Annotated in this window: 49 protein-coding genes, 2 tRNA genes and 1 pseudogene; 33 read left to right on the forward strand and 19 right to left on the reverse strand. The window is 72.4% G+C overall.

What is annotated here, in order from left to right; translation table 11 throughout:
* Window positions 1–150: 150 nt before the first annotated feature.
* Both E1166_RS06900 and E1166_RS06905 read left to right on the forward strand, forming a co-directional pair.
* The gene (locus E1166_RS06900; RefSeq protein WP_132336763.1) at window positions 151–1,242 is read left to right on the forward strand and encodes a cobalamin biosynthesis protein; all 1,092 of its coding nucleotides are present in this window, start codon (window positions 151–153) and stop codon (window positions 1,240–1,242) included.
* Window positions 1,239–2,780, forward strand: coding sequence for a cobyric acid synthase (locus tag E1166_RS06905; RefSeq protein WP_132336765.1), 1,542 nt, complete (start codon window positions 1,239–1,241; stop codon window positions 2,778–2,780). Before E1166_RS06900 ends, E1166_RS06905 begins: the two co-directional genes overlap by 4 nt.
* 136 nt (window positions 2,781–2,916) lie before the next feature.
* Here E1166_RS06905 and E1166_RS06910 read toward each other — a convergent pair whose 3' ends face one another.
* Window positions 2,917–3,318, reverse strand: coding sequence for a rhodanese-like domain-containing protein (locus tag E1166_RS06910; protein WP_132261286.1), 402 nt, complete (start codon window positions 3,316–3,318; stop codon window positions 2,917–2,919).
* 24 nt (window positions 3,319–3,342) lie between these two features.
* Here E1166_RS06910 and E1166_RS32455 point away from each other — a divergent pair.
* The 4 genes and pseudogenes from E1166_RS32455 to E1166_RS06930 form a co-directional block, all read left to right on the forward strand.
* Window positions 3,343–4,153: pseudogene (locus tag E1166_RS32455) on the forward strand (hypothetical protein); the annotation flags it as partial.
* Window positions 4,146–5,498 (forward strand): dipeptidase, encoded by a 1,353-nt coding sequence (locus E1166_RS06920; RefSeq protein WP_207914049.1) that lies wholly within the window; start codon window positions 4,146–4,148, stop codon window positions 5,496–5,498. The pseudogene E1166_RS32455 and the gene E1166_RS06920, both read left to right, overlap by 8 nt.
* Window positions 5,499–5,641: 143 nt before the next feature.
* A complete protein-coding gene (locus E1166_RS06925) occupies window positions 5,642–5,848 on the forward strand; it encodes a hypothetical protein (RefSeq protein ID WP_132336769.1) in 207 nt (68 codons plus the stop codon).
* 69 nt (window positions 5,849–5,917) lie between these two features.
* Entirely contained in the window at window positions 5,918–7,510 is a 1,593-nt protein-coding gene (locus E1166_RS06930) for an ATP-dependent DNA ligase (protein ID WP_243710228.1), read from the forward strand.
* A 9-nt stretch (window positions 7,511–7,519) separates the two neighbouring features.
* Here E1166_RS06930 and E1166_RS06935 read toward each other — a convergent pair whose 3' ends face one another.
* A complete protein-coding gene (locus E1166_RS06935) occupies window positions 7,520–8,338 on the reverse strand; it encodes an SURF1 family protein (RefSeq protein WP_132336771.1) in 819 nt (272 codons plus the stop codon).
* A gap of 172 nt (window positions 8,339–8,510) precedes the next feature.
* Between E1166_RS06935 and E1166_RS06940 the strand changes: the two genes are divergently transcribed.
* Window positions 8,511–9,959, forward strand: coding sequence for a cobyrinate a,c-diamide synthase (locus E1166_RS06940; RefSeq protein ID WP_132336773.1), 1,449 nt, complete (start codon window positions 8,511–8,513; stop codon window positions 9,957–9,959).
* Complete coding sequence (locus E1166_RS06945) at window positions 9,956–10,525, forward strand: GNAT family protein (protein WP_132261245.1); 570 nt, start codon at window positions 9,956–9,958, stop codon at window positions 10,523–10,525. Before E1166_RS06940 ends, E1166_RS06945 begins: the two co-directional genes overlap by 4 nt.
* Window positions 10,526–10,672: 147 nt before the next feature.
* Here E1166_RS06945 and E1166_RS06950 read toward each other — a convergent pair whose 3' ends face one another.
* Window positions 10,673–12,805 (reverse strand): transglycosylase domain-containing protein, encoded by a 2,133-nt coding sequence (locus E1166_RS06950; RefSeq protein ID WP_132336775.1) that lies wholly within the window; start codon window positions 12,803–12,805, stop codon window positions 10,673–10,675.
* Window positions 12,806–12,928: 123 nt separating this feature from the next.
* Between E1166_RS06950 and cobC the strand changes: the two genes are divergently transcribed.
* Genes cobC through cobA form a run of 3 tightly spaced genes read left to right on the forward strand, consistent with a single transcriptional unit; the run spans window position 12,929 to window position 16,418 of the window.
* Window positions 12,929–14,137 (forward strand): Rv2231c family pyridoxal phosphate-dependent protein CobC, encoded by a 1,209-nt coding sequence (gene cobC / locus E1166_RS06955; protein WP_132336777.1) that lies wholly within the window; start codon window positions 12,929–12,931, stop codon window positions 14,135–14,137.
* Complete coding sequence (gene cobT / locus E1166_RS06960) at window positions 14,137–15,207, forward strand: nicotinate-nucleotide--dimethylbenzimidazole phosphoribosyltransferase (protein WP_132336837.1); 1,071 nt, start codon at window positions 14,137–14,139, stop codon at window positions 15,205–15,207. Before cobC ends, cobT begins: the two co-directional genes overlap by 1 nt.
* Window positions 15,204–16,418, forward strand: a complete 1,215-nt coding sequence (cobA, locus tag E1166_RS06965) for a uroporphyrinogen-III C-methyltransferase (RefSeq protein ID WP_132261248.1) — start codon at window positions 15,204–15,206, stop codon at window positions 16,416–16,418. The genes cobT and cobA overlap by 4 nt, the downstream gene beginning before the upstream one ends.
* A 148-nt stretch (window positions 16,419–16,566) precedes the next feature.
* Here cobA and otsB read toward each other — a convergent pair whose 3' ends face one another.
* The 4 genes from otsB to E1166_RS06985 form a co-directional block, all read right to left on the reverse strand.
* The gene (gene otsB / locus E1166_RS06970) at window positions 16,567–19,170 is read right to left on the reverse strand and encodes a trehalose-phosphatase (RefSeq protein ID WP_132336779.1); all 2,604 of its coding nucleotides are present in this window, start codon (window positions 19,168–19,170) and stop codon (window positions 16,567–16,569) included.
* 114 nt (window positions 19,171–19,284) lie between these two features.
* Window positions 19,285–20,685 (reverse strand): trehalose-6-phosphate synthase, encoded by a 1,401-nt coding sequence (locus E1166_RS06975; protein ID WP_132336781.1) that lies wholly within the window; start codon window positions 20,683–20,685, stop codon window positions 19,285–19,287.
* 141 nt (window positions 20,686–20,826) lie between these two features.
* Window positions 20,827–21,213, reverse strand: a complete 387-nt coding sequence (locus tag E1166_RS06980) for a hypothetical protein (protein WP_132336783.1) — start codon at window positions 21,211–21,213, stop codon at window positions 20,827–20,829.
* A complete protein-coding gene (locus tag E1166_RS06985) occupies window positions 21,206–21,490 on the reverse strand; it encodes a hypothetical protein (protein ID WP_132336785.1) in 285 nt (94 codons plus the stop codon). Before E1166_RS06985 ends, E1166_RS06980 begins: the two co-directional genes overlap by 8 nt.
* 214 nt (window positions 21,491–21,704) lie before the next feature.
* Between E1166_RS06985 and ettA the strand changes: the two genes are divergently transcribed.
* The 4 genes from ettA (at window position 21,705) to E1166_RS07005 (ending at window position 25,232) form a co-directional block, all read left to right on the forward strand.
* Entirely contained in the window at window positions 21,705–23,381 is a 1,677-nt protein-coding gene (ettA, locus tag E1166_RS06990; protein WP_132261252.1) for an energy-dependent translational throttle protein EttA, read from the forward strand.
* 2 nt (window positions 23,382–23,383) lie between these two features.
* Window positions 23,384–23,830 carry a thioesterase family protein gene (locus E1166_RS06995; RefSeq protein ID WP_132336787.1) on the forward strand — a complete coding sequence of 149 codons (447 nt, stop codon included), beginning with the start codon at window positions 23,384–23,386 and terminating at the stop codon, window positions 23,828–23,830.
* Window positions 23,827–24,513, forward strand: coding sequence for a hypothetical protein (locus tag E1166_RS07000; RefSeq protein WP_132336789.1), 687 nt, complete (start codon window positions 23,827–23,829; stop codon window positions 24,511–24,513). Before E1166_RS06995 ends, E1166_RS07000 begins: the two co-directional genes overlap by 4 nt.
* A gap of 131 nt (window positions 24,514–24,644) precedes the next feature.
* Entirely contained in the window at window positions 24,645–25,232 is a 588-nt protein-coding gene (locus E1166_RS07005) for a YbjN domain-containing protein (protein ID WP_132261255.1), read from the forward strand.
* Between the two features lie 43 nt (window positions 25,233–25,275).
* On the opposite strand, the gene E1166_RS07010 is transcribed toward E1166_RS07005, so the two are convergent.
* The 3 genes from E1166_RS07010 to E1166_RS07020 all read right to left on the reverse strand — a co-directional run bounded on the left by E1166_RS07010 (window position 25,276) and on the right by E1166_RS07020 (window position 28,511).
* A complete protein-coding gene (locus E1166_RS07010) occupies window positions 25,276–25,698 on the reverse strand; it encodes a globin (RefSeq protein WP_132261256.1) in 423 nt (140 codons plus the stop codon).
* A 61-nt stretch (window positions 25,699–25,759) separates the two neighbouring features.
* Window positions 25,760–27,148 (reverse strand): MFS transporter, encoded by a 1,389-nt coding sequence (locus tag E1166_RS07015; protein WP_132336791.1) that lies wholly within the window; start codon window positions 27,146–27,148, stop codon window positions 25,760–25,762.
* A gap of 217 nt (window positions 27,149–27,365) precedes the next feature.
* A complete protein-coding gene (locus E1166_RS07020) occupies window positions 27,366–28,511 on the reverse strand; it encodes a mechanosensitive ion channel family protein (RefSeq protein WP_243710229.1) in 1,146 nt (381 codons plus the stop codon).
* A 212-nt stretch (window positions 28,512–28,723) separates the two neighbouring features.
* Between E1166_RS07020 and E1166_RS07025 the strand changes: the two genes are divergently transcribed.
* Window positions 28,724–29,269 (forward strand): HNH endonuclease, encoded by a 546-nt coding sequence (locus tag E1166_RS07025; protein WP_132261259.1) that lies wholly within the window; start codon window positions 28,724–28,726, stop codon window positions 29,267–29,269.
* 9 nt (window positions 29,270–29,278) lie between these two features.
* On the opposite strand, the gene E1166_RS07030 is transcribed toward E1166_RS07025, so the two are convergent.
* The 3 genes from E1166_RS07030 to E1166_RS07040 all read right to left on the reverse strand — a co-directional run bounded on the left by E1166_RS07030 (window position 29,279) and on the right by E1166_RS07040 (window position 31,220).
* Window positions 29,279–30,100: a class F sortase gene (locus E1166_RS07030; protein WP_132336793.1), complete on the reverse strand. Its 822-nt coding sequence runs from the start codon at window positions 30,098–30,100 to the stop codon at window positions 29,279–29,281.
* Window positions 30,101–30,112: 12 nt separating this feature from the next.
* Window positions 30,113–30,589: a hypothetical protein gene (locus E1166_RS07035; RefSeq protein ID WP_132261289.1), complete on the reverse strand. Its 477-nt coding sequence runs from the start codon at window positions 30,587–30,589 to the stop codon at window positions 30,113–30,115.
* Between the two features lie 160 nt (window positions 30,590–30,749).
* Window positions 30,750–31,220, reverse strand: a complete 471-nt coding sequence (locus tag E1166_RS07040) for an Lrp/AsnC family transcriptional regulator (protein ID WP_132336795.1) — start codon at window positions 31,218–31,220, stop codon at window positions 30,750–30,752.
* A gap of 145 nt (window positions 31,221–31,365) precedes the next feature.
* Here E1166_RS07040 and E1166_RS07045 point away from each other — a divergent pair, with 145 nt between their 5' ends.
* The 7 genes from E1166_RS07045 to E1166_RS07070 all read left to right on the forward strand — a co-directional run bounded on the left by E1166_RS07045 (window position 31,366) and on the right by E1166_RS07070 (window position 37,685).
* Window positions 31,366–32,268 (forward strand): tryptophan 2,3-dioxygenase family protein, encoded by a 903-nt coding sequence (locus E1166_RS07045; RefSeq protein WP_132336797.1) that lies wholly within the window; start codon window positions 31,366–31,368, stop codon window positions 32,266–32,268.
* A 14-nt stretch (window positions 32,269–32,282) separates the two neighbouring features.
* Window positions 32,283–33,554, forward strand: coding sequence for a kynureninase (kynU, locus tag E1166_RS07050; RefSeq protein ID WP_243710230.1), 1,272 nt, complete (start codon window positions 32,283–32,285; stop codon window positions 33,552–33,554).
* A complete protein-coding gene (locus tag E1166_RS07055; protein WP_132336801.1) occupies window positions 33,551–34,885 on the forward strand; it encodes an NAD(P)/FAD-dependent oxidoreductase in 1,335 nt (444 codons plus the stop codon). The genes kynU and E1166_RS07055 overlap by 4 nt, the downstream gene beginning before the upstream one ends.
* A gap of 67 nt (window positions 34,886–34,952) precedes the next feature.
* Window positions 34,953–35,078 (forward strand): hypothetical protein, encoded by a 126-nt coding sequence (locus E1166_RS32460; RefSeq protein ID WP_279433216.1) that lies wholly within the window; start codon window positions 34,953–34,955, stop codon window positions 35,076–35,078.
* Window positions 35,079–35,467: 389 nt separating this feature from the next.
* Entirely contained in the window at window positions 35,468–36,931 is a 1,464-nt protein-coding gene (locus E1166_RS07060) for an amidase (RefSeq protein ID WP_132336803.1), read from the forward strand.
* A gap of 54 nt (window positions 36,932–36,985) precedes the next feature.
* Window positions 36,986–37,285, forward strand: coding sequence for a hypothetical protein (locus E1166_RS07065; RefSeq protein ID WP_132261266.1), 300 nt, complete (start codon window positions 36,986–36,988; stop codon window positions 37,283–37,285).
* Window positions 37,272–37,685, forward strand: a complete 414-nt coding sequence (locus E1166_RS07070; RefSeq protein WP_132336805.1) for a DUF5130 family protein — start codon at window positions 37,272–37,274, stop codon at window positions 37,683–37,685. Before E1166_RS07065 ends, E1166_RS07070 begins: the two co-directional genes overlap by 14 nt.
* A gap of 60 nt (window positions 37,686–37,745) precedes the next feature.
* On the opposite strand, the gene pepN is transcribed toward E1166_RS07070, so the two are convergent.
* The gene (gene pepN, locus E1166_RS07075) at window positions 37,746–40,292 is read right to left on the reverse strand and encodes an aminopeptidase N (RefSeq protein WP_132336807.1); all 2,547 of its coding nucleotides are present in this window, start codon (window positions 40,290–40,292) and stop codon (window positions 37,746–37,748) included.
* Window positions 40,293–40,874: 582 nt separating this feature from the next.
* Here pepN and E1166_RS07080 point away from each other — a divergent pair.
* Window positions 40,875–42,077 (forward strand): DUF1015 family protein, encoded by a 1,203-nt coding sequence (locus E1166_RS07080; RefSeq protein ID WP_132336809.1) that lies wholly within the window; start codon window positions 40,875–40,877, stop codon window positions 42,075–42,077.
* A 70-nt stretch (window positions 42,078–42,147) separates the two neighbouring features.
* Window positions 42,148–42,615, forward strand: a complete 468-nt coding sequence (locus E1166_RS07085; protein WP_132336811.1) for a ribose-5-phosphate isomerase — start codon at window positions 42,148–42,150, stop codon at window positions 42,613–42,615.
* Window positions 42,616–42,656: 41 nt separating this feature from the next.
* Here E1166_RS07085 and E1166_RS07090 read toward each other — a convergent pair whose 3' ends face one another.
* Entirely contained in the window at window positions 42,657–42,986 is a 330-nt protein-coding gene (locus E1166_RS07090; protein ID WP_132336813.1) for a hypothetical protein, read from the reverse strand.
* A gap of 123 nt (window positions 42,987–43,109) precedes the next feature.
* On the opposite strand from E1166_RS07090, the gene E1166_RS07095 reads away from it, so the two are divergent.
* Window positions 43,110–43,640 (forward strand): hypothetical protein, encoded by a 531-nt coding sequence (locus E1166_RS07095; protein ID WP_132336815.1) that lies wholly within the window; start codon window positions 43,110–43,112, stop codon window positions 43,638–43,640.
* A 93-nt stretch (window positions 43,641–43,733) separates the two neighbouring features.
* Here the strand turns inward: E1166_RS07095 and E1166_RS07100 are convergent, their stop codons facing one another.
* Window positions 43,734–43,997, reverse strand: a complete 264-nt coding sequence (locus tag E1166_RS07100) for a hypothetical protein (RefSeq protein WP_132336817.1) — start codon at window positions 43,995–43,997, stop codon at window positions 43,734–43,736.
* Between the two features lie 111 nt (window positions 43,998–44,108).
* Window positions 44,109–46,001, reverse strand: coding sequence for an RICIN domain-containing protein (locus E1166_RS07105; RefSeq protein WP_132336819.1), 1,893 nt, complete (start codon window positions 45,999–46,001; stop codon window positions 44,109–44,111).
* A gap of 700 nt (window positions 46,002–46,701) precedes the next feature.
* Here E1166_RS07105 and E1166_RS07110 point away from each other — a divergent pair.
* A complete protein-coding gene (locus E1166_RS07110) occupies window positions 46,702–47,220 on the forward strand; it encodes a hypothetical protein (RefSeq protein ID WP_132336821.1) in 519 nt (172 codons plus the stop codon).
* A gap of 272 nt (window positions 47,221–47,492) precedes the next feature.
* On the opposite strand, the gene E1166_RS07115 is transcribed toward E1166_RS07110, so the two are convergent.
* Window positions 47,493–47,566 (reverse strand) — tRNA-Gly (locus tag E1166_RS07115).
* A 267-nt stretch (window positions 47,567–47,833) separates the two neighbouring features.
* Between E1166_RS07115 and E1166_RS07120 the strand changes: the two genes are divergently transcribed.
* The 6 genes from E1166_RS07120 (at window position 47,834) to E1166_RS07145 (ending at window position 53,350) form a co-directional block, all read left to right on the forward strand.
* Window positions 47,834–47,907 (forward strand) — tRNA-Pro (locus tag E1166_RS07120).
* Between the two features lie 141 nt (window positions 47,908–48,048).
* Entirely contained in the window at window positions 48,049–49,395 is a 1,347-nt protein-coding gene (tig, locus tag E1166_RS07125; protein ID WP_132336823.1) for a trigger factor, read from the forward strand.
* Window positions 49,396–49,566: 171 nt separating this feature from the next.
* Window positions 49,567–50,208 carry an ATP-dependent Clp protease proteolytic subunit gene (locus tag E1166_RS07130; RefSeq protein ID WP_132261281.1) on the forward strand — a complete coding sequence of 214 codons (642 nt, stop codon included), beginning with the start codon at window positions 49,567–49,569 and terminating at the stop codon, window positions 50,206–50,208.
* Window positions 50,209–50,222: 14 nt separating this feature from the next.
* Window positions 50,223–50,885, forward strand: coding sequence for an ATP-dependent Clp protease proteolytic subunit (locus E1166_RS07135; protein ID WP_132336825.1), 663 nt, complete (start codon window positions 50,223–50,225; stop codon window positions 50,883–50,885).
* 210 nt (window positions 50,886–51,095) lie between these two features.
* On the forward strand, window positions 51,096–52,391 hold the full coding sequence (clpX, locus tag E1166_RS07140; RefSeq protein ID WP_132336827.1) for an ATP-dependent Clp protease ATP-binding subunit ClpX: 1,296 nt from the start codon (window positions 51,096–51,098) through the stop codon (window positions 52,389–52,391).
* 161 nt (window positions 52,392–52,552) lie between these two features.
* Window positions 52,553–53,350: a carbon-nitrogen hydrolase family protein gene (locus E1166_RS07145; RefSeq protein ID WP_132336829.1), complete on the forward strand. Its 798-nt coding sequence runs from the start codon at window positions 52,553–52,555 to the stop codon at window positions 53,348–53,350.
* A gap of 6 nt (window positions 53,351–53,356) precedes the next feature.
* On the opposite strand, the gene E1166_RS07150 is transcribed toward E1166_RS07145, so the two are convergent.
* A complete protein-coding gene (locus E1166_RS07150; RefSeq protein WP_132336831.1) occupies window positions 53,357–53,584 on the reverse strand; it encodes a hypothetical protein in 228 nt (75 codons plus the stop codon).
* Between the last annotated feature and the right edge of the window lie 616 nt (window positions 53,585–54,200).

Raw genomic sequence — 54,200 nt, forward strand, 5'->3', positions numbered from 1 at the left:
GTGCCGGCCTGAGCCGCCGCACCGGGGCCGGTGACCTGCGGCGGCGGTGGCCGGAGGGCCGCCCGACCGGTGGACGGACGGGGGCGGGGTGGCGACGGCGGACGTGGCCACCCCGCGTACGGCTAGGCTGGCCGGCCGGAGGTGGTGACTGTGCGTCAGGCGACCGCCGTGGCGAACGCGGTTGGGCTGGTGGTGGGGTACGCGCTGGACGGGCTTCTCGGCGACCCGGCGCGTTGGCACCCGGTCGCCGGATTCGGCCGGGCGGCCGGAGCCCTGGAACAGCGGATCCACCGGCCCCACCGCACCGCCGGCGCGGTCTTCACCGCGCTCGCGGTGGGCGCACCGGTCCTGCTCGCTGCCGCCGCCACGGTGGCCACCCGGCGGCGTCCCCTGGTTCGGGCCCTGCTGGTGGCGGCCGGCACCTGGAGCGTCCTGGGTGGCCGGACCCTGCGCCGCGAGGCCGACCTGATGGGGGCCGCTCTGCGCGGCGGCGACCTGCCGGCGGCCCGGCGTCGGCTGAACCACCTCTGCGGGCGGGACCCGTCCACCCTCGACGAGCCGGAATTGGCCCGGGCCACCGTCGAGTCGGTCGCCGAGAACACCTCCGACGCCGTGGTGGCCCCCCTGCTCTGGGGGGCGGTCGCCGGGCTGCCCGGCCTGCTCGGTTACCGCGCCGCCAACACTCTCGACGCCATGGTCGGCCACCGTTCGCCCCGGTACGCCCGGTTCGGTACCCCCGCGGCCCGCCTCGACGACGTGCTCAACCTGGTGCCCGCCCGGTTGACCGGCCTGCTCACCATCGCCGTGGCCCCGCTCGCCGACGGGGACCGGAGCCGGGCCTGGCGGGTCTGGCGACGCGACCGCAACCACCATCCCAGTCCGAACGCCGGGCAGTGCGAGGCGGCGATGGCCGGTGCCCTCGGCGTTCGGCTCGGCGGTCGCAACGTCTACTTCGGCCGCTGCGAGGTGCGCCCCTACCTCGGTGACGGGCCCCGCCCCGAGGCGCGGCACCTACGCCGGGCCGCCCTGATCTCCAACGCGGTCGGGCTCGCCGCCCTGGCGCTCGCGGCGGCCTGGCCGGTCACCGGAGGGCGGCTGGCGGGCACGGCCGCCCGGCGGGGACTGCACCGGCTACGCGCGCCGGGCGGGTACGAATCCGCGCGGGTGCGCCTCGGAACGCGGGTGCGCCTCGGAACGCGGGTGCGCCTGGGAACGGGCGCGGGCCGGGGGCGGGGCCGGTGAGCGGGGGCCTGCTCGTCGCGGGCACCACCTCCGACGCGGGTAAGAGCGTCCTCACCGCCGGCATCTGCCGCTGGCTGCACCGACGCGGCGTGAAGGTGGCGCCCTTCAAGGCACAGAACATGTCGAACAACTCCGCCGTGGTGGTCGGCGCCGACGGCCGGGGCGGCGAGATCGGTCGGGCCCAGGCCATGCAGGCGGCGGCCTGCGGCCTCACACCGGACCTCCGCTTCAACCCGGTGCTGCTGAAACCGGGCAGCGACCTGGCCAGCCAGGTGGTGCTGCTCGGCGAGGCCGTCGACACGGTCACCGCCGGCAACTTCCGACAACTGCGTCCGCGCCTCGCCCAGACCGCGTACGCGGCGCTGGCCGAGCTGCGCGCGGAATACGACGTGGTGATCTGCGAGGGCGCGGGCAGCCCGGCCGAGATCAACCTGCGCGCCGGCGACTACGTCAACATGGGGCTGGCCCGGCACGCCGGCCTGCCCGCCATCGTGGTCGGTGACATCGACCGGGGCGGCGTGTTCGCCGCCATGTTCGGCACCGTCGCCCTGCTCGACCCCGCCGACCAGGCGCTCGTCGCCGGATTCGTGATCAACAAGTTCCGGGGTGACCTCGGCCTGCTGCGACCGGGGCTGGACATGCTGCACCGGGTCACCGGCCGACCCACGTACGGGGTGCTGCCCTGGCACCTCGACCTCTGGCTCGACGCCGAGGACTCCCTGGCGTACGGGCGGGTGCTCGGCCGGCCGGCCGCCCCGCACGGCACCGACTGGCTCGACGTCGCGGTGGTCCGGCTGCCCCGGATCAGCAACGCCACCGACGTGGAGGCGCTCGCCACCGAGCCCGGCGTCCGGGTCCGGCTGACCGTCGAACCCGCCGAACTGGCCGCCGCCGACCTGGTCGTACTGCCCGGTTCCAAGTCCACCGTCGCCGACCTGGCCTGGCTGCGGGAGACCGGCCTGGCCGACGCGGTCACCGCGCACGCGGCGGCCGGTCGGCCGCTGCTGGGCATCTGCGGGGGCTTCCAGATGCTGGCCCGGGTCGTGCACGACCCGGTGGAGAGCCGCCGGGGCAGCGTCCCCGGCTTGGGGCTGCTCCCCGTCGAGATCACCTTCGCCGCACGCAAGACCGTCCGGCAGTCCACCGGGACGGCCGACGGCGTCCCGGTTCGCGGCTACGAGATCCACCACGGCTACGTCTCGGCCGCCGATCCCGCCCTGCCGTCGCTGCTCAGGTACGCCGACGGCAGCGGCGAGGGCGCCCGGCTGGGTACGGTGTACGGCACCCACTGGCACGGCGCGTTCGAGTCCGACGAGTTCCGCCGCCGTTTCCTCACCGAGGCGGCCCGCGCCGCCGGCCGGCACGGCTTCCGGGTGGCCCCCGACACCGCCTTCGCCGCCGCCCGCGAACGTTCCCTGGACCTGCTCGGCGACCTGGTCGAGGAGCATCTGGACACCGACGCGCTGTGGCGGCTGATCCAGTCCGGGCCACCGGCCGGGCTGCCGTTCATCCCGCCCGGAGCGCCCCCCACGACCTGACCGCCGAGCGCACACCGAGGACGGACGGCGCTCGGGCAACTCGCCCACCTCACCGTCAACGGCGCGCGATCACGGCGGCGCCTCCCGGTGGGACCGGGCCGGCGGTCGGCCCGCAACGCCCCGGCGGCGCGGGTCATCAGTGGCGGACGTCGGCCGGTCCGTCGTTGAGCGGCAGCCCCGCCTCCAGCCACGCCTGCACCCCGCCGACCATGTCGGTGGCGTTGCGCAACCCCAGCGCCTGCAGGCTCGCGGCGGCCAGGCTGGAGCTGTACCCGTGCCGGCACACCACGACGACCCCCCGGTCGTAGCCGGTCGCCTCCGGGATGCGCCACTCGCTGGCCGGGTCGAGCCGCCACTCCAGCACGTTCCGGTCGATGACGATCGCGCCAGGCAGTTCACCCTGCTCGCGGCGCTGCGCCTCAGTGCGGGTGTCGACCAGCAGGGCGCCGGCCCGCACCGCCTCGGCCGTCTCCTGCGGGCTCAGCCGGCGCAGCCCCGCCCGGGCCTGTTCCAGTAGGGCGTCCACGCCCGGACTCATCACGTCGTTGAGCACGTCCAGATCATGCCCGTCTCCGGTGTCGCCCGCCCGGGGAACGCCGGCCCGTGACGGTGGAACCAGGCTCCCGGGGGACACCCACTAGCGTCACCTGCGTGACGGTGGCGGTGGTCGAGGCGTACGCGACGCTGGCCCGGCGGGTGCTGGCCCGGCCGGCGCGATTGGGGCGGACCCGCCTGGTGGCCGTCGACGGGCCGAGCGGCGCGGGCAAGAGCCTCTTCACCGCGCGCCTCGCGGACGCCCTCACCCCGCTCGTCGGCGGGCAGCGGCCGCCGGTGGTGCACACCGACGACCTGCTCGACGGCTGGGACGACCAGCTCACCTTCTGGCCCCGACTGGAGCGCGGCGTGCTGGCCCCGCTGCGGGCCGGGCGGCCGGGGGCGTACCACCGCTACAGCTGGGTACGGCGGGCCTTCCTGCCCCGGGCGGTGCCGGTGCCGGTCGCTGCGGTGCTGCTGCTGGAGGGGGTGAGCGCGGCACGGGCGGCGATCCGGCCGGAGCTCAGCCTGGCGGTCTACGTCACCGCCCCCGCCGAGCTGCGCCTGGCCCGGGCGGTGGCGCGCGACGGCCCGACCGTCCTGCCCGAGCTGCACCGCTGGCACGTGGGGGAACGCATCCACTTCGCCGCGGACGCCACCGCCGCGCACGCGGACCTGGTGGTCGACGGCGCGCCGCGGCTGCCGCACGACGCCGACCGCTACTACCTGCACCTGACCGGCCCGGCGGCGGACGGGGCCGGCCCGGCGGCGGACGGGGTGGGTACCGGCCGGTAAGGCCGGCATACGATGCCGGTCATGACCACTTCGATCATGTCCGAGTCCGAGGTCCGGGCCGCCGTCGCGCGGGAACTGCCCGGTGTCCGGGCCGACCTGGAACGCCTCGTCCGCATCCCCGGCATCGCCTTCGAGGGCTTCGACCACTCGCACGTGGAGCGCTCCGCCGAGGCCGTCGCCGAGCTGCTGCGCGGGTGCGGCCTCGACACGAAGATCGTGCGGTCCGGCGGTCAGCCCGCGGTGATCGGGACGAGGCCGGCCCCGCCCGGCGCGCCCACCGTGCTGCTCTACGCCCACCACGACGTGCAGCCGGTCGGCGACCGATCGCTGTGGGAGTCCGACCCGTTCGAGCCGGTCGAACGGGACGGCCGGCTCTACGGCCGGGGTGCCGCCGACGACAAGGCTGGCATCATGGCGCACGTCGCCGCGTTGCGCGCCTTCGGCGACCGGCTCCCGGTCGGCGTGGTCCTGTTCGTCGAGGGCGAGGAGGAGTACGGCTCGGACTCGCTGGAGCGGCTGCTCGCCACGCACCGCGACGAGATCGCCTGCGACGTGATCGTCATCGCCGACTCCGCCAACTGGGACATCGGCGTGCCGGCGCTGACCACCTCGCTGCGCGGCATCGTCAACTGCTTCGTCGAGCTGCGTACCCTCAGCCAGGCGGTGCACAGCGGCATGTTCGGCGGCCCGGTGCCGGACGCGCTGACCGCGCTGGTGCGGCTGCTGTCCACGCTGCACGACGACGCCGGGAACGTGACCGTCGAGGGCCTGGTCGGCCGGGAGGAGGCCAGCGTCGACTACCCCGAGGACCGGTTCCGCGCCGAGGCCGGGCTGGTGGAGGGCGGGTCGCTGATCGGCACCGGGCGGATCACCGACCGGCTCTGGACCAAGCCGGCCCTGGCGATCCTCGGCGTCGACGCCCCCGCCACCGCCGAGGCGCCCAACGCGCTGGTCCCGGTGGCCAAGGCCAAGCTCAGCGTACGGCTGGCGCCGGGCGACGACCCGAAGCGGGCGTACGACGCGCTCCGCGCCCACCTGGAGCGGCACACGCCGTGGGGCGCCCAGGTCACGATCACCTTCGAGCACGACGGTGCCCCCTGCGTCATCGACGCGACCGGCCCGATGTTCGACGCCGCCCGGTCGGCGTTCCGGACCGCCTGGGACGGCACCGACCCGGTCGACATCGGTGTCGGCGGCTCGATCCCGTTCATCGCCACCTTCCAGGAGTTGTTTCCGGAGGCGGCGATCCTGGTCACCGGGGTGGAGGATCCGCACGCCGGGGCGCACGGCCCGAACGAGAGCCTGCACCTCGGCGAGTTCGCCCGGGTCTGTCTGGCCGAGGCGCTGCTGCTGGCCAAGGTCGCCGAGGTTGGCCGGCAGACCGGTTGAGCCGGCCGGCCCTGGACGCCGTCGGGAGGTGGCGCGACCGGTCGGTGGTGAAAGCCTCCCGGCCAGGTCGCGGAACGGTAACTTTGGGGCGGATGTCGAGGTTTGCGGTGTGTCGGGTGCGCAGCTGTTATAGCCTTTCGAACATGCGTACGAACGAGGTGATGTCGCGGCTCGAAGCCGCCGTCAGTGCTCTGGGGGACGTCGACGTCTCCGCGTGGCCTGAGGACACGCTCAAGGATCAGCTCGGCGAGCTCTCCGCGGCGCTGGTCGCCCTCGACACGGTGCTCTCCCGGGTCGCCGACGGGGTGCGCGCCCGCGGCCTGCGCATCGACGAGCCGGTCTCCGCCTGATCACCGGCCACCGCCGGCGGACGACCCGGGTACGGCAATACCCGGGTGGAGTCGGGGGTGGCTGGCAGGATGAGGGCCGTGCGGTTCCTCGACCTGGCAGCCACCTCCGCAGCCGTCGCCGCCGCCAGCGGCCGGCGGGCCAAGGTCGAGTTGCTCGCCGCCGCCCTCCGGTCGCTGGATCCCGCCGAGGTGCCGGCCGGTGCCGGTTACCTCGCCGGTGAGCTGCGTCAGCGGCAGACCGGGGTGGGCTGGGCCAGCCTGCGTGACCTGCCGCCCCCGGCGACCGAGCCGACGCTGACCGTCGCGGCCGTCGACGCGGCGGTGGAGGAGATCGCCGCGGTGCGTGGTCCCGGCTCGCAGGCCCGCCGGCGGGCGCTGCTCGGCGCGCTGTTCGCCGCCGCCACCGCCGAGGAGCAGCGACTGCTGGTCGGGCTGTTCCGCGGCGAACTGCGCCAGGGCGCCCAGGCGGGCCTGCTCGTCGACGCCGTCGCCCGGGCGGCGCAGGTGCCGGTCGCCACCGTCCGCCGCGCCCTGCTGCTCGCCGGTGACCTGCGCGCCGTCGCGGTCGCCGCGCTCGGCGGGGGTGCCGCCGCGCTGGCCGGGTTCGGGCTTCAGGTGGGCCGTCCGCTGGCCCCGATGCTGGCGCAGAGCGCACCGACGGTCGACGCGGCGGTGGAGGCCACCGGCCTACCGGCGGTGGTCGACGTCAAACTGGACGGCATCCGCATCCAGGTGCACCGTTCGGGCGACGACATCGCGGTCTTCACCCGCAGCCTCGACGAGATCACCACCCGGGTCCCGGAGGTGGTGGCCGCCGTCCGCGCGCTCCCGGCACGGGACCTGGTGCTCGACGGCGAGGCGATCGGGCTGGACGCGGCCGGCCGGCCGCTGCCGTTCCAACAGACCTCCAGCCGGGCCGCCCGCCGCGCCACGCCCAGCACCATTGGTGGCACGCCGGTGGCGCCGGCGGTGCTCGCCGCCGCCCGGACCACCGGCGACGCGGTGCTCACGCCGTACTTCTTCGACCTGCTGCACCTGGACGGGACGGATCTGATCGACCGGCCGGGCCGGGAGCGGTGGGCGGCGCTGGCCGGCACGGTCGACGAGTCGCTGCTGGTGGGTCGGATGGAGGTCGACGACGCCGAGCAGGCCGGCGTGGCCTTCGCGGCGGCGCTCGACGCCGGCCAGGAAGGTGTCGTGGTGAAGGCGCCGGACGCGCCCTACGACGCGGGGCGACGCGGCGCGGCCTGGGTCAAGGTCAAGCCCCGGCACACCCTCGACCTGGTGGTGCTCGCGGTGGAGTGGGGCAGCGGCCGTCGGGAGGGCTGGCTGTCGAACCTGCACCTCGGCGCGCGCGACCCGCGCACCGGAGGCTTCGTGATGCTTGGCAAGACGTTCAAGGGCCTCACCGACGAGCTGCTGCGCTGGCAGACCGAGCGGTTCCTCGCCCTCGCCGTCGAACGCGGCGACTGGGTGGTGCGGGTCCGCCCCGAGCAGGTGGTCGAGATCGCCTTCGACGGGGTGCAGACCAGTCCCCGCTACCCGGGTGGGGTGGCGCTGCGGTTCGCCCGGGTGGTCCGCTACCGGGAGGACAAGACCGCCGCGGAGGCGGACACCATCGACATGGTCCGGGCCATCCACGCCGGCCACGCCGGGGGGTGACCGGTTGGGTCAGACCGGTGTGGCCGGTTCGGCGGCCCGGTCGACCGGGCCCGCCGGCCGATCGGGTCCGGCCGCGCGGTGCGCCTCCCGACGGGCCACCCAGGCGTACCCGACCAGCGTCATCCCCGCGAAGATCCACCACTGGACGACGTAGCCGAGGTTCTGCCAGTTGTTGGTGTGCCCGATCGACACCGCCTTGAAGGTCGGGTCCTGCGCCGGAGTCTGTTCGTCGAGCAGCAGGTACGCCCCGTACACCGGGTAGGGCAGCTCGGCGGCGAGCTTGCCGACGGTGATCCGGCGGGTTTCCAACCGGCCGTCGCGCCGCTGCACCCCACTGCCGCCGGTCTCGGTCGGGTGCACCCGCCCCACCACGGTCACCTCGCCGGCGGGTAGGGCCGGCACCCGCGGCGGGGTCATCGCCCCGGCGCCCGGCACAGGCGGTATCCAACCCTGGTCGACCAGCACGGCGGTGCCGTCGGCGAGGAGCAGCGGGACGACCACCTCGAAACCCACGGTGCGGTCCACCGTCCGACCACGGACCAGGACCACGTTCGTCGGGTCGTACCGGCCGGTGACGGTGACCCGGCTCCACTCGTCCTGCTCGGCGGGGGCCGGGCCGGCGGTGCCCGCGCCGCCGGTGGGGGCCGGCACCCGGTCGCCCAGCGGCGTGGCGGCCCCCCGGCTGCCGGCGTCGATGCGCTCGTTGACCGCCGTACGTTCCCGGTAGCGGTCCAGCTGCCAGTTGCCGAGCAGCACCATCACCGCGGCGGCGACCAGAGTCAGCGCGAGGATGCCCAGCCAGCGTGGGGTCAGCAGGAACCGGTACACAGCACGAGGCTACCCGGACGGTCGCCGGCACCCGTCGTGACGGCCCTCGGTGCCGTCCGCCCGGTGGCCGCCACCGGTTGGTCCGGACGGGTATGGTCACGCGAGCGGACCACACGGGTGCTTCCTCCCGGTCGTCCGTTCGCCACTTCCTGTCGCCTGCGAGGAGTCGATGATGACCGCGGTGCCGCGCCTCGTGCTCAGCGCGCCGTCCTCCGGACACGGCACGAACGCCCTCGCCGTCGGTCTGCTCGCCGCGCTCGCCGAGCGGGGCGTCCCGGTCGCCGGCTTCAAGGTCGGGCCGGACCATGTCGACGCCGCCTACCTGGGGCTGGCGGCCGGTCGTCCCGGGCGGAACCTGGATCCCCGGCTGGTCGGCGTGGACCGGCTCGCGCCGATCTTCGCGCACGGCGCGGCCAACGCCGGCCTGGCCGTGGTCCAGGGCACCATGGGCCTGTACGACTCGGTCTCCGGCCGGCCGGACGAGGAGTCGACGGCGGCGGTCGCCACCGCGCTGCGCAGTCCGGTGGTGCTGGTGGTGGACGTGGCCGCGATGGGTCAGTCGGTGGCCGCCCTGGTGCACGGTTTCCGGTCGTACGACGAGCAGCTCTGGCTGGCCGGGGTGATCCTCACCCAGGTCGCATCCCCGCGGCACGAGACGATGCTCCGCGAGGCGCTCGACGACATCGACGTGCCGGTCTACGGCGCGCTGCGCCGCCACGAGCTGCCGCCGGTGCTGCCCGCCCGCCGGCTCGGGGTGCTGCCGGTGGTCGGGCAGGATCCCGAGGCCGCCCGGGCGGTGCGTCGGCTCGGCGAGGCGGTCGCCGCCACCGTCGAGCTGGACCGGTTGCTCGCCCTGGGCCGATCCGCGCCAGCCCTGTCGATTCCGGCCTGGTCGGCGGCGGGCGAGCTGGCGGCCCTCGTGCCCGGGCCGGGAGCCGGCGGGGCCGCGGTCGGTGGTGCTGCGGTCGGGCCGGGGATCGGTGGCGACGCCGTCGCCTCGTCCGCCCCGGTGGTCGCGCTGGCCGGCGGGTCAGACGGCGGCTTCAGCTACCCGGAAACGGCCGAGCTGCTGCGGGCCGCCGGTGCCGAGGTGGTCACCTTCGACCCGCTGCGCGACGAGGCGCTGCCGGCCGGCACCAGGGCGTTGGTGATCGGGGCCGGTCTGCCCGAGGTGTCCGCCCGGGATCTTTCCGCCAACCGCCGGCTCTGCATCGCGGTGGCCGAGCTGGCCCGCACCGGCCGCCCGGTGGTCGCCGAGGGCACCGGCCTGCTGTGGCTGTCCCGGGAGCTGGACGGCCTACCGATGTGCGGGGTGCTGGACGCGACCGGCGTGACCCGCAACGGCCTGGTGGTGGGCTACCGGGAGGCGACCGCCCGTACGGCCAGCGTGGTCGCCGAGGCGGGCGCGACCGTGCGGGGCTACAAGCAGCACGCGGCGGTGCTCACCCCCCGCGCCGGAGAGCATCCGGCGTGGGACTGGGGTGGTGGCGCGCCGGAGGGTTTCGTCTGGCGGGGGGTGCACGCCTCGCAGCTCGGCCTGCACTGGGCGGCGGATCCGGCGATGGCGGCCCGGCTGGTCGCGGCGGCCCGGCAGGCCGAGGGCGTCGGGGCTCCGGCGTGATCGGGCAGGTGGCGGTGCGCCGTTTCCCGGAGCTGACCGTCTCCACGCCGCGTACGGAGGTGCGCCAGCTCGTCGCGGCCGACGCGAAGGCGGTGGACGAGGTCTTCGCCGACCGGCAGACCCAACGGTGGCTGCCGGTGGCCGATCCCACCGGGCGCATCGACGGGCTGGCTTGGTGCACCGACCTGGCCCGGCAACGCCGGGACAGCGGCGACGGCGACCATTACGCGGTGCTGCGCCGGGAGGACGACCGGGTGGTCGGCTGCCTGTGGACCAGGCGCACCGACTGGGGTGCCCGGCTCACCGAGGTGTCGTACGCCCTGGCCCCGCACGCCCGCGGCTACGGCCTGGCCGCCGAGGCGGTGGACGCGCTGGCCATCGCGCTGATCCTGGAGCACGGTTTCCAGCGGGTGGAGCTGCGCGTCGCGCCGGGCAACACGGCGTCGCGCCGGGTGGCCGAGAAGGCCGGGTTCAGCTACGAGGGGCTGCTGCGCAACGCGGGTTTCGTCCGGGGCGCCCGGGCCGATCTGGAGCTGTGGTCCCTGGTCGCCGCCGACCTGCACTGATCGGGCGGGTGGTGTTGGGCGTGCGGGCGGCCTTTGGGCGGGACGGCGCGCGGCCGGGCAGCCGGTGGTGCCGCGACGGCAAACATGCCGGGGGCTCCATGGCAGGAACCGCACCATTCCCGTCACGGAGCCCTCGACCGCTGCCGGTCACCCCACGATCTGATCAGACGGTGGGGTGAACTGGCGGACCGGTGTGCCCTTGAGGGCCGCCTTGAGGGTGTTGGCCACCGCCTGGATGGGGATCTGGGACTGCCCGTCACCCACGGCGTTGAACGGGTTGTCCGGGTCGGCGATGAAGCTGGCCGCCGCGAGTTCCGGGGTGTAGCCGACGAACCAGGCAGACCTGGTGCTGTCCGTGGTACCGGTCTTGCCGGCGACCGGACGGCCCACCGTGCCCCGGACGCTGTCCGCCGTCGACCAGCCGCCGCAGCTTCCCCTGGCCGGGGTGTCGCCGGTCGGGCACCGGGCGGCGTCGGTGGCGGCTCGGGCCGCGTCGGCGCTCACCACCTGTCGGCACCGCGGCTTGGCCACCTCGCGTTCGATCCCGCTGGCGGTCCGGTAGGTGGCGGGTGTGCCGTCCCGCTTGGTGATCGAGTTGACCGGGATCGCCTCGCAGTAGCGCCCGTCGGCGGCGACCGCGGCGTACGCGTTGGCCATCTCCAGCGGGGTGGCGTCGGAGACGCCCAGGGTGAACGCGCCCCACTTCTTGGCCTTGGCCGGCGAGGCGTGCTCGCGGTCCACGTCGGTACGCCAACGCAGGCCGAGCTGTTCGGCCATGCGCACCGCCCGGTCCGCGCCGACCTGCTCCTCCAGCCAGACGAAGTAGGTGTTCACCGACTTGCCGAAGCCGGACCACATGGTCTGCCGGCCGGTCATCGCGCCGCTGGCGTTGGACGGCGACCAGCCGTCGTACACCTCGGAGTGGTAGCGGTGCGGCGAGTCGAACGCGGTCGACAGTGGCATGCCGGCGTCGAGGGCGGCGAGCATCGGGAACATCTTGAACGTCGAGCCCGCCTGGTAGCCGGGGAGGGTGCCGCCACCGAGCAGGGGTGCGACCGTGTTCGGGTAGTTGGCCTTGATGTTCGGGCCGGCCTCCGGGTTGGAACTGGGGCCGTTCTCGCTCAGGTCCAGTGAGTAGTTCCGGTTGACCGCCATCGCCTTGATCCGGCCGGTGCCCGGCTCGGCGACCACGATGCCGTTGGCGAACGGGCTGCCGACGTTCTCCTTGGCGCCGACGTTCTGCTCGGCCGCCGCCTGGACCTTCGGGTCGAGGGCCAGCACGATCCGGTAGCCTCCGCGGCGTAGTTTGTCCATCCGCTCCAGCCGGTTCTGGCCGAAGGCGGGCTGCGCGCTCCACCAGTTCTTCACGTAGTCGCAGTAGAAGCCCCAGGTGACGTGCTTGGTGTTGATGGCGGCGCAGTCGTTGGCCGGGACGGTGACCCTGGTCCGGATCGGTTCGGCTTTGGCCGCCGCGGCGGCGTCCGGGGACAGGTAGCCGAGTTGCGCCATTCGGTCGAGCACGTAGTTGCGCCGCCCGGTCGCGGCCTTCTTGTCCGAGGTGATCGGGTCGTACTCGGACGGGGACTTGACCAGCCCGGCGAGGGTGGCCGCCTCGACCGGGGTGAGGGTGGCCGGGGTCTTGGAGAAGAAGATCTGCGCGGCGGCGTAGATGCCGTACGCCCGGTGACCGAAGTACGCCGAGTTGAGGTAGCGCTCCAGGATCTCGTCCTTGGTCAGATCCTCCTCGATGTCCAGCGCCATGCGCATCTCCTTGATCTTGCGCATGCTGGTTTGCTCGGTGGCCTCCTGGACCTCCTTCGGGGTGGTGGCGCTGTCCCGCAGCGCCATCCGGACGTACTGCATGGTGATGGTGGAGGCGCCCTGGGAGACGCCGCTGGAGTGGGCGTTGGCCACGAAGGCGCGCGCGACGCCCTTCGGGTCGACGCCGCGGTGCTGGTGGAAGCGGTTGTCCTCGGCGGCGATGATCGCCTGCTGGATGTTCGGCGACATGTCCGACAGCTTCGTGTACTGCCGGTACTCCTCATAGAACATGGTCAGCACGGTTTTGCCGTCCGGAGCGTAGAGGTACGACGTCTCGGCCGGCATGGCGGTGCGCAGAATGTTGGTCTTGTGCTCCAGGGCGTGCGCGGTGGCCTTGGCGCCCAGGCCGGTGGCGGCGGCCAGTGGATAGGCCAGCGCGGCGACGACGAGGCCGGTGATCAGGCCGGCACGCAGCAGTGGGAGGGAACGACCAGCGGCGGCGAGGGGTCGGTAGCTCACGGCCTCAAGTTATGACATTTCCGATTCGTCCATGAGAAGAACTCATGAACGAGATGACGTGGTGACGTGGCCCACGGTGGGTCCGGCTGTGCAGTGGGACGCCTTCCCGGCAGGATGCCGGACATGCGTGGGCAACTGATCGGCGCGGAGCCGGCCGTCGAGGACGGGCCGGTCACCCCTGGCGGCCCGGAGCCGGCCGTCGGGAACGAATCCGCTGCCGATGGCCCGGAGCCGGCCGTCGGGGAAGGTCCCGCCACCGGCGGCCCGGAACCGGGCAGCGCCAGCGTCGAACCCGACCTCGCCCACCACGGCGACGCCGAGGCCACCCCCGGCCTGGTCGACCTGGCGGTCAACGTCCGCCGCGACCAGATGCCGGACTGGCTGGCCGACCCGGTCACCGCGGCCCTGGCCGACCTGGCCGCGTACCCCGACTCCCGGCCGGCCCGCGCGGCCGTCGCCGCCCGACACGGCCGTCCCCCGCAGGAGGTGCTGCTCACCGCCGGCGCCGCCGAGGGGTTCGTGCTGATCGCCCGCGCGCTGACCGGGATACGCCGACCGGTGGTGGTGCACCCGCAGTTCACCGAGCCGGAGGCGGCGTTGCGGGCCGCCGGGCACACCGTCGAGCGGCTGCTGCTCGACCCGGACGAGGGCTTCCGGCTCGACCCGTCGCGGGTGCCCGCCGACGCCGACCTGGTGATGATCGGCAACCCCACCAACCCCACCTCGGTGCTGCACCCCGCCGCCGACCTGGCCGCGCTGGCCCGGCCCGGCCGGGTCCTGGTGGTCGACGAGGCGTTCGCCGACACCACCCTCGCTGCGGGCGTCAACGGCGAGCCGGAGTCACTGGCCGCCCGACGCGACCTGCCCGGCCTGGTGGTGGTCCGCAGCCTCACCAAGACCTGGGGCCTGGCCGGCCTGCGGATCGGCTACCTGCTCGGTGAGGCCGCGCTGCTGGCGCGCTTCGCGGCCGGGCAGCCACTCTGGGCCGTCTCCACCCCGGCGCTGGCCGCCGCCGCCGCGATCGCCACCCCGGCCGCCGTCGCGGCCGAGCGCGCCATCGCCGCCCGACTCGCCGCCGACCGCGACCACCTCGTCGCCCGCCTGGCGGCCCTGCCCGGGGTACGCGTGGCGGGCCGCCCGGCCAGCGCCTTCGTTCTGATCCACCTGCCCGGCGCGGACCGGGTACGTGAGACGCTGCGCGAGCGGGGCTGGGCGGTGCGCCGCGGCGACACCTTCCCGGGGCTGGGCCCCGACTGGCTCCGGGTGGCCGTCCGCGACCCGGCCACCTCCGACGCGTTCACCCGGGTACTGCGCGAGATCCTGGAGGCATGATGTTGGAAACCACGATCGCGGCGATCCGGCCGCTCGACGAGCCGGCGGTGGCCGCAGCCCGGGACCTCCAGGCGCGGTTGACGAAGCCGGCCGGCTCCCTCGGCGCCCTGGAAGGCCTCTCGGTGCGCCTCGCCGGGCTGGCCGGGACCTGCCCGCCACCACTGCCCGAGCCGGCCGCGGTCGCGATCTTCGCCGGTGACCACGGTGTGCACGCGCAGGGCGTGACCCCCTGGCCGCAGGAGGTCACCGTCCAGATGATCGGCAACTTCCTGGCCGGCGGTGCGGTGGTCAACGCCTTCGCCCGGCAGGCCGGTGCCACGGTCACCGTGGTCGACGTCGGCGTCGCCACCGTCCCGCCGGTCGATGCCGCCGAGGTGTCGATGGGGCCCCGGCTGGTGGCCGCGAACGTCCGCCGTGGCACCCGGGACATGACCGTCACCGCCGCCCTCACCCGCGACGAGGCTCGGGCGGCGGTGGAGACCGGCGTCCGGGTCGCCGGCGAACTGGTCGACGCCGGTGCCGGCATCCTGCTCACCGGCGACATGGGTATCGGCAACACCACCCCTTCCGCCGCGCTGATCGCCGCCTTCACCGGCGTCGACCCGGCGGCGGTCACCGGGCGCGGCACCGGGGTCGACGACGAGACGTACCAGCGCAAGATCGACGTGGTCCGGGCCGCGCTGCGCCGGCACCGGCCCGACCCGGCAGACCCGCTGGGCGTGCTGGCCGCCGTCGGTGGGCTGGAGCACGCCGCGCTGGTCGGCCTGATCCTGGGCGGTGCCGCCCGCCGCGTCCCGGTGCTGCTGGACGGCGTGATCGCGGCCAGCGCCGCGCTCGCGGCGGCGGCCTTCGCCCCGGACGCGGTCGGTGCGATGGTGGCCGGTCACCGGTCGGCCGAGCCGGGCGCGAGTGTCGCGCTGCGCCACCTCGGGCTGGACCCGCTGATCGATCTCGGGCTGCGGCTCGGTGAGGGCACCGGGGCGCTGCTGGCGCTGCCGGTGGTCACCGGCGCGGTGCGGGTGCTGCACGAGGTCGCCACCTTCGATGCGGCGGGGGTCTCGGAGAAGTGACCGCCACTCCCTATCCCCTCGGGTTGCGCCTCACCGGCCGCCGGGTGGTCGTGGTGGGCGGGGGAGCCGTCGCCACCCGGCGGGTGCCGGCGCTGCTCGAGGCGGGCGCCGACGTGTTCCTCGTCGCGCCGGAGCTGACCCCTGCCCTGCGCGCGCACGTCGACGCCGGTCGGCTGCACTGGGCGCCCCGCCGCTTCGAACCGGATGACCTCGACGGGGCCTGGCTGGTCCAGGTCGCCGTCGACGACCGGCTCGCCGCCGCGGCGGTCAGCGCCGCCGCCGCCGAGCGGCGTGTCTTCTGCGTACGCGCCGACGATCGGGCCGCCGCCACCGCCTGGACCCCGGCGGTGACCCGGCACGGCCCGGTCACCGTGGCCGTGTTCGGCGGCGGGGATCCGCGCCGGGCGATGGGTGTCCGTGACGCGGTGCGCGAGCTGCTGACCGTCCGCACCGGGCTGGTCGCGACGGCGTCCACCGGGGTCGAACCCGGGCGGGTGGCGTTGGTCGGGGCCGGCCCCGGCGACCCCGAGCTGATCACCGTCAAGGGTTGGCGGCTGCTCACCGAGGCGGACGTGGTGGTGGCCGACCGGCTCGTTCCCGGGCTGCTGCTCGACGAGTTGCGCCCCGACGTCGAGCTGGTCGACGCCTCGAAGATCCCGTACGGGCCGTCCCGCGCACAGGAGGAGATCAACCGGATCCTGGTGGAGCGGGCGCTGGCCGGGAGGTTCGTGGTCCGGCTCAAGGGCGGTGACCCGTACGTCTTCGGCCGCGGCGGCGAGGAGTTGCTGGCCTGCGCCGCCGCCGGCGTACCGGTGACCGTGGTTCCCGGGGTGACCAGCGCGATCGCCGTGCCGGCGGTCGCCGGCGTCCCGGTCACCCACCGGGCGGTGGCCCACGAGTTCACCGTCGTCTCCGGGCACGTCGCTCCGGACTCACCGGACTCGCTGGTGCGCTGGGCGGCCCTGGCCGACCTGCGCGGCACCCTGGTGGTGCTGATGGGTCTGAAGAACCTGGCGGCGATCACGGCCACCCTCGTCGGCCACGGCAAGGACCCGGCCACCCCGGTCGCGGTGATCCAGGAGGGCACCACCGGCACCCAGCGCACCCTGCGGTCGACCCTCGGCGCGGTGGCGACGGACGTGGCGGTGGCGGGCCTGCGTCCGCCCGCCATCGTGGTGATCGGCGACGTGGTCGGCGCGCTCGACGGGTGACCCGCTCCGCCCGGCCCTCCGACGCCGTTTGCGGCATGTCGCGGTCTTCTGACGCACGGACACCGCCACATGCCGCAACCGGAGTGGACCTGCCGGGAGAAGACGGCGGGTCCCGGACCGCGGTCCGGGACCCGCCGTCTTCGGTCGGTCACTGCTTGAGCATGTTGTCCAGCAGCAGCGCGCAGCGGACCAGGCCCAGGTGGCTGTACGCCTGCGGATGGTTGCCCAGGCCACGTTCGGCGAGCGGGTCGTACTGCTCGGGAAGCAGTCCCGTCGGGCCGGCGGTGTCGACCATCTGCGTGAACAGCTCCTCGGCGTCGGTACGGCGACCGGTGCGCAGGTACGCCTCGACCAGCCACGCCGTGCAGATGTGGAAGCCGCCCTCCCGACCGGGCAGGCCGTCGTCCCAGTGGTACCGGTAGACGACCGGGCCGCTGCGCAGGTCCGCCTCGATCCGCAGCACCGTGGAGAGGAACCGCGGGTCGTCGCCGGGGAGCAGCCCGGACAGGCCGATCCAGAGCGAGGAGGCGTCCATGTCCTCGTCGCCGTACGCGACGCTGTACGCCTCGACCTCCTCGTGCCAGCCGTTCTCCAGCACGTTGGCACCGATCCGGTCCCGCAGCTCCACCCACTCGGGCCGGTCCTCGCCACCGTGCTGGCGTACCACGTGCAGCGCCCGGTCCACCGTCATCCAGAGCATCACCTTGGAGAAGACGTGGTGCCGGGGCGGCAGGCGGGCCTCCCAGATGCCGTGGTCGGGCTCGTGCCAGCGGCGACGGACCGCCTCGACCATGTTCTCCAGCACCCGCCACTCGTCCTCGCGGACCGAGCCTCGGGCGTCGGCCACGGCGGCGATCAGGTCGGCGACCGGCCCGAACACGTCGAGCTGGAGCTGGTGGTTGGCCAGGTTGCCGACCCGGACCGGCCGGGAGCCGGCGTACCCGGGCAGGGTGTCGATGACCGCCTCGGCACCCAGCTCGTAGCCGTCCACGGTGTAGAGCGGGTGCAGCCGCTCCGGGTGCCCGCCGGTGCGTTCGATGACGCCGTCGATCCAGCGCAGCAGCCCCTCGGCCTCCTCGGTGGAGCCGAGGTCGACCAGCGCGCGGGCGGTCATCGCGGCGTCGCGCAGCCAGCAGTACCGGTAGTCCCAGTTCCGGACGCCGCCCAGTTCCTCGGGCAGTGAGGTGGTGGCGGCGGCCAGGATCGAACCGGTGGGCTGGTGGCAGAGCCCGCGCAGGGTGAGTGCGCTGCGGGCGACCAGTTCACGTTCGGTGTTCGGCAGCCGCAGCGAGGCCACCCAGTCCTTCCACGGACGCTCGGCCGCGGCCTGCCGCTCGTGGACCGGCACCAGGTGGTGCTCCAGGCTGTGCGTGCCGAAGCGGAGCTCCAGCACGACCTGCCCACCGGCGGCGCGCAGGTCGACGACGGCCCGCGCGGTCTCGTACCCGCCGTCGTTGCCGACCTCCCACTCCACCCCCGGGGCGTACAGCGACACCGGCTCGTTCGAGCCGAGCACCAGCAGGCCGTCGTCCATCGGCTGGAGCTGGACCTGAACCTGCCCGAACTCGGGACGGGGAGCGAACTCGATGCGGGCCCGGCCGGTGCCGGTGAGCACCCGGACCAGGATGGAGTCGCCGCTGACCACGGCCGGGCCGTCCGGGGTGGTTTCGGCGGCCGGCAGATCCAGCCAGTCCGTGACGGTCAGGCCGGACCAGCGGGTCTCCACGGTCATCGTGCCGCTGCGGTAGCGCTGCCCGAGCGGGATGCCGCCCTTCTCCGGCCCGACGGTGAAGTGTCCGGCCGGGCTGCCGCCGACCAGGTCGGCGAAGATCGCGGCCGAGTCGGGCTTGGGGTGGCAGAGCCAGGTGACCTTGGCCTCGGGGGTGAGCAGGGCGACCGTCCGGCCGTTGGCCAGCATCGAGTGCCGTTCGATCGGCACGGCGCGCTCGCCGAAGAGCCAGTGCCGGCGGGTCTCCAGCAGCAGGCCGAGCGCCCGGGCCGCGTCGATCGGCTCGGCGACCCGGAAGTGCGCCCGGGTGTCCCCGGGGCCGATCTTGATGCCGATGTCGGGGCCGTGCAGGTTGCCGAAGGCGTTCTCGTCGGTGACGTCGTCGCCGATGAACAGCACCGCGCTGGCCGACAGCTGGGTACGCAACTGGTCGACCGCGGTGCCCTTGTGGGTGGCGACCACCGACAGTTCGATGACCTCCTTGCCCTGCGTGACGGTGACGTCCGGCCAGGTCGCGGGGCCGTTGCGGACCGCCTCGACGGCCGCGGCGGCGACCTGCGGGTCCACCCCGCGGGTGTGGACGGCGACGCTGGCCGGTTTGCGCTCCAGCCGGATCCCGGGATGGGCCACGGCGATCTCGCGCAGCGCGTCGCGCAGCCGGGTGCGTACGGCGACCAACTCGGGGGAGAGCCGCTCGACGAAGCCGATGTCGAACTCGGAGCCGTGGCTGCCGACCAGGTGCACCTCGCTGGGCAGCCGGGACAGCGCGGCCAGGTCCCGCAGCGCACGACCGGAGACCACCGCGACGGTGGTCTGCGGCAGCGCGGCGAGGGCGCGCACCGCGGCCACCGACTCCGGCAGCGGTACCGCCTTGCTCGGGTCCGCGACGATCGGCGCGAGCGTGCCGTCGTAGTCGCAGGCGACCAGGAGCTGCGGCACCCGGGCGATCCGCCCGATGGCCGCGCGCAGCTCGGGATCCATCGTCCCCGCGGGCGGGGTCACGATGTCGATGGCGGCGTTCACAGGGTCACCTCGGTTCGCGACTGCGGGGCTCGCAGGATCGGCTCACTCCTCGCGCTCACAGGGTCACCTCGGTTCGCGACTGCGGGGCTCGCAGGATCGGCTCACTCCTCGCGCTCACTCGGCCTCCACCTCGGGGGCGCCGAGTTCGGTCAGGAACGATTTCGCCCAGTGCCCCACGTCGTGGGTGCGTAGATGACGTTGCATGATCCGCATGCGTCGACGGGCCTCCGGCTTCTCCACGTGTACGGCCCGCAGGAGAGCGTCCTTGACGGCGTCGGGGTCGTGCGGGTTGCACAGGAACGCCTGGCGCAGCTCGGTGGCGGCGCCGGCGAACTCACTGAGCACGAGCGCGCCGCCCTGGTCGTCGCGCGATGCCACGTACTCCTTGGCCACCAGATTCATTCCGTCTCGCAGCGGGGTCACCATCATCACGTCGGCCGCCACGTACAGCGCGGCCAGTTCGGAGCGACTGTACGACTGATGCAGATAATGCACCGCAGGCACGCCGACTCTACCGAATTCGCCATTAATCCGACCAACCTCGCGTTCCACCTTGACGCGAAGTGCCTGGTAGTGCTCCACACGCTCCCGGCTGGGCGTGGCGACCTGCACCATAACCGCCTCGGGAACTGTCAACTTTCCGTCAGCAAGAAGTTCCCGGAAGGCCTTGAGTCGAAGCTCGATGCCCTTCGTGTAGTCCAGCCGGTCGACGCCCAGGATGATCGTCTTCGGATTGCCGAGCTCCTCGCGGATCTGCTTGGCCCGGGCCTGGATCGCCGGGTCCTCGGCCAGCCGCTCCATCTCCCTGGTGTCGATCGAGATGGGGAAGGCGCCCGCCTTCACCTGGCGGCCGTCCACCTGGATCATCTGGCCCTCGTAACGGAGGCCGAGCAGGTGCCGAGCCAGCCGGACGAAGTTCTGCGCGGCCAGTCGCTGCTGGAACCCGACCAGATCGGCCCCGAGCAGACCGCGCAGGATCTCGGTGCGGAACGGCATCTGCATGAACAGCTCGATCGGCGGGAACGGGATGTGCAGGAAGAAGCCGATCTTCAGGTCGGGTCGCAGCTCGCGCAGCATCGCCGGGACCAGCTGGAGCTGGTAGTCCTGCACCCAGACCGTCGCCCCCTCGGCCGCCACGTCCGCCGCGGCCTCCGCGAAACGGGCGTTGACCAGGCGGTACGCCTCACGCCAGCGGCGCTTGTAGGCCGGCGTCTCGACCGCGTCGTGGTAGAGGGGCCAGATGGTGGCGTTGGACTGGCCCTCGTAGTAGCGCTCCAGTTCCTCGGCACTCAGCGGCACCGGGTGCAACCGGATGCCCTCCAGGTCGAACGGCTCCGGTGCGGCACCGGTGCCGCCGGCCCAGCCGACCCAGGTGCCCTGGTGCTCGGCGAGGACGGGGTGCAGCGCGGTGACCAGCCCTCCCGGGCTGCGTCGCCACTGCCGCCCCTCGGGTGTGCTCACCTCGTCGACCGGCAGTCGGTTCGCCACTACGACAAAGGAGCTACGGACGGTCACGATCGGCCACCTCCGGGTGCTGACGGGTCCACCGCGATGAGCGTACTGAGCGTAGCTGCGGTGTCTTGGCCCCCGTGTCGGACTCACCTACCCGTCCCAGAACCGCCGAACCCTGATCGTGATCTTGTTGACATCGGCGGTTCAGAGGTCGATGACCGGCCACTCCTTCGGCAGCACCTCGCCGAGCAACTCCCGCCGGTCCGTCATGATCGGAGTGGTGGCCCGTGTGGCCTCCAGTGCCGCCTGGGCCAGGTCCATGCTTCCCAGGGTGCGGGACCAGCCGCCGAGAAACATGCACATGTCATGCTCGACGGGAGTGACGATCACCTGGTCGAGATCGCCGAGGATGTCCAGGAGGCGCCAGCCGTCGGTGGTCACCCGGCGGTACGCCTCGGCGAGGCACAGTGCGGGCACGATCACCGCCTGCCGCCGGTCCGCCACCTGGGCGATTTGCTCCCCGACCGCCTCGGTGCCTCCGGAGTAGGCCAACAGGCATGCGGTGTCGAGCACCAGGCCGGCGTCAGTCACGGATGGTCAGCCGTCCGCGGGACGACTCGCCCAACAGTGCGGCCGCCTTGGCGCGCAGCTCCGGAGTGATCTTCGCCTGTGCCTCGTCGAGCGTGCGGCCCGCCTCGGCGACCCCGTCCTCGGAGAGTCGGAAGCCGGCCTGCCTCAGTGCTCGCCGGGTGCGCTCACCCGCCATCCGTTGCCGCACGCTCTCGGTGATGAACGCGGAGACGTTGGGCTCCTCGGCCAGCCGCTCCGCGACGTCGTCGGGGACGCTGATGGCGATCTTCCTGGTCATACCGGGGACACTAGCGAGTTATACCGCCGGGGACAACGAGGGCTCGACGCCGTACCGCCGGGGTGGGGTGATGTGGGCGCGGCCGCCCATACCTGTCAGGATTGACGACGGCGTGCGCGCGGCCGGCTCCCGGCCGACGGCGGCGAGCGGAAGTCGCAACCAGCGCCCGCGCCCCAGCAGCTCGCGACCGCAACCGACGGAGGTAGCCCGCACCGTGGCCCAGTTCATCTACGTCCTGGAAAAGGCGCGCAAGGCGCACGGCGACAAGGTCGTGCTCGACAACGTGACGCTGAACTTCCTGCCGGGGGCCAAGATCGGTGTGGTCGGCCCGAACGGCGCCGGTAAGTCCAGCCTTCTCAAGATCATGGCAGGGCTGGACCGGCCCAGCAACGGCGAGGCCCGGCTCATGCCCGGCTACACCGTCGGCCTGCTGGCCCAGGAGCCCCCGCTCAACGACGCCAAGACCGTGCTCGGCAACGTCGAGGAGGCGGTCGCCGAGATCAAGGCCAAGCTGGAGCGGTTCAACAAGATCGCCGAGCAGATGGCGACGGACTACTCCGACGAACTGATGGAGGAGATGGGTCGGCTCCAGGAGGAGCTGGACAACGCCGACGCCTGGGACATCGACTCCAAGCTCGAACTGGCGATGGACGCGCTGCGCTGCCCGCCGCCGGACGCCGACGTGACCCAGCTCTCCGGTGGTGAGCGTCGCCGGGTGGCGCTGTGCAAGCTGTTGCTGGAGGCGCCCGACCTACTGCTGCTGGACGAGCCGACCAACCACCTGGACGCGGAGAGCGTGCAGTGGCTGGAGCAGCACCTCGCCAAGTACGCCGGCACCGTCCTGGCCATCACGCACGACCGGTACTTCCTCGACAACGTGGCCGGCTGGATCCTGGAACTCGACCGGGGCCGGGCCATCGGCTACGAGGGCAACTACTCCACCTACCTGGAGAAGAAGGCCGCCCGGCTCTCGGTGGAGGGCCGTCGGGACGCCAAGATGAAGAAGCGCCTCGCCGACGAGCTGGAGTGGGTCCGCTCGAACGCCAAGGCCCGCCAGACCAAGTCCAAGGCCCGCCTCGACCGCTACGAGGAGATGGCCAGCGAGGCGGAGAAGACCCGCAAGCTGGACTTCGAGGAGATCCAGATTCCGCCGGGTCCGCGCCTGGGCAACACCGTCATCGAGGCGCAGAACCTCACCAAGGGGTTCGGCGACCGGGTGCTGATCGACAACCTGTCGTTCTCGCTGCCACGCAACGGCATCGTCGGCATCATCGGTCCGAACGGCGTCGGCAAGACCACCCTGTTCAAGACCATCGTCGGGCTCGAGCAGCCGACGAGCGGCGACGTCAAGGTCGGCGAGACCGTGTCGCTGTCGTACGTCGACCAGAACCGGCAGGGCCTGGCCGGCGACAAGACGGTCTGGGAGGTCGTCTCCGACGGGCTGGACCACCTCATGGTCGGCAAGGTCGAGATGCCGTCGCGGGCGTACATCGCCGCGTTCGGGTTCAAGGGGCCGGACCAGCAGAAGCCGACCAAGGTGCTCTCCGGCGGCGAGCGCAACCGGCTCAACCTGGCGCTCACCCTCAAGATCGGCGGCAACGTCATCCTGCTCGACGAGCCGACCAACGACCTGGACGTGGAGACCCTCTCCAGCTTGGAGAACGCGTTGTTGGAGTTCCCCGGCTGCGCCGTGGTCATCTCGCACGACCGGATGTTCCTGGACCGGGTCGCCACCCACATCCTGGCCTGGGAGGGTGACGACGAGAACCCGGCCAAGTGGTTCTGGTTCGAGGGCAACTTCGAGGCGTACGAGAAGAACAAGATCGACCGGCTCGGCGCGGAGGCGGCCCGCCCGCACCGGGTGACCTACCGCAAGCTCACCCGCGACTGAGCATGGCGGACCGCTTCGTCTACCACTGCACGCTGCGCTGGTCCGACCTGGACGCGTACGGCCACGTCAACAACGCCCGCTTCCTCACCCTCTACGAGGAGGCCCGGGTGGCGATGATGTTCGCCGGTGGTCGGGCGTGGGGGGTCGACTCGTTCGCCGACGGGGTGGTCATCCGCCGGCACGAGGTCGACTACCTGCGGCCGATCGACTACGCCCTCGGCCGGGCCACCGCCGAGGCGGCCCCGACCGTCCGGATCGAACTGTGGGTGGAACAGATCCGGGCCGGTTCGTTCACCGTCGCCTACGAGTTGTACGACGGCGAGGTGCTGGCCAGCACCGCCCGTTCGGTGTTGGTGCCGTTCGACCTGATCGCGAAACGACCCCGGCGGATCAACGACGACGAGCGGACCTTCCTGCTGTCGTACGCGCCGGCCGGCGGGCCGGGGTGAGCGGGGCGGCGACGGCGCCGGGACACGGGCTGGAGGGCGTCGCCGACGCGGGCGCCTTCCTGGCCCGGCTGGTCCGCTTCGACCCGGCCACCGTGGTCCGGCTCCGGCCGGTCGACGGGGCCGGGCGCACGGCGCTGTGGGCCCGGCTGCCCTGGGATGCGCTGGTGACCCGGACGGTAGCCGGGCGTGCACCGGGCGACGTCACCGTCTCCGCCACCGACCTGCTGGCCCGACTGGAGTCGGCCGACGCCGCGTTGCCGACCCGGCGGGACGAGCGGTGGCGCTGGCCGCTGCCACCGGTGGCGAGCCGGGCGGTGGAGCAGGTGCCGGCCGGGGAGCTGCGCCGGATCGCCGAGGCGGCTGCGGGCGCCCTGCGCAGCGCGGCGGCGCACGGGGTCGGTGGCCGGGCGGTGGGGCAGCGGGTGCTGCGCGACGCGCTACTGGACCACGTCGCGGTGGTGGTGACCCCGGACGACGCGTCGGGTGAGCCGGTCGAGGTGAGCCAACGGTTGGTGCAGGCGGTGGTCCGGATGGGTTTTCTCGGGCCGGTCGACGCCGCCGGTGCGGCCCAGGTCCGGGTGGCCGGCCGCTGGGTCGGACTGGTCGGACCGTACGGAACGGCATGGTCGCGCAAGGTTCACGAACTCGCCATCCAACCCCGCAAGGACCACCCGAAAGTATGACCCATGGTCATTCTTCTGGCCTGGTGCTGTCGTTGGGGGGGTGTCTCCGGCCGGCTATCCGGGTACCGTCCATCCTCGGATCCAACACACCGTAGGCGTCCGGATCCGCTGGGGAGTGAGGTGCGCGAGCGATGCCGTGGTGGTCATGGCGCCCTGGTTCCGTCACAGGTGGCGACCAGGAAACTCGAAGCGGGACCACAGTGGACAGCAACCTCCGGGTCGGACCACCGTCCCCCCGGCAGCCGGGTGACGACTGCTGCAAGGCCGCCGACCGACCGGTGGCCGGCGACCTGCCCCCCGCGGTCGCGCCGGTCACCCTGCGCCGGGTCTGCGACGCGCTCGACCTGCTCGACGTGCGTTACCTGGCCGACGGTGACGGCAACCTGCTGGCCATGTGGGAACGGCACGCGGTGCTGGTCACCCTGGAGGGTCCGGAGGACGAGATCCTGGTGATGCGCGCCCGTCCACACGCCACCGTCCCCCCGGACTGGGCGGACCGGGCCTACCGGGTGGTCAACGAGTGGAACCACACGCGGCGGTTCTGCAAGGCATACATCGGTGACCCGACCGAGCGCGGCCAGCTGCCCATCTACGCCGAACTCCAGGTGCCGCTCGGTGCCGGCACCCACGACGCGCTCCTGGTGGAACTGCTCGACTGCGGCGCGGCCGTCGCGACCACCTTCGTCGACTGGCTGCACGACGAGGGCGCGCTGCTGTAGCCCGCCGCCGGCTGCCGGTCGGGCGGTGTCCGGGCGGGCCGGGTCAACCGGTTGGGTCCTCCATGACGTTCACCATGAAGTAGGCCGCCCGCTCCAGGTAGTCCCAGAGCGCTGCGGCGATCTCCGGCGGCAGCTCCAGCCGGTCGACCGCGCGTCGCATGTGGTGCAGCCACGCGTCCCGCTCGGCGGCGCCGATCCGGTACGGCGCGTGCCGCATCCGCAGCCGCGGGTGCCCGCGCTGCGACGAGTAGGTGTTCGGGCCACCCCAGTACTGCATGAGGAAGAGGGTCAGCCGGTCGGCGGCCGGCCCGAGGTCCTCCTCCGGATACATCGGGCGCAGCAACGGGTCGGTGGCGACGCCGGCGTAGAACTCGTCGACCAGCTTGCGGAAGGTGGGCTCGCCGCCGACCGCTTCGAAGAGGGTCGTCGGCGGCTCGGTACGGTCGGACTCACCTGCGGGGCTCACCGTTCCATCCTGCCAGGCGTCCCGGCCCGGCGGGCGCCGCCCACCGCCCGGGCGGCGGCGGTCACGTCGCCGCGGGGCTGCGCCGGTCGTCGATCCGGTCGCCCGGGGCTGCCCGGCCGGTCCCGGGATGAGACCCGACGGGAGCGGGCGACCCGTCGGTCGCCGCATTGGCGTTGGCGAGGGTGGCCGCCGTCACCGCCGACTCGACGGTCGAGCCGTCCGGCCAGCGCAGCACCGCGACGAGCATCAGCAGGACGCCGGCGGCGCTCCACGCGCCAACCACCACGGGGATGGAGAACCGGTCCGCGAACAGCCCGGTGACCAGTACGGCGGCCCCCTGGATCACCTGCATCCCGCTGGCCATCACGCCGAAGGCGCGGGCCCGGTATCCGTTGGGCAGGGCGCGGACGAACAGCCCGTTGGCGGTCGGCAGCACTCCCGCGACGGCGAACCCACACCCGGCGGCGAGCAGGGCCACCACCAGCGGCGGTGGGTCCAGCAGCGCGGGCACCAGCACCAGCGGTGCCGCCACCGCCAGGGGGCGCATCAGCATGATCCGGCGGGCCGGCGCGACCGCTCGTCCGACCAGCAGTCCACCCAGGATGAAGCCGACCGGGCCGGCCGCCATGATCAACGCCTGCGACGGGCCGCTGCCCAGTCGGTCGTCGGCCCGTTCACCGGCCCAGGCGGCGGCGAGCCCTTCCGGAACGATGGAGAAGAGCATGGCGCTGAAGACCAGCACGGCGATCGCCCGCAGGACCGGGTTGCCGAAGACGATGCGGAATCCCTCGGCGGTCTCCCGGAGCAGGTGACTGCGGTGGGTGGCGTTCATCGCCGGGGCACGGTCGCGTACCCCCCACCGGACCAGCACGGCCGACGCGGCGAAGGTCGCCGCGTTGATCAGCAACGCGACGGTCGGGTTCACCGCGGCCACGGCGGCCCCGAGCAGGTATCCGACGACCTGGGCGGCCTGGCCGGTGCTGGCGTTCAATGACAACGCGACGACCAGTCGGTCACCGCTGAGGATGGTCGGCAGCAGCGCCGACCTGGCCGCCTGGCTGGGCGGGTTGGCGAGCGTGGTGGCGAAGAGCAGGACCAGGATCACCCAGACCGGGGACTGCGGCACCGCGATCAGCGCCATCAGTGTCATCCGGATCAGGTCGCAGACCACCATCACCCGGCGGTACGGGTACCGCTCGGCCAGTGCCGCGAGCAGCGGCCCCCCGGCGAGCCAGGGGAGGTAGCTGACCGCGAACGCGGCGGCGGAGAGAGCGATCGACTCGCTCTCCCGGTAGACCAGAACGGTGACCGCCGCCTTGGCGAGGTAGTCGCCGATCCAGGACAGGAGGCTGGCGGTGAAGATCGCCCGGTACTCGGGCTGGGCGAACACTTCACGGAAGGTAGCCGGGCGGTCCGGAGAGGCTTGCTCGTCGGACACCGTCGCCTCCATCGGACCCGCCGGCACCGCTCGTGACGGCCTGGCGGACCCCGTCGTCAGATCTACGGATCAGCGAGGAAATGGTCACGCTCCGGCGGGAGCGCGTGCTCCGGATTCTGCCCGATCGTCTGACAACTGGCTAGGGCGAACGGATCGATCGTCGCATCTCCGACTGAACGAACGGACGATACCCGAGGGTTCGGGCGGTCGGGAACCCCCAGAATTCGGGTCAGGTGGCACCCCCCTGGCCGGTGGGCGGGGTGCCCCCGACGGCCGGTCCGCCGCCGGTCGGCGCGGTCATCGGCAGGCCGGGATAGAGCCGGGCCGCGGCGATCTTCGCGGTGATGCCCGAGTTCTCCAGCGCCTCGGCGAGCCGGCGGCGCAGCTCGCGACCGACCGAGAACTGGCCGTCCGCCGTCGTCTTGACCACGGTTCGGATCACCGCGCCGTCGACCGTCATCTGCTCGACGCCCAGCACCTCCGGCGCTTCGACGATCTCCGGTGCCAACTCCGGGTCCATGGCCACCGACGCCGCCGCGGTACGCAGCACGGCCGTGGCCTCCTCGGTGCTGGCGAACCCGATCGGCAGGTCCACCACCACCAACGCCCAGCCCTGGCTCTTGTTGCCGACCCGGACGATCTCACCGTTGCGGATGTACCACAGCACCCCGCGCCCGTCGCGGACCGTGGTCACCCGCAGCCCCACCGCCTCGACCACGCCGGTGGCCTCGCCCAGGTCGACCGTGTCACCCACGCCGTACTGGTCTTCGATGAGCATGAACAGGCCGGCGAGCAGGTCCTTCACCAGGCTCTGCGCGCCGAAGCCCAGGGCCACGCCGGCGATACCGGCACTGGCCAGCAGCGGGGCCAGGTCGAAGCTGAACTCCCTGAGCACCATCAGCAGCGCGATGCCGAAGACGAAAGCGGTGACCATGCTGCGGAGCACCGAGCCGATCGCCTCGGCCCGCTGCCGGCGGCGCTCCGGGACGAACTGCGCCGGGTCCGCCGCCGCGGAGGGGATCCGCTCCCGCAACGGCCGCAGCAGGGTGGGCATGGTGCTCTCGCTGGTGGTACGGACCAGCCGGTTGATGGTCCGGTGCAGCGCCCACCGGGCGAGCAGCGCCAGCAACAGGATCAGGACGACCCGCAGCGGCTTGAGCAGAATCCAGTAGCTGCCCTCGGCGAACCAGGTCGATCCGGTCGTGTTCAGCACAGCCGCGCACAGGGGGTCGTCGAGGCAGCTCTGCGACGGGGTCGGGTCGATGATCGGTTCGGCGAGGACGGTCAGGTCGGCGGTGCGCACCCTGCTTTCGTACCCCACCGTGGAGCGGGGGCCAGCGGCGACCCGCCGGCTGCCCGGGGTGTCGTTGCGCATGATCACAGGTGCCGAACCGGTCATTTTCACACGCCCGGCTGCAGGCTTCCCCGGTGCCCCGGATTAGTGCGTGCAATCCGGGGTCTTATCAGGGACGATTGGCGCAACGGACGTCGGTGATCCTGCCGGCGTCGGTCGTGGTCACCCTGTGTCCGCAGGGCGCGGCCGGCGCGGCCAGCGGTGGGAGCGGCTGGACCGGGAGGGTGAGCACGATGCCTGACATACGACCCACGGTGGGCTCCGGCGCGCTGGTTCTCAACGCCACCTACGAGCCGCTGTGTGTCGTGTCGGTGCGTCGCGCCGCGATCCTCGTGCTCTCGGCCAAGGCGGTCTGCGTCGCCGACGGCGACGGGGTCCTGCACAGCGCCCGAAGTGCCCTGCCGGTACCCTCGGTGGTCCGCCTCACCCGCTTCGTCCGGGTGCCGTACCGCACCCACGTCGGCCTCTCCCGGCGGGCCGTCTTCGCCCGCGACGGCGGGCGGTGCGCGTACTGCCGGGGGCCGGCGGAGACCATCGACCATGTCTTCCCGCGCAGCCGGGGCGGTCGGCACGCCTGGGAGAACGTGGTCGCCGCCTGTGCCCGCTGCAACCACACGAAGGGCGACAAGACCCCCGCCGAACTGGGCTGGCGGTTGCACAGCATGCCCGTCGCCCCCAAGGGGACGGCCTGGCGGGTGCTCGGCCACCGCGCCCCCGACCCGCGCTGGGAGGACTGGCTCGACCTTCGGGAGTCGCTGCGCGAGACCGAGGCCGCCTGAGCCGGTCGCTCACCCGTCACGGGTGCGGACCAGCGAGGCGTACACCACCACGTTGTCGGCGTACCCGGTGTCCCCGCCCACCCAGCGCCCGCCACAGGTGATCAGCCGGAGGTTCGGGCGGCTGAAGTCGCCGTAGATCTCGTCCACCGGCAGTCGCTCCTTGCCGTGCCGCTGCACCCGGTCGACCTCGAAAACGGCCACCTTCCCGTCCTCGCGGGTCACCTCGACCTCGTCGCCGTCGCGCAACTCCCGCAGCCCGTGGAAGACGGCCGGGCCGGTGCTGGTGTCGACGTGCCCGACGATCACCGCCGGGCCGTACTGGCCGGGGGTGGGGCCCTGGTCGTACCAGCCCGCCTCCTGGGCTCGGGCGGCGTCCGGCACCCCGATGCTGCCGTCCGCGGCGATGCCGACGTGGTGCACCGGCGCCCGCACCTCGATCCGGTCGATCACGATCCTGGTCGGCGGGCTCGCCGGCAGCACCGGGAACCCTCTCGGCGGCGGACGCAGCCCGGCGATGAACCGGTCCGGCAGCAGGCTCAGGCCGGTCACCCGTTCGGCGCCGAGCAACGCGACGATCAGCACCATCAGTCCGGCGACCACCATCACCGGCAGCCCCGGCCCCGGGGCCCCGACCCGGCGGGACAGCGGCCGGTACGGGCGGCGGGTCGCCGGGCGTACCGGGGCGGTGTGCGCGACGGGGTCGGTGGTGGACACGCTGGCGGCGACGGCGTGACCGGCCACCCGGCGTAGTCGGCCGGCCGCGCGGGCCACCAACCGGGCGGTGGCCCGCAGCCGGTCCGACCGTGGCGTACGCGAACGTGCGCGGGCCATGGCGGCGTGGGGTCAGGAGCCGGTCCCGGCCCGACGCCGACCCCCGCCGAGCACCCCGAGGCCGGCCACCACCGCGACCGCGACCAGCGCGCCGACGAGCAGCAGCGAGCCGGCCCCACGGTCGTCGGCGGTGCCGCCGCCCCCGGTCGCCGGCCCCTTGGTCGGTTGGGTCATGTTGAGCACGGTGAGCACGGTCGACGCGGTCTGTCCGTTGGCGCAGCGCAGGTCGACCGGATAGTCGCCGGCCTCCCGGTTGCGCGGGATGGTGACCGCCCCGGTGAGGAAGCCGTTGTCCGGCCGCAGCACCACCCGGCCGAACGCGTCGGACTGCACGGTGGCCTGCTGGTTGTTGGCGGTGTCACAACTGGCCCGGATGTTGACCCGGGTGCCGGCCTGTGCGGTGTTCGGCGTGACCTCGACGAAGGTGTTGTCGCCCGCGCGGGCCGGTGTCGCCCCGGACAGCACGAACGCGACGAACATCGCCAGCACGGCGGAGAAGGCACGATGGTGCCCGATGAGCCCCCGCATGATTCCCCCCTCCCGGCATGTTCGCCGGAATCCTGCGACGGGTGTCCGGGCCTGCATTCCCGCTGGCGGGACGGCAAACCCGGGGGACCACTGAGGGTGATTGGTGGGAGGAAGCGGCGGGTCAACGACGACGGGTGGAGGCGGCGCCCGCCACGGGCGGCAGCGGAGCGACCGGGTGCCAGTCCAGTGGGGTGGACAGCACCATCGTGCTCGACGGCTGCCCGTACGGAGCGAGCCGGTCGATGACCGCCTCGAAGCCCTCCATCGAGCCCGCGGCCACCTTCAGCGCGCTGCACGCGTCGCCGGTGATCCGGTGGATCTCGCGGATCTCCGGCCACTCGGCCACCGCCGGGTCGTGCAGGATGCAGCGCGGCCCGTAGCAGGACATCCGGATCAGCGCGAGCACGCTGCGGCCGGCCCGGGCCAGGTTGACGTGGGCGTGGTAGCCGAGAATCACCCCGGTCGCCTCGAGCCGGCGCACCCGCTCGGCCACCGCCGGTGGGGACAGGTGCACCCGCCGGGACAGTTCGCTGTACGACAGGCGCGCGTCGGCCTGCAACTCCCGCAGCAGCGCCCAGTCCATGTCGTCCATGCCCGGACTTTACCTTCCGCAGGTAGAATCCGAACAACACCTTCAGATCGCAAGGTGACCCTGCCCGAGTGCCGTCGGATCGGCATTCCATCGACCGTCCGTACCGCGGGACCATGTCGTATCCGGCCACGGAGGTGACGAGACGGTGAAGCAGACAAACCGGCGGGCGACCACGCTCACCGCGGCGGTGCGCCCGGCCACCCCCCAGCAACGAGCCGCACGCGCGGCCCGCAACGGCGGCGAGCCGACCCTGGAGTTCGCCGACCGGGTGCCGTACGACGCGTACGTGCACGCCAGCACGCTGCATCGGTTGCAGCAGCCGCTCAGCGACGACCCGGGCGAGATGTCCTTCCTGATGGTCAGCCAGATCATGGAGCTCTACTTCGGGCTGACCTGCCACGAACTGCGCCAGGCGCAGCGGGACCTGCGCGCCGACCGGGTCTGGGACGCCCTGGCCCCGCTGCGCCGCGCCGCGCTGCACCTGGAAGGGCTCAATGCCGCCTGGCGCGGTCTGCGCTGGATGACCCCGGCCGACTTCAACCGGTTCCGCGATCTCCTCGGCGAGGGCTCCGGCTTCCAGTCGGCGATGTACCGGCGGCTGGAATTCCTGCTCGGCCTGCGCGACCCGGCCCTGATCCGCCCGTTCCGGCGCCAACCGCAGGTGTACGACGAACTGCGCGCCACCCTCGCCGCGCCGAGCCTCTGGGACGACGTGGTCGCCCTGCTCGCCCGGCACGGTCACGACCTCCCCGCCGACCTGCTCGGCCGGGACGTCTCCGTCGAGCATCATCCACATCCGGCGGTCGAGGCAGCCTGGCTGACGGTCTACGACGACAACCGCCCCGACAACCAACTCCGGCTGCTCGGTGAGGCGCTGACCGAGGTGGCCGAGCAGTTCGGCGACTGGCGGTGGAACCATGTCAAGGCCGTCCAGCGCACCATGGGCGCCAAGGTCGGCAGCGGCGGCTCCACCGGTCTGGCCTGGTTGCAGCGCAGCATGGCCCGGGTGGTCTTCCCGGAACTCTGGTCGGCCCGGACGGCGATGTGAGCGGGGGAGCGGACGTGCCCGACGAGCAGGAGGCCCACCGCCTCGACAAGGCCGACCCCGGCCACCGCCACCTCTTCCACGTGCCGCGGGCCGACGGCGGTCGCTACCCGGAGGCCGCCTACCTGGCCGGCAACTCCCTCGGCCTGCAGCCCCGCGCCACCTGCGACGAACTCCTCGCCGACCTGGACGCGTGGCGCCGGCTCGGCGTCGAGGGGCACCTGGAGGCCGAGCGGCCGTGGCTGTCGTACCACGAGCTGTTGGCCGCGCCGGCCGCGCGACTGGTCGGCGCGTCGCCCGCGGAGACCGTGGTGATGAACTCCCTCACGGTCAACCTGCACCTGCTGATGGTGAGTTTCTACCGCCCGGCCGGGCGGCGGACCCGGATCGTCGTCGAGGACACCGCCTTCCCCTCGGACTCCTACGCCGTCCGCAGCCAGGCCCGTTTCCACGGCCTCGACCCGGACGCCACGGTGGTACGCCTGAAGCCCCGCCCCGGCGAGGAGAACCTGCGGACGCGGGACGTCACCGACTTCCTCGCCGCCGAGGGCGACACCGTCGCGCTGGTGCTGCTCGGCGGCGTCAACTACCTCACCGGTGAGCTGATGGACATCCCGGCGATCACCGCCGCCGGCCGGGCCGCGGGCGCGGTCGTCGGCTGGGACCTGGCGCACGCCGTCGGCAACGTGCCGCTGGCGTTGCACGACTGGGACGTCGACGTCGCCGCCTGGTGCTCCTACAAGTACCTCAACTCGGGACCGGGATCCCTCGCCGGAGTCTTCGTCCACCAACGCCACCTCGGCGACCCGAACCTGCCCCGGTTCGAGGGCTGGTGGAGCACCGAGGCGGCCACCCGGTTCGAGATGACCCCGGTCTCCCGGCCACCGGCCACCGCCGAGGCGTGGCAGATCTCCAACCCGCCGATCTTCGCGATGGGGCCGGTGCGTACCTCGCTGGAACTGTTCGACGCGATCGGCATGCCGGCGCTGCGGGCGCGCAGCGTCCGGCTCACCGGTTACCTGCACCGGCTGCTCGACGAGGTGACCGCCGACCGGCCACTGGCCGTCATCACCCCGCGCGACGCCGACCGGCGGGGCTGCCAGCTCTCGGTGCGCGTCGGCGCGGGCAGCGCCGCCGAACTGACCAGGCGGCTGCGTCACGAGCACGGTGTCATCGCCGACGCCCGGGAACCGGACATCGTCCGGTTCGCCCCGGTGCCGCTCTACTCGACGTACCACGACTGCTGGCGGGTGGCCGAGGCGCTGGCCACCACCGTGGCGACCTCATGACCAGCGGACGGGTCGAGATCGCGGTGGTCGGGGCCGGGCTGGCCGGCTGCCTACTGGCCTGCTTCCTGGCCCGGCGCGGGTACCCGGTCGCGCTCTACGAGCGGCGGCCCGACCCGCGCACCAGCACGGCGGAGCGGGGGCGCTCGATCAACCTGGCGCTCTCCGCGCGCGGCCTCGACGCGCTGCGCCGCATCGGCCTGGACGAGCAGGTGATGGGCGACGCGCTGCCGATGCGCGGCCGGATGATCCACCCGGTGGCCGGGGAGCCACGGTTCCAGTCGTACAGCGCCGACGGCGACCGGGCGATCAACTCGATCAGCCGCAGCGCGCTGAACAACGCCCTGCTCACCGCCGCCGCCGCGCGGCCCGGCGTACGGGTCGCCTTTGACCACCGGCTGGTCGGGCTCGACCCGGCCACCGGCGAGATGGCATTCGAGACTCCGCAGGGCAAGCTCACCGCCACCGCGCCGGTCGTGCTCGGCGCCGACGGAGCCGGCTCCGCGGTGCGCGGGCAACTGCTCGGGTACGGCGTGCTGGACGAAAGCCTCGACTTCCTCGACTACGGCTACAAGGAGCTGACCATCCCGCCGGTCGGCGGCGAGTTCGCCCTCGACCCGGCGGCCCTGCACATCTGGCCGCGCGGCACCTCGATGATGATCGCGCTGCCCAACCCGGACCGCTCCTTCACCTGCACGCTGTTCTGGCCCACCCACGGCACCGCCGCCTTCGCCTCGCTGGGCAGCCCGGCGGCCGTCGAACGGCACTTCGCCACCCACTACCCGGACCTGCTGGCACTCGCCCCGAACCTGGTCGACAACTACCGGCACAACCCGGTCGGGGTGCTCGGCACGGTCCGCTGCCACCCGTGGCAGGTGAACGGCCGGGTGGCTCTGCTCGGCGACGCCGCGCACGCCATCGTCCCGTTCTACGGCCAGGGCGCGAACTGCGCCTTCGAGGACGTGGTGGAGCTGGACCGCTGCCTGGACGAGTGCGGTGACCGGTGGGCCTCGGCGCTGCCGTTGTTCCAGCGGCGGCGACAGGCCAACGTCGAGGCGATCGCGCGGATGGCGTTGGCCAACTTCGTGGAGATGCGCGACAAGGTCGCCTCCCCGGTCTTCCAGGCCCGCCGCCGGATCGAACACGCCCTCGAACGGACCCTGCCCGGCCGATACGTCTCCCAGTACGAACTGGTGTCGTTCTCCACCACCCCGTACGCCGAGGTGCGCCGCCGGGTCCGCCGCCAGTACGCCGCGGTCGGGGCGGCGGCGGTCGGTGCCGCGGCGCTGCTGGCCGGCGTCGGCGCGCTGCTCGCCCGAGGCAGGCGCGGATGACCCGCTTCGACGACGAGGACGAGCGTCCGGGTGGCCCGGATCGTCACCGATTTGACCCTGGAGTCGGGTGGTCCGCGAGGCGGAGTTCCTCACCGCCGAGCAGCGCGACCGGCTGCTCGGCGGCAACGCCCTCCGCTTCCTCGGCCTCGACCGGCGGTACGCCAATCGGCGGGCGGCTCAGCGGCGACCGTGACGGGACGGGGTGCCCGGACGGCACAACCTCGTCCGTACGCCCGGGTCGCTGACCGCCGGGGGACCGGGCAGGTGCCCGGCCGCCCGGCGGGTGGTGTCGAGGGGATCGGGCCGCGGAAGGTTCCACCACCAGCGGCGGTCCGGTGGAGGGTGGATGTCGTGGGGGTGCGCAGCGGGTACGGGTTGCACGGTTTGCTCCCTGCACGGTGGGCGGCGGGGTGATCCCAAACCGACAGTGGCATCGATCAACATTGATTGAACACCATCGTCCGCGCCGGCACCCGCCCGTCGGCAATCCCGGTCGGGTCATGTCAGCGAGATATGAGGCGCGGGGCCCGCAGCGCGCCGTGTCGCCCCGCCGATCCGACGACGAACCGGCAGGATGGCGGCATGGCCGAGCCGCACGACCTGACCGCGCTGCACCAGGCCGCCGCCGTCGCCCGTGGCGAACTCTCCAGCGTCGAGCTGGTCACCCACCACCTGACCCGGGTCGCCGCGCTGGGTGACACCGTCGGCGCGTTCGTCACCGTCACTCCCGGGCGGGCGCTCGCCGCCGCCCGCGCCGCCGACGCCGTGCCGGCCGGGCGGCGCGGGCCGCTGCACGGCGTACCCACCGCGATCAAGGACCTCACCCTCACCGCCGGGGTCCGGACCACCTTCGGCTCGGCAGCCTTCGCCGATTTCGTCCCGCCGCTGGACGCTGACGTGGTCCGGCTGATGGCCGCCGCCGGGCTGGTCAGCCTGGGTAAGACCACCACCTCCGAGTTCGGGTGCTCGCTCCACTCCGAAGGGCTGGTCGCCCCGCCCGCCCGCAATCCGTGGGATCTCGCCCACACGGCCGGCGGGTCCAGCGGCGGCGCGGCCGCGGCGGTCGCCGCCGGGCTGGTCCCCGTCGCGCAGGGCTCCGACGGCGGCGGGTCGCTGCGCATCCCCGCCGCCCTCTGCGGGCTGGTCGGCTACAAACCCAGCCGCGGGCTGGTCTCCGGCGGGCCGGTCGGCTTCGGCGGCTTCGGCCTGCCCACCAACGGCCCGATCGGGCGTACCGTCGCCGACGTCGCCGCGCTGCTCGACGTGCTGGCCGAGCCGATGCCCGGCGAGCCGTACCCACCGCCGCCGCGACCCGACGGCGGCTACCTCGCCGCCGCCCGCCAAGCCACCCCCGGGCGGCTGCGGATCGGCCGGTTCACCGCGCCGATGCTCGCCGACGAGCCGGTCCATTCGGACTGCCTGGCCGCCGTGGACCGGGCCGCCGCGCTGCTCACCGCCGCCGGCCACGAGGTGGTCGAGGTGGACCCGCCGTTCGGCCCGGCGGTGTGGCCGCTGTTCGAGACCCTCTGGTACGTGCTGGCGCTGGCCCCGGTGCCCGCCGAGCAGGAGGCTCGGCTGCTGCCGCTGACCCGGCTGCTCCGGTCCCGGGGAGCGGCCGTCGGGGCGGGCACCCTGCTGGCCACCCTCGGCGAGCTCCAGGCCCAGGTCCGCCTCGCCGCCCGCCGCACCGCCGGCTACGACCTGCTGCTCTGCCCGACCCTCGCCGCGCCGCAGGCCCCCGTCGGTTGGTTCACCGCCGGCGGCGACCCGGATGCCGACTTCGACCGGCAACGCCGGTTCTCCCCGTTCTGCGCGGTGTTCAACGTCACGGGTCAGCCGTCCGTCTCACTACCGATCGGGCGGACCGCGACGGATCTGCCCGTCGGGGTGCTGCTGACCGGTCGGTACGGCGAAGACGCCCGGCTGATCGCCACCGCCGCGCAACTGGAGCACTTCAGTGACGGATGGGATCGGCACCCCGCAATCTGGCGGGGCGTGGCCTCCGCTAACGTGAATGGCAGCGGGGTCGGGGGGACGACGCCATGATCGTCTTTCCGAACCGAATGCTCTGGTCTCTCTTTCCGCCTGGGGGCGTTGGGATTGTCTGTCACTGAGACTGCACTGATCTTCGTCGGCATCCCCGTGGCGGTGGTGCTGGTGATCGTCGGGCTGGTGTTCGCCGGCAACCGTGACAGCGGGGGCGCCAAGCGGTACCGGCCGGGCCGCCGCTTCGACTTCAACCCGGTCTGGTTCCTGAGCCGGCCGGAGCAGTTGGCCGACTCCGCCGGCATCGCCCTGGCCGCCGGGGCGCCGGCACCGGCGCTGGCCAGCCGCAAGCAGGAGCAGGCCGGCGTTCAGGCGCCGGCCGGTGGAACCGGAGGCGCAAGTGACCGTTGGTGAGAAGCGGGCCGAGGCCGGCGTGGCCACCCCGCCCGACGTGCTCGACGGGCCGTTCTCGACCCGCCAGCTGCTGCGCATCGACGAGGCGCTGCGCCTGGCCGACCAGGGCAGCGGCCTGGTCTTCTCGGTCTACGTGGGCGGCCTCGACGAGCCGGTCCGGGAGCACGCCGAGCGGCTGCACCGGCAGCTCGCCGAACCGGACCGGTCCGTGCTGATCGCGGTCTCACCCAACCAGCGCCGGCTGGAGATCGTGACCGGCCGGCACGCCCGCAAGCGCATCCCCGACACGTACGCCAAACTGGCCGCCCTGTCCATGGTGGCGGCGTTCGGCGGCGGCGACCTGGCCGGCGGCATCATTCAGGGCCTCGACCAGCTGGCCAGCCACGCCGGCAAGGGCTGAGGAGCCCTCCCGACACGACGAAACCCGGCCCGCGAGACGCGGGCCGGGTTTTCGCGTCGGTCAGGCGGCCCGGGCGTCCCGCTCGCGGGCCTTCAGGGCACGCAGCACACCGTCGCGCCCCTCGGCGACCAGCCGGCGCAGCGGCGCCGGGTGACCCTCCTGCGCCAGCCAGGCGTCGGTGGCCGCCACCGTCTCCTCCTCGACCAGGTATGCCGGGTACGCCAACTGCGCGAACTCCTGCGCCGGCTCACTGTCCCGCTGCGCCCAGACCTGCGCCACGGCCGCGAAGTACCGCTCCCGGTACGGCGCGGTCAGCTCGACCTGAGCCGGGTGGGTGAAGCCCTGCAACAACGCCCGGTTGCGCCAGTTCGCCAGCGGCTGCGCGCCGGTGAGCTGCGCCCACACCGCCGCCTTGTTCTCCGCGGTGGGCACCAGCGCGTGCGCGTACGCGGCCTCCCGCTCGCCGCTGGCGGTCCGGTCGCCGGCGAGTTCCGCCTCGATCTCGGTGGTGCCCGCCGCCCCGTTGGCCACCAGCGACTGCAACACCGTCCAGCGCAGCTCGGTGTCGACGGTCAGCCCGGCCGGCACGTCGACGCCACCCAGCCAGCCGCGCAGCGTCGCCAGGTCCTCGGCGGAGCGGGCCGCCGAGGCGTACGCGCGAGCCCAGGCGAGCTGGAAGCCGCTGCCCGGTTCGGCGGCGGCCAGCGTCGCCCTGGCGGTGCGGGCCAGCTCCGCCCAGCCCGTCGGCGCCCACGCCGGGTCGGCGTAGAAGGTCAGCGTGCTGCTCGCCTGCCGCAGGGTGGCGGTGACCAGGTTGATGTCGGTCTCGGCGGGCAGGCCGGCCAGCACCAGGGCCACGTAGTCGCGGGCCGACAGCTCCGCGTCGCGGACCATGTCCCAGGCGGCGGTCCAGCACAGCGCCCGGGCCAGCGACGACTCGAAACCGGCGATGTGCTGCACCACCGTGGCCATGGAACGCTCGTCCAGCCGCAGCTTCGCGTACGTCAGGTCGTCGTCGTTGAGCAGCAGCACGTCGGCGGCGGGCCGGCCGGTCAGCACGTCCAGTTCGGTCAGCTCGCCGGTGACGTCGACCTCAAATCGCTCCCGGCGGACCAGCCGGCCGTCGGACAGGTCGTAGAGGCCCACCCCGATCCGGTGGGTCCGCAACGTCGGGTGCCCGGCCGGCGCCTCCTGGCGGACCAGCACCTGCTCGTACGTCCCGTCGGCGCCGATCGTCACCTCCGGACGCAGCGTGTTGACCTGCGCGGTCTCCAACCACTGCGTGGCGAACTTGCGCAGCTCCCGGCCGGAGGCCGCCTCCAGCTCGCCGAGCAGGTCGTCGAAGGTGGCGTTGCCCCAGGCGTGCTTGCCGAAGTACGCCCGCAGCCCGGCCAGGAACGGCTCCTCGCCCACGTACGCGACGAGCTGCTTGAGCACGCTGGCGCCCTTGGCGTACGTGATGCCGTCGAAGTTGACCTCGACCGCCTCCAGGTCCGGCATGTCGCAGTAGACCGGGTGGGTGGAGGAGAGCTGGTCCTGCCGGTAGCCCCAGTTCTTCCGGATGGACAGGAAGGTCGTCCAGGCCTCGGTGAAGCGGGTGGCATGGGTGTTGCACCAGTGGCTCGCCCACTCGGCGAACGACTCGTTGAGCCACAGGTCGTTCCACCAGCGCATGGTGACCAGGTCACCGAACCACATGTGAGCCAGCTCGTGCAGGATCGTGTTGGCCCGCTGCTCGTACTCGAAGTCGGTGACCTGCGAGCGGAAGAGGTAGTGCGACTCGGCGTGGGTGACGCAACCGAAGTTCTCCATCGCGCCGGCGTTGAAGTCCGGCACCCAGAGCTGGTCGTACTTGGGCAGCGGGTAGCGCACCCCGAACTGCTGGTGGAAGAAGTCGAAGCCCTGCTTGGTGATGAGGAACAGGTCGTCGGAGTCGAGGTAGCGAGCCATCGAGGCCCGGCAGAAGACCCCCAGGTCGATGCCGTCGTGGCTGTCGCGCACCTCGTGGTACGGCCCGGCGCAGAGCGCGGTGATGTAGGTGCTCATCCGCGCGGAGGAGGTGAAGTGGACGGTCTTGAGGGCCTCCCCGGCGGGCTCCTCGCGCGCCACCGGCATGTTGGACACCACCCGCCAGTGCTCCGGGACGGTGGCGTGCCAGGTGTAGACGCTCTTCAGGTCGGGCTGGTCGAAACAGGCGAAGACGCGCTGCGCGTCCGCCGTCTCGAACTGGCTGTACAGGTAGGTCTCCCCGTCGACCGGGTCCACCGTCCGGTGCAGGCCCTGCCCGCTGTTCGAGTACGCGAAGTCGGCGTCCACGACGAGGGTGTTCTCGGCGGCCAGCCCGGCCAGGGCCAGCCCCTTCTCGGCCGACCAACCGGACAGGTCGAGCGGCGTGCCGTTCAGTGTGGCCGAACGCACCGAGTCGGCGGCGACCTCGATGAAGGTGCTGGCGCCGGGTTCGGCACAGCGGAACCGCACCTCGGTCACCGACCGGAACGTGCGGCCCTCGGCCTGCACGGCGGTCGACAGGTCCAGGTTGATGTCGTATCCGGTCACCTCGAGCAGGCGGGCCCGCTCGGTGGCCTCCACCTGGGTCAGGTTGCGCACTCCCGGCACTTTTCGTCTCCATCCCACTCTCGCCGCCTGGCGGCTGAGCCAGCCCGCCGGCCGTTCGTGGCGGCCGTTTCCGAGCCGAGTCTTCCATGCACCACGCTTTTCGGTGGCAGAGGTCACGCTCTCATTTCCCGACCAGCCGGTGCCGTCCGGGTGAGGGCAGCAGCACGGCCAGGAGGCGGTGGCCCGGCTGTACACCAGATGGGCTGTGGCGATGCGTTCCTGCCGCCTGGGGATGGCGACAGGGTGTACCGGCTGCTACGAACCTGAGCGCACAGATGGATCGGCCGGAGGGCACCCAACCATCCGCCCCGGACGTCCCCGACGGCTGGTGCCCCCGCCAGCGGCTGGGCGGCCGGCCCGACCGGGGGCGCCAACGCCGACCCATTCGCGTACTCACGTTTGTAGCGTCCGCACAGCAGGTCTGCCCCGCCGGCCGGTCCCACCGGCACAAGTCGCCGCGGCCGGTACCGGCGGGGCAAGGACCAGGTCGAGCGCGCGTGGAGCCGTTCATCTGGTGGACCGTGCGCGGGGTCCGCGCCATCCCAACGGCCGACGCCGGTAGCGTCAGCTGCCATGACGGTCGTGCATCCGATCGCCCGGGCCTGGATCACCACTGGCGGCACCGGCGCGCAGAACTACGACGAGTTCGCCGACGACGCGGAGATCACCGCGATCATCGAGACGAACCCGCACAGTGCCCTCGGCATCGAGATGCCCCACCGGGCCCCGGAGAGCCTCGGGAAATCCTTCCTCGACGCGCTCCCCGACGCGGTGGCCCGCCTCACCGAGGCCAAGGCCGACGGCAGTTACACCCCGGCCGAGCAGGTGATCGTCCTCTACCGGATCAGCGCGCCCGGGGAGGAGTCCGCGTACGGGCTGTTCGCCATGGTCGACACCGACCAGATCTCCACCAGCGCCGACGAGCCCGGCCTGGTCATCCGCAACGAGGACGTCTTCATCGCCAAGGTCCGGGAGCGGGTGGCGCTCGCCGAGGCGCTCGGGCACCTGCTCTCGCCCGTACTGCTGCTGCAGACCGGGCGTGGCGAGGAACTGCACGCCGCGCTCGCCGCGGCGACCGAGGCGGCCGGCGCGCCGGCCGCGACCGACACCGACCAGGCCGGGCGTACCCACGCCATCTGGCTGCTCGGCCCCGGCCCGGAGCAGGACGAGCTGACCGCGCTGGCCGGCGGCGGGGAACTGGTGGTCGCCGACGGCAACCACCGCAGCCTGGCCGCCCAGACCGGTGGCCTGCCCCGCTTCCTGGCCGTGGTGACCACCCCGGCCTCGGTTGCCATCCAGCCCTACAACCGGCTGGTCAGCGAGCTGACCGCCACCCCCGACGAGCTGCTCGACCGGCTCCGCGCCGCCGGCGCGGAGATCACCGGAATCGACGGTCCGGTGGAGGTTCCGGCCGCCGGCGGCACCGTCCACCTCCGGCTTCCCGGTCAGGGGTACGCGGTCCGGCTGCCCCACGACCCGGGCGCCTCCCGGCTGGAGAACCTCGACCACGCCCTGGTCGAGCGGCTGCTGCTACGGGAGGCGCTCGGCCTCGACCCGGGCGACAAGCGGATCACCTACGTCGGCGGCGACTACCCGGCGAGCTGGCTCACCGGTGAGGTCGACGCCGGCCGTGCCGAGCTGGCCATCCTCATCGCCCCGGTCACCGTGGACGACTTCGTCGCGGTCAACCTGGCCCGGGAGAAGATGCCGCGCAAGAGCACCTGGTTCACCCCCAAGGCCCGCGGCGGTCTGGTCGTCGCCGAGCTGTCCCGCTGAGCGTGTCAGCATCCGGTCCGGCACGCCGCCCCCGCGACGTGCCGGAACACGGCCCTGTCAGACTGCGCGTATGCGCGTCTACCTGGGATCCGACCACGCCGGTTTCGAGTTGAAGGTGCACCTGGCCAACCATCTGGCCAAGCAGGGCTACGAGGTGGTCGACGTCGGCCCCCACGCCTTCGACCCGGACGACGACTACCCGGCCTTCTGTCTGCACACCGGCCAGCGGGTGGTCGACGACCCGGGCAGCCTCGGGGTGGTCATCGGCGGCTCCGGCAACGGCGAGCAGATCGCCGCGAACAAGGTCGTCGGCGTCCGCGCGGCGCTGGCCTGGAACGTCGAGACCGCTCAGCTCGGCCGGGCACACAACGACGCCAACGTGGTGGCCGTCGGTGCCCGCCAGCACACCCTGGACGAGGCCACCGCCCTGGTCGAGGCGTTCCTCACCACGGCGTTCTCCGGCAACGAGCGGCACGCCCGCCGGATCGCCCAGGTGGCCGAGTACGAGCACACCCGCAAGCTGCCCGACCTGCCCTGACGCATCCCGATTCCGGCCGGTCCCGTCCGGGGCCGGTCGGGTCACCGCCCCGAGCGCGGCAGCTCCTCGCGGGGTGTCCAGTTGCGTCGGACGACCACCAGCCGGGCCTCGGCGGCGGCCAGGTCCTCCTCGCTGGGCCGGGCGGCGTCCCGAGCCCGCATCGCCGCACGCACACCCACCTGCGACGAGCCGGAGCCGACCAGGCCCCGCAGCCCGCGCTCGCTCTCGTCCGCCCCGCCGCGACGGGCCCGGGGCGGCGGCGGTTCGTCGGGCTCGTCGGCCGTCGCCGCCGTCGTCACGCTGCCGGCCTCCCCGGCCTTGCCGTCGGGCTGGTGCCGAAGCCGCCGCCGTCGCCGTTCCACTTCCGCCATCTGGTGACCGTACCGCCCGGTCGGGGCGACGGCACCTGGCTCGACACGGGGGACGGCGACTGTTTGTCCGCTGGATACCCTCGTAGGTCGGAGGCCGGTACCGGTCAGGGGGAGGACGACGAGATGGCAGACCAGACTCAGCCGTGGACCGAGCGGACCGTCGAGGTGCCGCCGCAGCCCGGTGTCGGGGTGCCGCCGCAGCGGGACGCGTTCCGCCGGGGTGTCGCCTCGGTCGGGCAGCCGCGTACCCCCCGCACCGAGCCGTTCCCGACGGTGGAGCACGAATGGGCCGGGCCGGACGCTCCCCGCCGCCCGTTGAGCTGGCATCTGGCGCAGTGGCGGGTGGGCCGCGAGTTCAGCGCCACCGGCGCTCTCTTCGCGTTCGTCTGCTGGGGGGTCTGGGCCATCTCCAACTGGGGAGACCTGACCGGACCGCTGCTCACCTTCGTGCTGAGCCTGCTGGTCGGGGTCGGCCTCTTCCTGCTCGCCCGGCTGCTGGGCCACCTGATCCTGGAGCGGCAGTTCGGCCGGATCCGGCGCAGCGCGCGCGGGGCGCACCTGGTGACGGCGGCCTACCTGGTCGGGGTCGGCATCGCCTACCTCCAACAGACCAGCTGGGTCGTCTCCGCCTGGAACTTCCTGACCGGCGGGTGACCTGGTCGCCCCGCTTCCTCGGCGGATGAGCCCGCGCCGCCGCGCCGCCGACCGCGATGATCGTCGGTGACGCGACGGCGCGCGGGTGGCCGGTCAGGCCGGGCCGCCCTGCCCCTCCGCGTCCGCCTTCGGCGACGCCACCCGGTCCGCCGGATTCTCGACGCCCGGCTCACCGCCGCCCGGGGCCACCATGCCGTCGTAGTTGTAGATCGTGCCGTCGTCACCGTGCTGCTTGGTGGTGCGCACGTAGCGGTGGATCATGCCGTCCAGCTCGACCTCCAGGAGAGCGGAGTCCGCCTCCCGGCTGCTGCCGTCGCAGGGACCACCGACCAGGTACGCCTTCGTTTTCGTGTCCATGTCGCAGCCGTACCCCTGCCGCGACGGAGGGAAACGGAACACCGATCCGCAGGCCGGCCCCGGGCACCTGCCGCTGCACCGGAGGCGACAGGTGCCCGGGCCGATGCCTTCCTAGACGGGCATCAGGTGGAAGCGCTGGCAGATGTTGTCCAACCAGCTCCACTGCTGGACGTTGGTGCCGTTGGGCAGGCCGCAGTCGGCCAGGTCGAGGGCCCTGCCGCTGTGCCGGGCCACCAGGCGCACCGAGCCGTCGGCGAGCGGCTCCACCCGCCACTGGCTGTTCGTGCCACTGCAGGCGTTCTGTTCGACGTTGGCGCCGTCGGCGGTGGAGGCACCGGCGACGACGAGGCAGCTGCTGGTGGCGTGGGTGGGCACGATCCGGTAGTAGCCGCTGTCGGTGTGGGTGAACGTCCACTTCTGGCAGGCCGTGCCGAGGTAGCCCCACTGCTGGACGTTGCTGCCGTTGGCCGTGGCGCAGTTGGCCACGTCGACCACCTTGCCGCTCTGCATGCTCGCGATCGCCACGGTGCCGACCGGTTGGAGCCGCCACTGCTGGCAGTTGTTGTTCAGCGAGGTCCACAGCTGGATGTTGGTGCCGGTGGACGTACCGCAGCCGTTGACGTCGAGCACCTTGCCCGAGCTGCGCGACTGCAACCGGAACCAGCCGTCGGAGGTGCTGGTCACCTGCCACTGCTGGCAGTTGCTGTTCAGCCAGGCCCACTGCCGTACGTTCGTGCCGTCGGCGGTGCCGCAGTCGGCCACGTCGAGGGCCTTGTTGCTGCCCCGGTTGATCAGCCGGTAGTAGCCGTCCGCGGTCGAGTCGAGTACCCACTCCGCCGCGGCGCCGCTGCAGGCCTGCTGCGAGACGTTGCCGCCGTCCGCCGTCGAGCCGCCGGCCACCGCGGCGCACAGCGCGCTGTTGCGGTTGACCAGCCGGTACGCGGCACCGCGCACCGCGGTGGTGGTTGCCGCTTGCTCACCGGACGGTACGGCCAGGTTGGTGCTGGTCGACACGGGTGAGCCGAAGTTCGGGGTGTCGTCGGCGTTCCAGGTGAACTTCTGCGCCCGGGTCGAGCGGGTCGACCCGCAGCCGTCGGTCGACGAGGCGTTGCCGTGGTAGACGATCCAGTTCTCCGTGCCGTCGGGCGAGGTGAAGAAGCCGTTGTGGCCGGGGCCGTACACGCCGTTGGCCGCCTGGAAGACCGGGTTGGGCGACTTGGTCCACGACGCCGGGCTCAGCGGGTTGCTGCCGGTCAGGGTCAGCATCCCGAGCTTGTAGTCCGGGGTGTTGCAGGAGCTGGCCGAGTACACGATGTAGGTCTTGCCGTTGCGCTGCAGCGCCACTGGCCCTTCCTCGGTGCGCCCGCCCTGGATTTCCCAGCTGAGGGACGGGCGGGAGATGAGCACCTTCGATCCGGTGATCGTCCACGGGTTGCTCATCTGGGCGATCCACAGGCTCTGGTCGCCGCTCTCCCACTCTGACCACATCAGGTAGAGCTGTCCGTTGAGCTGCAGGTAGCTGCCGTCGATGTTCCACGTGGTCGGCATCGGGGAGCCGCGGTAGAGGTACGGACCCATCGGGTCGTCCCCGGCGCTCTCCAGCACGTGCAGGTGCTGGAAGTCGAGCGTCCCGTCCCGCCCCGAGGTGTACATGTAGTACCAGCGGGTGCCGTTGGGGCCGGTCAGCCGGTGGAACTCGGGCGCCCAGTGGCTGCAGCAGCGGTCGGCCTCGGTGTCCGACCAGATGTTCACCGCCGCTGCCGTGCTCAGCGCGGCGAGCGTGGGTGACTTCTTCATGAGCAGCTGGTTGTTCCAGGTCGTGTACGCCAGGTAGTAGTTGCCGTTGTGGTACTGCAGCCACGGGTCAGCGCCGTTGGCCACCAGCGGGTTGCGGAACGAGGTCTCGCCGACCGCGTTCGCGATGCTGACCGGCACGAGCGCGTAGACCACGCCGAGCAGGGCGGCACAGGCGGCGGCGAGCGTTCGCCAGCGTCGTCGCGACATGGGATTCTCCTATCGCCTTGCGGACGCGGCGATGCCAGCGGGCGTCGAGGTCTCCGCCGGGGTGCCGGGCATCGCCGAGGTGGGGGTGATGAGGGCGGGCGTCGCGACCGGCGGGGGCTGCACCCTACGGGCGATGCGGTGCTGCGCAGTGTTAACGGCGACCGGCCCCGAGGTCAAGAGGGTGTCGTGTCTCGGTCGAGAGGGCGGCCTGATACCCGCTCCCGCTGGGCCGGGCGGCATGGTCGCCCATCGGTACCGGGGGAAAGGACCTCTCGACCGCCGGGCTGTGAGCGTTAACACTTCGAGGTGACACGTCGGCAACCTGCTCGACGTGTCCGGGCGTCCCGGCGGGAGGCTGTACCCGCCGGGAACCGCCTGGCCTCCTGCTACTCGATCATGACCACGGTGCCGACCGGCGCCGGACCAAGCGAACCCAGTCCTGTTAACGCTAACAACTTCCGTTCTCGCTGCTTTCGGGTGCAGCGGGCAGGACCGCTCGACCTACCCGACCGGAAGGCTCCTTCTCCGCACCCGCGCTCTCCGGCCCCTTCGTGGGGAGGCTGTCGATGCCGGCGGCAGTGGACCCGGGCGGGCTGCCACCGGTGTGCGGGAGTCGGACAGGCGGATTCGTTGCCATTTGTGCCCGCTCATGTCCGGCTCGCGGCTCCTGCCCATCGATGCTGCGGGGCACGATCGATGCGTGGATGCGGCGGCCTGGCGGACGGTGGGGCGGGCGTTTCCCGGCCCGGTGGGGCTGGCGGCGTGGGTCGCGGTGACCGTGCCAGCTCCGCTGCTGTTCGTCGAGGGCACCCACCGGTGGGAGGAACGCCAGGACGTGTCGACGGCGCTCTGGTGGACGCTGGGTGCGGTGCCGGTGCTCGCCGCTGGGGTGGCGGCAAGCTGGACCCGGTGCACCGGCCGGCGTCGTACCAGCTCCGGCCTCCTGACGGCCGTCGGTGTGGCCATGCTGGTCAGCGCGGTGTTCCTGGGGGCCTCCATCGCCGTCTACCGGTGGGTCGTGCCGCTGCAGGGCGCGGCCGGATGGCGGGGCGTCCTGTCCAGCGGTGCTCTGCTGGTGGCCGCCGGTGCGGTCATCGGCTACCTGGTCGGCCTGGGTAACGGGCACCGCCGTCGGCTGTCGGATCGGACGCGGCATACAGACACCGTAGGTCCCGGCCCGGGAGCGCGAAAGGATGGCGAGGTAGACAAGGCGCCTTGACGTTCCTCTGGGGGCGATGGACTGGGACCGCCAGCGGGAAGCGGGCCAGCCAGGCCGACCACGGCGAGTCTGCCCCGGAGCGCGGCCTGCGAGCCGGCGAAGCGGGGGGTGGGCAGGGCCACGGGCAAGAAGACGACCCGGCCGGCCCGCGAAGCGACTCCGGACGGCACGACCGGCGCTACCGGCACGCCAATGGCACGCAAGGTCGAAGCGAGCTAGCACGAGAACGGCCCAGGCTGGGCGATCATGTCGCTGACCTGGGCCGGAAGGTGTGGAGCGGGCGACGGGAATCGAACCCGCACCGTCAGTTTGGAAGACTGAAGCTCTGCCATTGAGCTACGCCCGCGTACGCCCCAATGGGGACGCGTCGACAGCCTACCTGGTCCGGCCGCCCCGCGCGCAGCGGCATATCCCGCGCCGCTCTTCATGATCCCCCGCACAGCATTCGGCAAACAGGGGTATTCCGTAGCCCGGACACCGCAACTTGCCGCAAACGGCGTCGCCTGCGTCGGTCCGCGCCCGGCCCGCGCCCGGTCCGCCGCGGGGGCGGTTCGGCGCGTAGGGACGCCCCGGCACCTCTGGCGCGCGTCGAAGGCATACACTTCTGTCGCCACGGGGTGTGGCGCAGCTTGGTAGCGCACTCGCTTTGGGAGCGAGGGGCCGTGGGTTCAAATCCCGCCACCCCGACTGTCGTCCGCGTCGAGGTCGCCCGGGGCGCGCCGGTTTCCGCGCGCCCCGGGCGCTGCCGGGGCCGCTGCCCGGCTCGCCTACACTCGATGGGCGCAATCACGCCCAGACTCAACTGAGATCCCGTCAAGGAGTACGCCTGTGAAGAGCACCGTCGAGACTCTGAGCCCGACGCGCGTGCGGCTCGCCATCGAGGTGCCGTTCGTCGAGCTCGAGCCGAGCCTCAAGAAGGCGTACCGGGAGATCGGCCAGCAGGTCCAGGTTCCCGGCTTCCGTCGGGGCAAGGTGCCGGCTGCTGTCATCGACCAGCGGGTGGGCCGGGGCACCGTCCTCAACGAGGCGGTGCAGGAGGCGATCCCGCAGAACATCCTCGCCGCGGTCCGCGAGCACGACCTGAAGACCCTCGGCCGTCCCGAGGTCGAGATCACCGAATTCAACGACGGTGACTCGCTGAACTTCACCGCCGAGGTCGACGTCCGGCCGGAGATCACTCTGCCGGACCCGGCCACCGTCGAGGTGACCGTCGACGAGCTGCAGGTCGACGACAGCGAGATCGACGAGCAGGTGAAGAACCTGCGGGAGCGGTTCGCCACCCTCAAGACCGTGGAGCGGGCCGCCCAGGAGGGCGACTACGTCCAGCTCGACCTGGACGCCACCGTCGACGGCGAGCCCGTGCCGGGTGGCCAGGCGAGCAACATCTCCCACGAGGTCGGCAGCAAGCAGCTGCTGCCGGGGCTGGACGAGGCCCTGGTCGGCCTGGCCGCCGGTGACAGCACCACCTTCACCACCCAGCTGGTGGGCGGCGACTTCGCCGGCCGGGACGCCGAGGTGGCGGTGACCGTCCGTACGGTCAAGGAGAAGGAGCTGCCGGAGCTCAACGACGACTTCGCCCAGATGGCGAGCGAGTTCGACACCATCGAGGAGCTTCGTGCCGACCTGCGCGAGCGGGTCACCCGGAGCAAGCGGGTCGAGCAGATCTACGCCGCCCGGGACAAGGCCCTCGCGCAACTGGTCGAGGCAGCCGGGGTGCCGGCGCCGGAGGGTGTCGTCCGCGAGGAGGTCGAGAGCCGCAAGGCTGCCATGATCGACCAGCTGGAGCGGATCGGCGCCTCGATGGAGGAGTACCTCGCCGCCGAGGAGAAGACCGAGGAGCAGATCGACGCCGAGTTGACCGAGGCGGCGACGGAGGGCGTCAAGGTCCAGCTGCTGCTGGACACGCTGGCCGACGCCGAGGACGTCCAGGTCTCCGACGACGAGTTCGGTCACGAGATCGTCCACCGGGCGCAGCGGGCCGGCATGGCCCCGCAGCAGTACTACGACCAACTGGTGCGCTCGGGTGCCGCGGCCGCCGTCTTCGGCGATGTCCGTCGCGGCAAGGCGCTCGCCGCCGTGATGGAAAAGATCAAGATCAAGGACACGGCGGGTAACGAGGTCACCCTCGACGCGCTGCGCGCCGAGAGCGAGCAGGCGCACGACCACGAGCACTGATCGGCCCTGGTAGGCCGCCGTCCGCCGATTGCGGTGGACGGCGGCCGAAACCCTTTCCGGGTACGCCTTCCCGGCGAGTGCGCTGATAGCGAACAGTGCCCCGACCGGGAGTCCCTCACCCGGGTGAGCGGTTAGTGTCGGGTACGACGGTACGGAGAGCGAAGGGCTGCCATGACCGACATGCACATCCCAGCGAAGCCGCTCCGGGCGATCGACGCCCGCGGTGGCGACTCAATTGGCAACCTCGACGACTCGGTCTACAACCGGTTGCTCAAGGAGCGCATCATCTTCCTGGGCAGCGAGGTGAACGACCAGGTGGCCAACCGCATCTGCGCGCAGCTGCTGCTGCTCGCGGCGGAGGACCCGGACCGGGACATCTTCCTCTGGATCAACTCGCCGGGTGGCTCGGTCTACTCGGGCATGGCGATCTACGACACGATGCAGTACATCGACAACGACGTGTCGACCGTGGCGATGGGCATGGCCGCCTCCATGGGCCAGCTGCTGCTCTGCGCGGGCACCAAGGGCAAGCGGTACGCCCTGCCGCACGCGCGGATCATGATGCACCAGCCGTCCGGCGGCATGGGCGGTACCGCTTCCGACATCGCCATCCAGGCGGAGCAGATGCTCTACACCAAGCGGATGTTCCAGGAGCGGGTGGCCTTCCACACCGGCCAGACCCAGGCCCAGATCGAGGTGGATTCGGACCGCGACCGCTGGTTCACCGCCAAGGAGGCCATGGACTACGGCTTCATCGACAAGGTGATCACCGGAGCCGCACAGGTTCCGGAAGGCGCCGGGACCCTGAGCTGACCGAGGAGCTGACGATGACCGACCTGAGCCTGCCGCCCCAGTTCGCGGCCGTGCACAACCGCTACGTCCTTCCGTCGTTCGTGGAGCGGACGTCGTACGGGGTCAAGGAGTCCAACCCGTACAACAAGCTCTTCGAGGACCGGATCATCTTCCTCGGCGTGCAGGTGGACGATGCGTCGGCCAACGACGTGATGGCGCAGCTGTTGACGCTGGAGGGCACCGACCCGGACCGCGACATCATCATGTACATCAACTCGCCCGGTGGTTCGTTCACCGCCATGACGGCGATCTACGACACCATGCAGTACGTCCGGCCGGACATCTCCACGGTCTGCCTGGGCCAGGCGGCGAGCGCCGCCGCGGTGCTGCTCTCGGCGGGCACCCCGGGCAAGCGGATGGCTCTGCCGAACTCGCGGATCATCATCCACCAGCCGGCCACCGAGGGCGGCTACGGCCAAGGCTCGGACATCGAGATCCAGGCGCGGGAGATCCTGCGGATGCGGACCCAGCTGGAGGACATGCTCTCCCGGCACTGCAACCGCCCGATCGAGATGGTCCGGAAGGACATCGACCGCGACAAGATCATGACGGCCGAGGAGGCCAAGGAGTACGGGCTGGTCGACACCATTCTGACCAGCCGCAAGAAGGGTCTGCTGGCGGCCAACGCCGCCAGCTGAGCAGCACCGGGTCAGAGGCCGGTCGGGGCCGCGTTCCCGGCCGACCTCTGACACACCCGTTCCGGGGGTCGGAGAATCCTCCGCCAACGGGTAACGTCGGGTCCGTACCGCTGCGCCGGGCCGACCCGGTCGCAGGGAATCAGACGGACGGACGCCCGGCGTCCGCAGGTCAGGGCCGGGTTCCGGCCGACGAGTGCAGGGAGAACGTAGGTGGCACGGATCGGTGACGGCGGCGACCTACTGAAGTGCTCCTTCTGTGGCAAGTCCCAGAAGCAGGTCAAGAAGCTCATCGCGGGCCCCGGGGTCTACATCTGCGACGAGTGCATCGATCTCTGCAACGAGATCATCGAGGAGGAGCTGGCCGAGTCCGGCGAGGTGAAGTGGGAAGAGCTTCCCAAGCCGATGGAGATCTGCCAGTTCCTCGACAACTACGTCGTGGGCCAGGAGCAGGCCAAGAAGGCACTCGCCGTCGCGGTCTACAACCACTACAAGCGGATCCAGGCCGAGGCCGCCAACGCGCCGGGTGCCGGCAGCGACAGCGTCGAGCTGGCCAAGTCCAACATCCTGCTGCTCGGGCCGACCGGTTGCGGCAAGACGCACCTGGCGCAGACCCTCGCGCGGATGCTGAACGTCCCGTTCGCCATCGCCGACGCCACGGCCCTGACCGAGGCCGGATACGTCGGCGAGGACGTGGAGAACATCCTGCTCAAGCTGATCCAGGCCGCGGACTACGACATCAAACGCGCCGAGACCGGCATCATCTACATCGACGAGGTCGACAAGATCGCCCGCAAGTCGGAGAACCCGTCGATCACCCGGGACGTCTCCGGAGAGGGCGTCCAGCAGGCGCTGCTGAAGATGCTCGAAGGCACGGTGGCCAACGTGCCGCCGCAGGGCGGGCGCAAGCACCCGCACCAGGAGTTCATCCAGATCGACACCACCAACGTGCTGTTCATCTGCGGTGGTGCCTTCGCCGGCCTCGACCAGATCATCGAGGCCCGCACCGGCCACGGCGGCACCGGGTTCGGCGCCCGGCTGCGCTCGGTGTCCGAGCGGTCGACCGACGACATCTTCGGTCAGGTCATGCCGGAGGACATGCTCAAGTTCGGGCTGATCCCCGAGTTCATCGGCCGCCTTCCGGTGATCACCAACGTGCGGAGCCTGGACCGTAGCGCCCTGGTGCGGATCCTCACCGAGCCGCGCAACGCCCTGGTCCGGCAGTACCAGCGCCTGTTCGAGCTCGACGGGGTGGAGCTGGAGTTCGAACAGCCCGCGCTCGAGGCGATCGCCGACCAGGCGATGCTGCGTGGCACCGGGGCTCGGGGGCTGCGCGCCATCATGGAGGAGGTTCTGCTCTCCGTGATGTACGAGGTGCCCAGCAACCCCGACGCCGCCCGCGTGCTGATCACCCGCGAGGTGGTCCTGGAGAACGTCAACCCGACGATCGTGCCGCGGGAGTTCACCGGCCGCCGTGCCCGTCGTGAGCGCGAGGAGAAGTCGGCCTGATCAGCCGTACGCATCAGGCATCCGGAAGCACGGCCGCCCGGCGGCCGTGCTTCCGCCGTTCCGGGCCGGACTGACCGACCCGGAGTGTCGCTGCGGCGACGACCCACGCCCGGGCACCCGACCCTGTCGCCGGCGGGCCTGCGGTCCGTACCCTGGCTCACATGCGTGTCGCCGTCTGCCAGCTCAACTCCCGTGACAACCGCGACGCCAACCTGGCCGCCGCCGAGGCCCTGCTGGTCAGGGCCGCGGCGGCCGGCGCCGATCTCGCGATCCTGCCGGAGTACGTCGACTATCTGGGTCACGCCGCCGGTATGCCAGAGCCCGAGTCGGTGCAGGGCACGGTGGGTACCTTCTTCGCCGGCGTCGCGGCCCGGCTCGGCATCTGGGTGATCGCCGGTTCCTTCCACGAGGCCGGTCCGGATCCGCGCCACACCTGGAACACGTTGCTGGTCTTCGACCGTTCCGGCACGCTCGCCGCCAGCTACCGCAAGATCCACCTGTACGACGTGGAGATTCCCGGCCGGGTCTCCTACCTTGAGTCGGCGTCGGTGGCGCCGGGAAACCAGCCGGTGGTCGTCGACGTCGAGGGGCTGCGGGTGGGGTTGTCCATCTGCTACGACCTGCGCTTCCCCGAGCTGTACCGACGGCTGGCCACCGATGGGCAGGCGCAGCTTCTCGTGGTGCCGGCCGCGTTCATGATGCACACCGGTCGAGACCACTGGGAGGTGCTGCTGCGGGCTCGGGCCATCGAGAACCAATGCTTCGTGGCCGCCGCCGGGCAGACCGGCGACCACGATCCGGGCCGCACATGCTTTGGACGCAGCATGGTGGTGGATCCGTGGGGCACGGTGCTCGGCCAGGTGCCCGACGGCCCCGGGCTCTCCGTCGTCGACCTGGACCTTGACCGGCTGCGCACCATCCGCGCCGAACTGCCGAGCTTGGCCAACCGCCGGCTGTAGCGCCGATCAGGTCTGGAGCAGTACGCCGAGGACTGTCAGGCCGACGATGGCGGCGGCGGTCACGAGTAGCGCGGTGCCCATGCGCGACCGGCCGCGCCGGACCAGTCGCGTGACCGACAGGATCACCACGACGAACACGACCGCGGCGATCACCATCTGCCAGAACGGCAGCAGCAGCCCGAGCAACGCCTCTTCGGCGAGGAGCGCGACCGGGGACCGGGTCATGTCAGCCATGGCAGCCACTCTGGCACGTCACAACCCGTTGTGGGTCGGTCTGCGCCTGTCGGAATACCAGCGGCTGCGCGGCGACCGAGCGGGCAGTGATGATCGTTGATTTGCCTTATCCGGGGGCGTCGGCGTAACTTTCTCTCTGCACGCGAAAGGCCGGGCAAACTGGCCACAAGCGGGCACCAGGCTCGTGGTGGCGACACCGAACGAGGCTGGGCGGGCGGTGCGAGGCGATCCGGAAGACGGGGTTGCGATCGCGAAGCCGACCGGGTAGAGTGCGAAAGCCGGCAGGGTGCCGGGCGGATGGCCGCGAGAGCGGCGATCGGCCGGTCCGCCAACTTCCATGCCAGAAACGACCGCCAAGTATGGCGTGCGTGAGCGTGGGACGACTTACACCACATTCTCAATCTGAGACAAGGTTGACGAGTGAGGTTAAGTCGGGTAGAGTGGAGAGGTTGCCCCTGGCGAGGGATCCACGGTGTGGAGCTTTCGGTGGGTGTGTGGTTGTTCTTTGAGAACTCAACAGGGTGCTTGTAAAGCCAGTGCCAAATTTGTTTTGATACCCCGGACTGGTCAGGCTTTGGTCTGTCTGGTTGGGATTCCTTTGGCAGCATTGTTTGTT

Origin of the sequence: Micromonospora sp. KC213, from assembly GCF_004348325.1 — a bacterium.
Taxonomy (GTDB): domain Bacteria; phylum Actinomycetota; class Actinomycetes; order Mycobacteriales; family Micromonosporaceae; genus Micromonospora.

Excerpts from the sequence above, each read along its gene's own strand:
- E1166_RS06910 (WP_132261286.1), bottom strand. The coding sequence starts at position 3,318 with ATGAGTCCGGGCGTGGACGCCCTACTGGAACAGGCCCGGGCGGGGCTG.
- E1166_RS06920 (WP_207914049.1), top strand. The coding sequence starts at position 4,146 with ATGTCCGAGTCCGAGGTCCGGGCCGCCGTCGCGCGGGAACTGCCCGGT.
- E1166_RS06925 (WP_132336769.1), top strand. The coding sequence starts at position 5,642 with ATGCGTACGAACGAGGTGATGTCGCGGCTCGAAGCCGCCGTCAGTGCT.
- E1166_RS06930 (WP_243710228.1), top strand. The coding sequence starts at position 5,918 with ATGAGGGCCGTGCGGTTCCTCGACCTGGCAGCCACCTCCGCAGCCGTC.
- E1166_RS06940 (WP_132336773.1), top strand. The coding sequence starts at position 8,511 with ATGACCGCGGTGCCGCGCCTCGTGCTCAGCGCGCCGTCCTCCGGACAC.
- cobC (WP_132336777.1), top strand. The coding sequence starts at position 12,929 with ATGCGTGGGCAACTGATCGGCGCGGAGCCGGCCGTCGAGGACGGGCCG.
- cobT (WP_132336837.1), top strand. The coding sequence starts at position 14,137 with ATGTTGGAAACCACGATCGCGGCGATCCGGCCGCTCGACGAGCCGGCG.
- E1166_RS06985 (WP_132336785.1), bottom strand. The coding sequence starts at position 21,490 with ATGACCAGGAAGATCGCCATCAGCGTCCCCGACGACGTCGCGGAGCGG.
- E1166_RS06995 (WP_132336787.1), top strand. The coding sequence starts at position 23,384 with ATGGCGGACCGCTTCGTCTACCACTGCACGCTGCGCTGGTCCGACCTG.
- E1166_RS07005 (WP_132261255.1), top strand. The coding sequence starts at position 24,645 with ATGCCGTGGTGGTCATGGCGCCCTGGTTCCGTCACAGGTGGCGACCAG.
- E1166_RS07015 (WP_132336791.1), bottom strand. The coding sequence starts at position 27,148 with ATGGAGGCGACGGTGTCCGACGAGCAAGCCTCTCCGGACCGCCCGGCT.
- E1166_RS07020 (WP_243710229.1), bottom strand. The coding sequence starts at position 28,511 with ATGCGCAACGACACCCCGGGCAGCCGGCGGGTCGCCGCTGGCCCCCGC.
- E1166_RS07025 (WP_132261259.1), top strand. The coding sequence starts at position 28,724 with ATGCCTGACATACGACCCACGGTGGGCTCCGGCGCGCTGGTTCTCAAC.
- E1166_RS07030 (WP_132336793.1), bottom strand. The coding sequence starts at position 30,100 with ATGGCCCGCGCACGTTCGCGTACGCCACGGTCGGACCGGCTGCGGGCC.
- E1166_RS07040 (WP_132336795.1), bottom strand. The coding sequence starts at position 31,220 with ATGGACGACATGGACTGGGCGCTGCTGCGGGAGTTGCAGGCCGACGCG.
- E1166_RS07055 (WP_132336801.1), top strand. The coding sequence starts at position 33,551 with ATGACCAGCGGACGGGTCGAGATCGCGGTGGTCGGGGCCGGGCTGGCC.
- E1166_RS07060 (WP_132336803.1), top strand. The coding sequence starts at position 35,468 with ATGGCCGAGCCGCACGACCTGACCGCGCTGCACCAGGCCGCCGCCGTC.
- E1166_RS07080 (WP_132336809.1), top strand. The coding sequence starts at position 40,875 with ATGACGGTCGTGCATCCGATCGCCCGGGCCTGGATCACCACTGGCGGC.
- E1166_RS07085 (WP_132336811.1), top strand. The coding sequence starts at position 42,148 with ATGCGCGTCTACCTGGGATCCGACCACGCCGGTTTCGAGTTGAAGGTG.
- E1166_RS07090 (WP_132336813.1), bottom strand. The coding sequence starts at position 42,986 with ATGGCGGAAGTGGAACGGCGACGGCGGCGGCTTCGGCACCAGCCCGAC.
- E1166_RS07095 (WP_132336815.1), top strand. The coding sequence starts at position 43,110 with ATGGCAGACCAGACTCAGCCGTGGACCGAGCGGACCGTCGAGGTGCCG.
- E1166_RS07100 (WP_132336817.1), bottom strand. The coding sequence starts at position 43,997 with ATGGACACGAAAACGAAGGCGTACCTGGTCGGTGGTCCCTGCGACGGC.
- E1166_RS07105 (WP_132336819.1), bottom strand. The coding sequence starts at position 46,001 with ATGTCGCGACGACGCTGGCGAACGCTCGCCGCCGCCTGTGCCGCCCTG.
- E1166_RS07130 (WP_132261281.1), top strand. The coding sequence starts at position 49,567 with ATGACCGACATGCACATCCCAGCGAAGCCGCTCCGGGCGATCGACGCC.
- E1166_RS07135 (WP_132336825.1), top strand. The coding sequence starts at position 50,223 with ATGACCGACCTGAGCCTGCCGCCCCAGTTCGCGGCCGTGCACAACCGC.
- E1166_RS07145 (WP_132336829.1), top strand. The coding sequence starts at position 52,553 with ATGCGTGTCGCCGTCTGCCAGCTCAACTCCCGTGACAACCGCGACGCC.
- E1166_RS07150 (WP_132336831.1), bottom strand. The coding sequence starts at position 53,584 with ATGGCTGACATGACCCGGTCCCCGGTCGCGCTCCTCGCCGAAGAGGCG.